The organism is Chromobacterium indicum, assembly GCF_039708975.1.
Lineage (GTDB): Bacteria > Pseudomonadota > Gammaproteobacteria > Burkholderiales > Chromobacteriaceae > Chromobacterium > Chromobacterium piscinae.
Genome location: NZ_JAYFSJ010000002.1, coordinates 3,563 through 60,141, shown reverse-complemented (window position 1 = coordinate 60,141; position 56,579 = coordinate 3,563). Strand labels below are relative to the sequence as shown.

At 63.6% G+C, this 56,579-nt stretch carries 52 protein-coding genes and 1 pseudogene (1 of these 53 cut by a window edge); 31 read left to right on the top strand and 22 right to left on the bottom strand.

The features are described 5' to 3' along the window. Positions 1 to 333, top strand: the end of a protein-coding gene (locus tag VA599_RS02755) for a phage minor tail protein L (RefSeq protein ID WP_346787600.1). It extends 363 nt beyond the left edge of the window; the window shows 333 of its 696 coding nt (coding positions 364–696); its start codon lies off the left edge, out of view; its stop codon occupies positions 331 to 333. A gap of 3 nt (positions 334 to 336) precedes the next feature. On the opposite strand, the gene VA599_RS02750 is transcribed toward VA599_RS02755, so the two are convergent. Continuing rightward, the gene (locus VA599_RS02750; protein WP_346787599.1) at positions 337 to 819 is read right to left on the bottom strand and encodes a surface-adhesin E family protein; all 483 of its coding nucleotides are present in this window, start codon (positions 817 to 819) and stop codon (positions 337 to 339) included. Positions 820 to 960: 141 nt separating this feature from the next. Between VA599_RS02750 and VA599_RS02745 the strand changes: the two genes are divergently transcribed. From VA599_RS02745 to VA599_RS02700, 10 genes are all read left to right on the top strand, one after another. Beyond that, the gene (locus VA599_RS02745; protein WP_346787598.1) at positions 961 to 1,662 is read left to right on the top strand and encodes a C40 family peptidase; all 702 of its coding nucleotides are present in this window, start codon (positions 961 to 963) and stop codon (positions 1,660 to 1,662) included. 1 nt (position 1,663) lies between these two features. Further along, a complete protein-coding gene (locus VA599_RS02740; RefSeq protein ID WP_346787597.1) occupies positions 1,664 to 2,218 on the top strand; it encodes a tail assembly protein in 555 nt (184 codons plus the stop codon). Continuing rightward, entirely contained in the window at positions 2,219 to 6,457 is a 4,239-nt protein-coding gene (gene gpJ / locus VA599_RS02735; RefSeq protein WP_346787596.1) for a TipJ family phage tail tip protein, read from the top strand. It begins immediately after the preceding gene. A gap of 1 nt (position 6,458) precedes the next feature. Then, positions 6,459 to 6,824 carry a hypothetical protein gene (locus VA599_RS02730; protein WP_346787595.1) on the top strand — a complete coding sequence of 122 codons (366 nt, stop codon included), beginning with the start codon at positions 6,459 to 6,461 and terminating at the stop codon, positions 6,822 to 6,824. A gap of 4 nt (positions 6,825 to 6,828) precedes the next feature. Then, positions 6,829 to 6,993: a hypothetical protein gene (locus VA599_RS02725; protein WP_346787594.1), complete on the top strand. Its 165-nt coding sequence runs from the start codon at positions 6,829 to 6,831 to the stop codon at positions 6,991 to 6,993. Between the two features lie 30 nt (positions 6,994 to 7,023). Next, positions 7,024 to 10,035, top strand: coding sequence for a pyocin knob domain-containing S74 family peptidase (locus tag VA599_RS02720; protein ID WP_346787593.1), 3,012 nt, complete (start codon positions 7,024 to 7,026; stop codon positions 10,033 to 10,035). Beyond that, positions 10,032 to 10,508 carry a hypothetical protein gene (locus VA599_RS02715; protein WP_346787592.1) on the top strand — a complete coding sequence of 159 codons (477 nt, stop codon included), beginning with the start codon at positions 10,032 to 10,034 and terminating at the stop codon, positions 10,506 to 10,508. The genes VA599_RS02720 and VA599_RS02715 overlap by 4 nt, the downstream gene beginning before the upstream one ends. A 57-nt stretch (positions 10,509 to 10,565) precedes the next feature. Further along, complete coding sequence (locus tag VA599_RS02710; RefSeq protein WP_346787591.1) at positions 10,566 to 10,844, top strand: phage holin family protein; 279 nt, start codon at positions 10,566 to 10,568, stop codon at positions 10,842 to 10,844. Positions 10,845 to 10,906: 62 nt separating this feature from the next. Beyond that, positions 10,907 to 11,428, top strand: coding sequence for an N-acetylmuramoyl-L-alanine amidase (locus tag VA599_RS02705; protein ID WP_346787590.1), 522 nt, complete (start codon positions 10,907 to 10,909; stop codon positions 11,426 to 11,428). After that, positions 11,428 to 11,847, top strand: coding sequence for a hypothetical protein (locus VA599_RS02700; protein WP_346787589.1), 420 nt, complete (start codon positions 11,428 to 11,430; stop codon positions 11,845 to 11,847). Before VA599_RS02705 ends, VA599_RS02700 begins: the two co-directional genes overlap by 1 nt. An 89-nt stretch (positions 11,848 to 11,936) precedes the next feature. On the opposite strand, the gene VA599_RS02695 is transcribed toward VA599_RS02700, so the two are convergent. The 13 genes and pseudogenes from VA599_RS02695 to VA599_RS02635 form a co-directional block, all read right to left on the bottom strand. After that, the gene (locus tag VA599_RS02695) at positions 11,937 to 12,749 is read right to left on the bottom strand and encodes a hypothetical protein (RefSeq protein WP_346787588.1); all 813 of its coding nucleotides are present in this window, start codon (positions 12,747 to 12,749) and stop codon (positions 11,937 to 11,939) included. A gap of 46 nt (positions 12,750 to 12,795) precedes the next feature. Further along, the gene (locus VA599_RS02690) at positions 12,796 to 13,092 is read right to left on the bottom strand and encodes a HigA family addiction module antitoxin (RefSeq protein ID WP_346787587.1); all 297 of its coding nucleotides are present in this window, start codon (positions 13,090 to 13,092) and stop codon (positions 12,796 to 12,798) included. A 51-nt stretch (positions 13,093 to 13,143) separates the two neighbouring features. Then, entirely contained in the window at positions 13,144 to 13,422 is a 279-nt protein-coding gene (locus VA599_RS02685; RefSeq protein WP_210563904.1) for a type II toxin-antitoxin system RelE/ParE family toxin, read from the bottom strand. 32 nt (positions 13,423 to 13,454) lie between these two features. Next, positions 13,455 to 13,820 carry a hypothetical protein gene (locus VA599_RS02680; protein ID WP_346787586.1) on the bottom strand — a complete coding sequence of 122 codons (366 nt, stop codon included), beginning with the start codon at positions 13,818 to 13,820 and terminating at the stop codon, positions 13,455 to 13,457. A 76-nt stretch (positions 13,821 to 13,896) separates the two neighbouring features. Continuing rightward, complete coding sequence (locus VA599_RS02675) at positions 13,897 to 14,391, bottom strand: hypothetical protein (RefSeq protein WP_346787585.1); 495 nt, start codon at positions 14,389 to 14,391, stop codon at positions 13,897 to 13,899. Then, complete coding sequence (locus VA599_RS02670; protein ID WP_346787807.1) at positions 14,388 to 15,374, bottom strand: hypothetical protein; 987 nt, start codon at positions 15,372 to 15,374, stop codon at positions 14,388 to 14,390. The genes VA599_RS02675 and VA599_RS02670 overlap by 4 nt, the downstream gene beginning before the upstream one ends. 27 nt (positions 15,375 to 15,401) lie before the next feature. Then, a pseudogene (locus VA599_RS02665) lies at positions 15,402 to 15,626 on the bottom strand (PAAR domain-containing protein); the annotation flags it as partial. Positions 15,627 to 16,056: 430 nt separating this feature from the next. After that, complete coding sequence (locus VA599_RS02660) at positions 16,057 to 17,457, bottom strand: amidase (protein ID WP_346787584.1); 1,401 nt, start codon at positions 17,455 to 17,457, stop codon at positions 16,057 to 16,059. Between the two features lie 8 nt (positions 17,458 to 17,465). Beyond that, complete coding sequence (locus VA599_RS02655) at positions 17,466 to 18,794, bottom strand: aspartate aminotransferase family protein (RefSeq protein WP_104947890.1); 1,329 nt, start codon at positions 18,792 to 18,794, stop codon at positions 17,466 to 17,468. Then, positions 18,775 to 19,920 (bottom strand): aminotransferase class III-fold pyridoxal phosphate-dependent enzyme, encoded by a 1,146-nt coding sequence (locus VA599_RS02650; RefSeq protein ID WP_346787583.1) that lies wholly within the window; start codon positions 19,918 to 19,920, stop codon positions 18,775 to 18,777. Before VA599_RS02650 ends, VA599_RS02655 begins: the two co-directional genes overlap by 20 nt. A gap of 10 nt (positions 19,921 to 19,930) precedes the next feature. Continuing rightward, positions 19,931 to 20,815: a TauD/TfdA family dioxygenase gene (locus VA599_RS02645; protein ID WP_021475006.1), complete on the bottom strand. Its 885-nt coding sequence runs from the start codon at positions 20,813 to 20,815 to the stop codon at positions 19,931 to 19,933. After that, positions 20,787 to 22,373 (bottom strand): AMP-binding protein, encoded by a 1,587-nt coding sequence (locus tag VA599_RS02640; protein WP_346787582.1) that lies wholly within the window; start codon positions 22,371 to 22,373, stop codon positions 20,787 to 20,789. Before VA599_RS02640 ends, VA599_RS02645 begins: the two co-directional genes overlap by 29 nt. Next, positions 22,370 to 22,984 (bottom strand): thermostable hemolysin, encoded by a 615-nt coding sequence (locus VA599_RS02635; RefSeq protein ID WP_081665724.1) that lies wholly within the window; start codon positions 22,982 to 22,984, stop codon positions 22,370 to 22,372. The genes VA599_RS02640 and VA599_RS02635 overlap by 4 nt, the downstream gene beginning before the upstream one ends. Before the next feature lie 517 nt (positions 22,985 to 23,501). On the opposite strand from VA599_RS02635, the gene VA599_RS02630 reads away from it, so the two are divergent. Continuing rightward, positions 23,502 to 24,701, top strand: coding sequence for a cyanate transporter (locus VA599_RS02630; RefSeq protein ID WP_021475003.1), 1,200 nt, complete (start codon positions 23,502 to 23,504; stop codon positions 24,699 to 24,701). Positions 24,702 to 24,708: 7 nt separating this feature from the next. On the opposite strand, the gene VA599_RS02625 is transcribed toward VA599_RS02630, so the two are convergent. Then, positions 24,709 to 25,632: a LysR family transcriptional regulator gene (locus tag VA599_RS02625; RefSeq protein ID WP_158677712.1), complete on the bottom strand. Its 924-nt coding sequence runs from the start codon at positions 25,630 to 25,632 to the stop codon at positions 24,709 to 24,711. An 849-nt stretch (positions 25,633 to 26,481) separates the two neighbouring features. Further along, entirely contained in the window at positions 26,482 to 27,321 is an 840-nt protein-coding gene (locus VA599_RS02620) for an SPOR domain-containing protein (RefSeq protein WP_346787581.1), read from the bottom strand. A gap of 132 nt (positions 27,322 to 27,453) precedes the next feature. On the opposite strand from VA599_RS02620, the gene ndk reads away from it, so the two are divergent. The 15 genes from ndk (at position 27,454) to VA599_RS02545 (ending at position 42,815) form a co-directional block, all read left to right on the top strand. Next, positions 27,454 to 27,879: a nucleoside-diphosphate kinase gene (gene ndk / locus VA599_RS02615; RefSeq protein WP_011137089.1), complete on the top strand. Its 426-nt coding sequence runs from the start codon at positions 27,454 to 27,456 to the stop codon at positions 27,877 to 27,879. A 66-nt stretch (positions 27,880 to 27,945) separates the two neighbouring features. Beyond that, the gene (rlmN, locus tag VA599_RS02610) at positions 27,946 to 29,040 is read left to right on the top strand and encodes a dual-specificity RNA methyltransferase RlmN (protein ID WP_021475000.1); all 1,095 of its coding nucleotides are present in this window, start codon (positions 27,946 to 27,948) and stop codon (positions 29,038 to 29,040) included. A 32-nt stretch (positions 29,041 to 29,072) separates the two neighbouring features. Beyond that, positions 29,073 to 29,786: a type IV pilus biogenesis/stability protein PilW gene (pilW, locus tag VA599_RS02605; RefSeq protein ID WP_231151302.1), complete on the top strand. Its 714-nt coding sequence runs from the start codon at positions 29,073 to 29,075 to the stop codon at positions 29,784 to 29,786. Positions 29,787 to 29,788: 2 nt separating this feature from the next. Next, positions 29,789 to 30,739, top strand: a complete 951-nt coding sequence (locus VA599_RS02600) for a helix-turn-helix domain-containing protein (RefSeq protein ID WP_346787580.1) — start codon at positions 29,789 to 29,791, stop codon at positions 30,737 to 30,739. A 13-nt stretch (positions 30,740 to 30,752) separates the two neighbouring features. Next, complete coding sequence (ispG, locus tag VA599_RS02595) at positions 30,753 to 32,036, top strand: flavodoxin-dependent (E)-4-hydroxy-3-methylbut-2-enyl-diphosphate synthase (RefSeq protein WP_346787579.1); 1,284 nt, start codon at positions 30,753 to 30,755, stop codon at positions 32,034 to 32,036. Between the two features lie 35 nt (positions 32,037 to 32,071). Beyond that, complete coding sequence (gene hisS / locus VA599_RS02590; protein ID WP_346787578.1) at positions 32,072 to 33,343, top strand: histidine--tRNA ligase; 1,272 nt, start codon at positions 32,072 to 32,074, stop codon at positions 33,341 to 33,343. 17 nt (positions 33,344 to 33,360) lie between these two features. After that, complete coding sequence (locus VA599_RS02585) at positions 33,361 to 33,990, top strand: YfgM family protein (protein ID WP_346787577.1); 630 nt, start codon at positions 33,361 to 33,363, stop codon at positions 33,988 to 33,990. A 4-nt stretch (positions 33,991 to 33,994) separates the two neighbouring features. Continuing rightward, the gene (gene bamB / locus VA599_RS02580; protein ID WP_346787576.1) at positions 33,995 to 35,134 is read left to right on the top strand and encodes an outer membrane protein assembly factor BamB; all 1,140 of its coding nucleotides are present in this window, start codon (positions 33,995 to 33,997) and stop codon (positions 35,132 to 35,134) included. A 10-nt stretch (positions 35,135 to 35,144) separates the two neighbouring features. Continuing rightward, the gene (gene der / locus VA599_RS02575) at positions 35,145 to 36,554 is read left to right on the top strand and encodes a ribosome biogenesis GTPase Der (RefSeq protein ID WP_021479035.1); all 1,410 of its coding nucleotides are present in this window, start codon (positions 35,145 to 35,147) and stop codon (positions 36,552 to 36,554) included. Between the two features lie 91 nt (positions 36,555 to 36,645). Further along, positions 36,646 to 36,906 carry an RNA chaperone Hfq gene (gene hfq, locus VA599_RS02570; protein ID WP_011137080.1) on the top strand — a complete coding sequence of 87 codons (261 nt, stop codon included), beginning with the start codon at positions 36,646 to 36,648 and terminating at the stop codon, positions 36,904 to 36,906. A gap of 99 nt (positions 36,907 to 37,005) precedes the next feature. Continuing rightward, positions 37,006 to 38,136 carry a ribosome rescue GTPase HflX gene (gene hflX / locus VA599_RS02565; protein WP_104947881.1) on the top strand — a complete coding sequence of 377 codons (1,131 nt, stop codon included), beginning with the start codon at positions 37,006 to 37,008 and terminating at the stop codon, positions 38,134 to 38,136. Further along, positions 38,123 to 39,349 (top strand): FtsH protease activity modulator HflK, encoded by a 1,227-nt coding sequence (hflK, locus tag VA599_RS02560; protein ID WP_346787575.1) that lies wholly within the window; start codon positions 38,123 to 38,125, stop codon positions 39,347 to 39,349. Before hflX ends, hflK begins: the two co-directional genes overlap by 14 nt. Beyond that, positions 39,346 to 40,230: a protease modulator HflC gene (gene hflC / locus VA599_RS02555; protein WP_021479038.1), complete on the top strand. Its 885-nt coding sequence runs from the start codon at positions 39,346 to 39,348 to the stop codon at positions 40,228 to 40,230. The genes hflK and hflC overlap by 4 nt, the downstream gene beginning before the upstream one ends. 98 nt (positions 40,231 to 40,328) lie before the next feature. Then, positions 40,329 to 41,480 (top strand): ATP phosphoribosyltransferase regulatory subunit, encoded by a 1,152-nt coding sequence (locus VA599_RS02550; protein ID WP_104947879.1) that lies wholly within the window; start codon positions 40,329 to 40,331, stop codon positions 41,478 to 41,480. A 39-nt stretch (positions 41,481 to 41,519) separates the two neighbouring features. After that, a complete protein-coding gene (locus VA599_RS02545) occupies positions 41,520 to 42,815 on the top strand; it encodes an adenylosuccinate synthase (RefSeq protein WP_346787574.1) in 1,296 nt (431 codons plus the stop codon). A gap of 70 nt (positions 42,816 to 42,885) precedes the next feature. On the opposite strand, the gene VA599_RS02540 is transcribed toward VA599_RS02545, so the two are convergent. From VA599_RS02540 to VA599_RS02530, 3 genes are all read right to left on the bottom strand, one after another. Next, positions 42,886 to 44,583, bottom strand: coding sequence for an alkaline phosphatase D family protein (locus VA599_RS02540; protein WP_346787573.1), 1,698 nt, complete (start codon positions 44,581 to 44,583; stop codon positions 42,886 to 42,888). Between the two features lie 188 nt (positions 44,584 to 44,771). Beyond that, on the bottom strand, positions 44,772 to 45,125 hold the full coding sequence (locus VA599_RS02535; RefSeq protein ID WP_104947876.1) for a VOC family protein: 354 nt from the start codon (positions 45,123 to 45,125) through the stop codon (positions 44,772 to 44,774). 60 nt (positions 45,126 to 45,185) lie between these two features. Next, positions 45,186 to 46,427, bottom strand: a complete 1,242-nt coding sequence (locus VA599_RS02530; RefSeq protein WP_346787572.1) for a cytochrome-c peroxidase — start codon at positions 46,425 to 46,427, stop codon at positions 45,186 to 45,188. Positions 46,428 to 46,596: 169 nt separating this feature from the next. Between VA599_RS02530 and VA599_RS02525 the strand changes: the two genes are divergently transcribed. Together VA599_RS02525 and VA599_RS02520 are read left to right on the top strand one after the other, a co-directional pair. Beyond that, entirely contained in the window at positions 46,597 to 48,699 is a 2,103-nt protein-coding gene (locus VA599_RS02525) for an acid phosphatase (protein ID WP_346787571.1), read from the top strand. 130 nt (positions 48,700 to 48,829) lie between these two features. Further along, positions 48,830 to 50,227 (top strand): DHA2 family efflux MFS transporter permease subunit, encoded by a 1,398-nt coding sequence (locus tag VA599_RS02520; RefSeq protein ID WP_346787570.1) that lies wholly within the window; start codon positions 48,830 to 48,832, stop codon positions 50,225 to 50,227. 42 nt (positions 50,228 to 50,269) lie between these two features. On the opposite strand, the gene VA599_RS02515 is transcribed toward VA599_RS02520, so the two are convergent. The 3 genes from VA599_RS02515 to VA599_RS02505 form a co-directional block, all read right to left on the bottom strand. After that, entirely contained in the window at positions 50,270 to 51,349 is a 1,080-nt protein-coding gene (locus tag VA599_RS02515) for an ABC transporter ATP-binding protein (RefSeq protein ID WP_346787569.1), read from the bottom strand. Further along, positions 51,342 to 53,084 carry an ABC transporter permease gene (locus VA599_RS02510; protein WP_346787568.1) on the bottom strand — a complete coding sequence of 581 codons (1,743 nt, stop codon included), beginning with the start codon at positions 53,082 to 53,084 and terminating at the stop codon, positions 51,342 to 51,344. Before VA599_RS02510 ends, VA599_RS02515 begins: the two co-directional genes overlap by 8 nt. A 93-nt stretch (positions 53,085 to 53,177) precedes the next feature. Next, on the bottom strand, positions 53,178 to 54,263 hold the full coding sequence (locus tag VA599_RS02505) for an ABC transporter substrate-binding protein (RefSeq protein WP_346787567.1): 1,086 nt from the start codon (positions 54,261 to 54,263) through the stop codon (positions 53,178 to 53,180). Positions 54,264 to 54,383: 120 nt separating this feature from the next. Between VA599_RS02505 and VA599_RS02500 the strand changes: the two genes are divergently transcribed. Both VA599_RS02500 and VA599_RS02495 read left to right on the top strand, forming a co-directional pair. Further along, positions 54,384 to 55,064, top strand: a complete 681-nt coding sequence (locus VA599_RS02500) for a response regulator (protein ID WP_021479049.1) — start codon at positions 54,384 to 54,386, stop codon at positions 55,062 to 55,064. Next, the gene (locus VA599_RS02495) at positions 55,057 to 56,457 is read left to right on the top strand and encodes a sensor histidine kinase (protein WP_346787565.1); all 1,401 of its coding nucleotides are present in this window, start codon (positions 55,057 to 55,059) and stop codon (positions 56,455 to 56,457) included. Before VA599_RS02500 ends, VA599_RS02495 begins: the two co-directional genes overlap by 8 nt. The last annotated feature ends 122 nt before the right edge of the window (positions 56,458 to 56,579 follow it).

Below are 56,579 nucleotides of genomic sequence, written 5' to 3'. Positions count from 1 at the left end.
TTGGAGAGCTACCCGGAAATGTACCCGGAAGAGACATGGCTTATTAACCGGCGCGAAGCCGATAACGGGGACGTGATTACTTTCGAGCTACGCAGCCAATTGGACCTTGTCGGCAAGAAAGCGCCGGGGGTGCTGGTGACGCGGTATTGCCCGGCGCATGTTGTGTTTCGTGGCCCGCGATGTGGATATCAAGGGACGGCAATGTTTGACGCGCGAGACCAGCCGGTAACAGATGCGCGCCTGGAGGCATGCGGCAAGCGTCTGAGCAGCTGCAAAATCCGGGACAACCTGGCCAATTATGGCGGTTGTCCTGGAATGAGACGTTACAACTAGGCGTTATTGCTTGGCGCGACTGGCGAAATCATATTGCTTGGCCATTTCGGCATGGCCGCGCAAATACTCTTTGATGTTGGAAACCGGAGCAGCCAAATCCTTGCGAGCGTCTGGCTGGCATACATATTTCCACAGATAGTCATTTTCGCTATCCGGGATGATTTCCTGTGTGGATTTGTCTGCGACTGTGGCGTCATGGGGGACTTGGTCAAAATCATAGTAAATCGACTTCGCATAGGCCACGGTATGGGATTTGCAGTTGATGTTCCGCAAAGTCATATTGTAGGCATAACCGGCGCTGGGGCGGTTGTAGTCAACAGTCGGGGCGAACGTGGTCCAAAATTTGGTCGTTCCACCATTTTCAACGATGCTGTCTGTATCAACCAGTAGCGTGCCGGATTTCACATTGTAGTAAGTGGCACTCCAGCTGGCAGCAAATGCGCTGCCAGAGAGCAGCATTAAAGCTGCAATTAGAGTTTTTTTCATTCGTACATCTCCATCAGGAAATAAGGTTTAGTAGAGCAATTTGGATGCTCTGCCATGCAAGATAATGGCATTTGCCAGATGTGCAATAGAGGATCGTCAAATTTAGAAGCCGCGAAAGCGGCTTTTTTTATGGGTAAAGCGATGACTGCAACATCCGAACAAATCGCCGCGATGCTGGACTATGCGGCGCAGGCCGGCGAGCGCGAAGCCTGCGGCCTGGTGCTGGACTCGGGCCGGGTCTACGCCTGCCGCAATGTCGCGGCCGAGCCGGCGCATTTCTTCCAGATCGACCCGGCCGGCTGGGCGGCGGCCGAGCAGCTGGGCCGCATTGTCGGCATCTGGCACAGCCACCCGCACGGGACGGCTGAGCCGTCGCTGGTGGATCGGGCGATGTGCGAACGAACGGGTATGCCCTGGCACATCGTCAGCCATCCCGGCGGCGACTATCGCCACATCGCGCCCAGCGGCTGGCGGGCCGACTACCTGGGGCGGCCGTACTGCTATGGCGTGTTCGATTGCTGGGAGCTGGTCCGCGACTGGTTCGCGCGCGAACGCGGCGTCAGCCTGCCGCGACCGGCTGGCGAAGATGGTTGGTGGGATCGCGGTCTTGATCTGTTCACCCTGTCGGCCGAGGCCGCCGGCTTCGAGTGGGTGGACGATACGCCGCAGGCTGGCGATGTGCTGCTGATGCAGATACGGGGCCAGCAGCCTAACCATGTCGCGGTTTGGCTGGGGGATGGCCGGATTCTCCATCATCTGCGGGACCGAGCGTCCGAGACGCATATCTATGGCGGGTATTGGCAAGCGGTGACAGTAAAACGGGGGAGGTATCGGGGTGAGTGAATTGCGAACAATTCGCCTGGGCGGCGAGCTGGGCGAGCGCTACGGCCGGGCGCATCGGCTGGCGGTGTCGTCGGCGGGCGAGGCGGTGGCGGCGCTGAACGCGCTGTATCCGGGGTTCAACAATGCGATTCGCCAGCTGGACGAACGCGGCTTTGTGTTTCGCGTGGCGGTGGCGGATCGGGACATCGAGGAGCAAGAACTGTTGCTGGTATCGACTGGCGATGTGTTGATCATGCCGGAAGTGAACGGGGCGGGCGGCGGTAGTCGTCTGATCGGCGCGGCGCTGATCGTGGTCGGCGCGCTGACGATTGCCTTCGGTGGTTCGCAGCTGATGGCGGTCGGCGTCGGCCTGATGCTGACCGGCGCAATGATGTACCTGTCACCCGTTCCGCGCTTTGACCAGCAGCAGGCCGAGCAGCAGCAGGGCAAGTCCTCTTATCTGTTCAACGGCGCAGTCAACAGCAGCGCGCAGGGCGCGCCAGCGCCCTGGGGCTGGGGGCGGCATCGGGTCGGCGGCATCGTCATTTCGGCGGGCATTTCAGTTGAGGATATCTAAGTGGGTGCGTTGGAGGTAGTCGGCGCGGGCGGTGGCAAGCCGCAGGAACCGCGCAAGCCGCATGAAGCGCCGGATTCTTTGCAGTCGGTGGCGACAGCGAGAATCCTGATGTTGGTGGGGTTGGGCGAAATGGGCGGACTGGTCAATGGCGACCAGTCCGTTTTCTTTTCCGGGGTGCCGCTGCAAAACCCGGATGGCTCGCACAACTTCGAGCGGGTGCGGGTCGAGCATCGGACGGGCGGCGGCGCGCAAGCGCCGATTCCCGGCTTTGACGAGGTGGAAACGGAATTCCCAGTCGGCGTTGAGGTGAAGGGCGGCGCGGGCATCGTGCGCAGCATCGATGACCCGGAGGCGACCGCGGTGCGGGTAACGGTGTCGGTTCGCGGCTTGATGGAGATGACCGAGGAAGGGGATACCAACCCGTCCACGGTGGAAATGCTGGTCGATCTGCGCAAGCCCGGCGGGGCGTGGCGGCTGGGCCGCAACATCACGATTCAGGGCAAGACCCGCAGCAAGTATCAGAGGGCGATTCGCATCGAGCTGCCGGAGCCGGGACCGTGGGAGGTGCGGGTTCGCCGCCTGTCCGGCGACAGCACGACGCAACGCCTGATCAACGCGACCGAGTGGGACAGCTTCACGGTTATTCAGAGCCTGCAACTGAGCTATCCCGGCTATGCGCTGCTGGGCGTGACGTTCGACGCCAAGCAATTCTCATCGGTGCCGGAGATTACCAGCGACTGGAATCTGTCCACTATCCGCATTCCGAGCAATTACGACGCCGAGGCCGGAACCTATGCTGGCGCATGGGATGGCACATTCCGCCGCGCGGTGTCCTCGAATCCGGCCTGGTGTTTGTTCGCGCTGGCCACAGACGAGCGGTTCAATATCAGTCTGCCACCGGATGGCGCGTGGAAATGGGACTTGTACCGGATTGGCCAGTGGTGCGACCAGCGCGTCAACGACGGCATGGGCGGCCAGCGCCGGCGCTTCGAGCTGCACGACTACCACAGCGCCGGCGGCGATGCCTGGAAGGTCTTGCAAGACATGGCTTCGGTGTTTTGCGGACGCGTGGTCCCCAGCGCCGGGGGCATTCGTGTGGTCGCGGACATGCCGGGCGACGTGCCGGCCAAGCATTTCGTGCCGGCAAACGTGATCGATGGCCGCTTCAGTTACACGAGCACGGAACAGGCCGAGCGCTACTCGGTGGCGTCGGTGTCCTTCGTCGATCCGGCCGATAGTTGGAAACGCGCGATTGAATACGTCGAGCACGCGGACGGCTTGGCGCGCTACGGCTACCAGCCGGCCGAGGTGGTGGCGGTGGGCTGCACGAATCGGGCCCAAGCCCAGCAGCTGGGCCGCTACATTCTGGAAACGTCGCAGACGGAAACCGAGCTGATCAGTTTCGCGGCGGGGCTGTATGGCTGCGACCTGCTGCCGGGCGAGCTGTTCACGGTGTTTGACCCGGTGTTTGCCGGTCGCAACATGGCCGGCCGCCTGCTGGCCGTGGACGGGGTATCGGTCCAGCTGGATGCGCCTGTCACCCTGGACGAGGGCGTCGCGTACAGCCTGGAATGCCCGATGCCGGACGGCACGCTGGCGCAGCGCGGCGTTGTGGTGACGCCGGGCGAAACGGATCGCTTGCAGCTGGTCGCGCCGTTCCCGGCGCAGCCGGTGGCGGGGGCGACCTGGGCGCTGAGCGGGACCAACTTGCAGCCGACTATCTGGCGCTGCGTCAGCCGGCGCGAACGCGAGCCGGGCATTTACGAAATCAGCGGCCTGCAGCACAACCCGCACAAGTGGGAAACGGTCGAGCGGGGGATCTGTATCGACGCGCCGCCGGTATCGAATTTGCCAGATCCGGCGCAGATTCCGCCGGTCGCGACGGTGGCCATGCGCGAGGTGCCGTATTTGACCGGCGACGGCCGGCGCGAGGTCCGGCTAGAGGTGGATTGGCCGGCCGTCAGCCATCCCTATTTACGCGGCTATGTGGTCGGCTATCGAGAGGAGGGCGGCAACTGGCGCGAGCTGCCGGAGCTGTCGGCCAATCATGCCGAGCTGAGCGGCCTGGTGCCGGGCGTCTGGCAAGTGCGGGTGTCGAGCGTGTCGGCGACGGGTCTGCGCAGCATTCCGGCGCTGGCGAAGATCGAGACGCGCGGCCACGTCGCGCCGCCTGCGCGGCCGGCGCTGTCGGCGACGGGCGGGGCGATGGTGGTCAATCTGTCATGGCGCTACCCGGCCGGCGTGCCTGATCTGGTGCGCGCCGAGCTGTTCTATAGCGTGACGCCGAACGATGGCAACCCGGTGCGGCTGGCCGATGTCGCCTATCCGACGAACACGTTCGCGCATTACGGCGTGGGCGCCGGCGTCCGCTATTACTACTGGTTGCGGGTGGTGGACAGCTGGGGCAATCCGTCTGCATTCGCGCAGGCCGACGCCGAAGCGGTGCGCGACCCGTCGCTGTTGTTGCAGCAGCTGCAAGGCAGCATCAGCGGCGGCATGCTGGTGGACGAGCTGCGCCAGCCGCTGGAACGGGTGTCGAATCTGACCATCGATATCGATGGCGCGGCGGCGCTGGCGGAATCGGCCATCGATGCCGCCATGCAAAACGTGCTGACAAACGATTTGCTGGGCGACACGCAGGCCCGCCATCGCGCCTTGGCCAAGCAAGAGCTGAAGACGACAAGCGAGGCGCTGCGGCAAGAGGCGTCGGCGCGGCTGACCCTGGCGGCGCGGATGGACGACACGCAAGCGGGGCTGTCGCAAGAACAGATCGCGCGCGCCGAGGCGGACAGGGCGCTGGCCAGCGATGTCAAAACCCTGGCTAGCAAGACGGCCGGCGATGTGGCGGGCGTGCGCCAGGAGTTGCAGGCCGCCACCGGCCCGGACGGCGCGCTGGCCAAGCGGCTGGACCAGTTGACCGCCAAGCAGGAAGACGGCCAGAAAGTCGCGCAGGCAGGATTGCAGCAGGAACAGACTGCGCGGGCCGACGCGGACAAGGCGCTGGCCAGCGAAATCAAGACGCTGAGCAGCAAGACGGCCGGCGACCTGGCCACGGTGCGCCAGGAACTTCAAACCGCGACCGGGCCGGGCGGCGCGCTGGCCAAGCGGCTGGACCAGCTGACCGCCAAGCAGGAAGACGGCCAGAAAGTCGCACAGGCAGGATTGCAGCAGGAACAGACTGCGCGGGCCGACGCGGACAAAGCACTGGCCGGCGACATCAAGACCTTGACCAGCAAGACGGCCGGCGACCTGGCCACGGTGCGCCAGGAGCTGCAAACCGCGACCGGCCCGGACGGCGCGCTGGCCAAGCGCCTGGACACGCTGACATCGAGGGTGGGGGATTCCGAAACCACGATCAGCCAGCAAGCCAAGACGGTCAGCGGCCTGATGGGGCAATGGTCGGTGCAAATCACGCGCTCGAAAGGCGGCAAGGACTTTGTCAGCGGCTTCGCGCTGAACAATGGCGAGCGGGGCAGCGAGTTCGCCGTTCTAGCGGACAAGTTCCTGATTGCCCAGCCGAACGGCGACGGCGCGGCGCAGGTGTTCACGGTGGGCAAACTGAACGGCCGCGTCGCGGCCGGCCTGTCGGGCGACATGATCTTGGATGGCACGCTGATCGGCAATCGCGTGATCGCCAAAGAGTCCATCCAAGCCGAGCAAATCGACGGCAAGCGCCTTCGGCTGCTGGACAACGCCGGCAATGTCGTCGTCGATATGGACGGCATGGGCGCGCACAAGATCAAGGGCAAGCTGAAGGCCGAGCAGATCGACGCCACCGGGCTGACGATTCCGGGGCGCGATGGCCGGCCAATGATTGACCTGGACGGCGTGCGCGGGGGCTACATCCGGGATTTGGTGGTTGATACCGCCAGCATCGCCGGCAATGCCGTGACCGCGTCCGCCTTCGTCAATGGCGGCAGCATTGCGGTATATGTGCCGCCGGGCGCATCGGTCTATGTCACGGCGCTGATTGTGGCCAACAACAACGCGAACGGCGATGAGATCGGCGGCTTGGTTTGGGTGCGCTTGCGCCGTAATGGAGGCGTGATTTCCTCATGTCGGGGCAACGCCAGTTGCTCTTACATCGGCGCGGGTCGGCGCTTCTTCAGCGGCGGCTCTACGGTGTTGGCCTATGCCGATACGCCGGGAGAAGGGACGCATACCTATTCCATTGATGCCGATTGGCCGTATTCGGTGGGCGCAGCGGCCACCATTAGCGTGTTGATTCTGAAGAGGTGATATGAACGCGAGTTTCACAGTGTATGAGCGGGAAACGGGCCGCATCGTCCGGGACGGGAATTGTCCGGGGGCCTGGGTGGCCTTGCAGGCCGGCGAGGGGGAAGGGGCGGTCGAGGGGAGTTATTCCGCCGACGCGCACTATATCCCGGCCGGCGTGCCGACGCCCCGGCCGGCGATGCCCTGCATCCGCGACGGCGCGCATTTCAGCGGCTTGCCGGTGCCGTGCGCCGTAGACATCGACGGCAAGCGCTACGAGTGTGCGGACGGCGTGGCGGACCTGAAGTTTCCGCTGCCGGGCGTGTACCAAGTCCGCATTTCGGCATGGCCGTATTTGGATTGGGTGGGCGAGGTGGAAAGTGGAAATTAATCATGTGGCCGACTATGCCGGCCGCCGGGCGGATGCCTATCCCGAGATCGGCGAGCAGCTGGACGCGATGTGGAAAATCCTGGCGCGGTTGGATGTCGATGACCCGGAACTAGCCGACATGCTGCAACGCATTGGCACAATCAAAGAGAAATATCCGAAGCCCCGTTAATCGGGGCTTCCGCTTTTTATGGGGTGGTGAATGTCGGTAGATACAAACTGGTATCGGGTGGGCCGGATCAGCGTCGCGCAAGGCAGCGTCGAGGTCCGGGGCGAGGGGACGGGCTGGGAAGGGCAAACCAACGAAGGGGATATTCTGATTGGCCCGGATGGCCGTTGGTATGAGGTGGCGGCCGTCGCGGCCGAGGCGCTGCAACTGCGGACGCCCTACCTGGGCGCGACGGTCAAGGCGCAGCCTTACGCGGTGGTGCGGAACTTCACCGGTTCCCAGCTGGGCCGGGTGGCGGCGGATTTGGCCAAGATGCAAAGGCGTTGGCTGACCACGCTGGGCGGCTTCCGCGACGTGCTGCTGTCGGACCAGCCGCAGGCGACGCTTTATGACGAGCTGGGCGACGCGCATGCCGTGATGCCCTGGCCGGCCATTGAGTCCGCAGTTAAGACCGCGCTGGCCAAGGTCGAGGCGGCGCGGGTGGTGGTGGTCGATAACGCCGCCGATTTGATCGCCGCGCGCGACAGCGCGCAGGACAGCGCCAAGGCGGCCAAGGCCAGCCAGGACGCAGCGGCGGCCAATGCCACGGCAACCAAGTTAAACCGGGATGCGGTGGAGAAAAGCCAGGCGGCCGTTACGGCGGCGGAAAAGCGGGTCGCGGCCAGTGTAACGGCCGCCGATGCCAGCGCCAAAGCGGCCAAGCTGAGCCAGGACGCGGCGGCGGCCAGCGCCGACTCGGTAGCCGGCGCGGCGCAGGCGGTGGAAGAGGCGCGCGAGCTGGTTAAGGCTGCGGTCAAGCGCGGGGAGGTGATTCGAGTCAATTCCTCCGCCAATCCCGACAAGGGCTTCGTTTCCTTGAGTCCTGTCCATTCTGGCGGCAGCGGCGCGCTCTTCGCGCAATCGGCGACCGGCGGCGCGCTGATCGATCTGGACCCGCAGCCGCTGGACGGCGTGTCCAGTTCGACGTTGCGGCTGTTTCGCAATGTGACGACGAAGGGGCCGGTGCTGGTGGACATCCACGCAGGGGACGGCAGCGTGACGCTACAGCATCGGATTGGCGCGAGCGGGTCCGATACCCTGCTGCATCAGGAAGGCGGGCGGGTGGTGATCGGCCGCAGCGGCATGCCGAGCCGGCTGGACGTGGTCGGCCAGTCGCGCGCGGATACCGTCCGCGCCGGCAAGGGCTACCCGGACAAAGGGGATTCGTCGCGAGTCGGCTATGGGTTTGACGATGACGCCGATACGGGGCTGTTCGCCGACTATGAGGGCGACAAGCCCGTAACCGGGACGAAGAACCTGGCGTTTTTTATCAACAGCAAGAAAACGCTTGAAGTAGACCTTCAGGGGCGAGTGTGGTCGCAGGCATACGGCCTGCTGGAAAACAAGTTCGCGGACAAGCCCTATGTTGACGCCGCCGTCGCGCGGGTGATCGACAGCGCGCCGGACGCGCTGAACACGCTGAAGGAGTTGAGCGCGGCGCTGAACAATGACGCCAAATTCTCCGATACCGTCGCCAGCCAGCTGGCGAAGAAGCTGGAGCCTGAAGACCTGGCTGGTTATGGCTTGGGTGGCAATGCGAGCAATATCCGCGACGGGGTGCTATTCGATAAGCGGCCGAACGGTTTCTATCATGGTCAAACCAGCGATGGCAAAGGGCTGAAGGGAACGCCAAGCGACAGAAATGGCATGTTCACGGTCAATTACCTGAATGACCAATGGGGGACGTTGACCTATCGCGCCTGGGGTGGGGAGGTCTACGAAGCCCGGTTGGAAAACGGTACGTGGAGTAGTTGGAACCGTCATTGGCATACCGGCAACGATGGCGCGCTGTTGATGTATCGGCAAGGCTTGGGCAAAGACGTGGATCTGAACACGCTTCGGCAAAACGGCTGGTTCTGGCAGGGAGCCAACGCGAATGCGTCAACAGGCAGAAATTACCCGTGGGGGGTGGCCGGTGCGTTGTCGGTGCTGGAGCAGGGCAGCATGACGTTCCAGCAGTATCAAACCTATCACCCGGACAACACGCAGCTGTATTTCCGCAGCCGGTATAACGAGCGCTGGGGCGCATGGGTCAAAGTCTGGCATGACAAAAACCACGGCGCAGGGTCGGGCCTGGATGCCGATACCGTTGACGGTTTGCAAGCGGCCGATTTGTTGGCGTTGGCCGGGGATCAGCAGGTAACGGGCAACAAGCGGTTTCTCGCGCCGCTGACGTCTCAGCCGAACGGCAGTTCTTGGAAGGATTGGGCGACAGATGCGCGCTGGGCTGGTCTGCAAGTCGCCTGCCCGTCGAGTGGTTCGGCATATACGGTTTGGCGGGCAATGCAGGAAGGCAAGCGTCAAGTGGCGGCGCTGGCGGTATGCGGGGGCGGCAAAGATGACGCGGTGGCGCAAGCGGTGCTTCACCTAGCCGGAGCGGGCGTCAGCGACATGCCGCATGTGTGGCAGGGCAACGATTACAGAGCGGCGGGCGTTATCGAGGCCGGCGACAAGCTGCTGACGGGCAAGCTGGCGGGTGTGATGGCGAAGGGGGATCAGTCGTCCTCGTTGGAGGTGTGCGGGCCAGGAAATGGCCAGGGAGATAGCCAGATTGCGGCGGCGGCCTTCCATCTGCCGGGCGTGTGGGCGGTGAAGTTGGGATTGCGTAACGATGGTGTTTTTGGCCTGGGCGGCGGGTCTGCCGAGGCATGGCGCTGGTATGTCGATACCAAGACCGGCGACATGACGGCGGCCGGTAATGTGGGGTGGTTTTCGGATAGGCGGCTGAAGAAGGATGTCCAGCCGATTGAGGATGCGCTGGCCAAGGTGCAACGCCTTAATGGCTACACCTTCACCCGAACCGATACCGGCGCCCGCCAAGTGGGCCTGATCGCGCAGGAAGTGCAGGCGGTGCAGCCCGAGGCGGTGATCGAGGCGGCCGACGAAGCCAAAACGTTGACGGTTGCTTACGGCAATTTGGTTGGTTTGCTGGTAGAGGCGTTGAAGGAGCAACAGCGCAATTTCGAACAGCTAGAGGCCCGCATTTCCATGTTGGAGGCCGCATGACTTTGCCGGCTAGCGGGGCGTTATCGGCGCGTGATTTGAACAAAGAATTAGGGCGGGGGGAGGCGCAAAATGGTAGCGCCAACGATTTGGCATTTAGGCAGCTGGCTAAAGTTTCGGCGGGTGGTTATTCGGCATCGGCATTTTATGGAAAACGTCGGCCTATTGAAATTACGCTGAGTGATACGGTGGTGAGTTCCCATTATAATACTGGAGGGACTTGGCCATGGCAGACTGAGCGGGATGTTAGTTCGAAGATTGCATATGCCGAAGGGTACTATCTGACTTATAAATGGAAGCAGGTTGGCCCGGAAAATCCAAAAGTTAGGCCTTTTGTGTGGGATGATAAGAGTTGGGTAACGTTTACCAGTATGGAGCCGGTCAAGGATGTGAAATTCCAACTATATGTTTATGATGGGGTAACTAAGGATTTGCTGGGGGTGAGTCCTGTTGTAAGTGTGACATTAGGGCCATAACTGGAAGTAGAGAAGCAAAAGGGGCAAGCGCCCCTTTTTTTATTTGTGAGAAAGAAAATGCAAGAGCATGAAAAGGGGCTGGTCGCGTTGGTGGTGGTTGGGGCGGCTATTGGACTTAGTAAGTTGCTGGTAAGCCAAGAACAAATCACGATGCGGTTGGCGTTCGGTCGTTCGATCCTGGGCGGTGCGACGTCGGCAGTGGCTGGCGTGGTGTTAACTCGCTTTCCCGATATGCCATTGCCGGCCCTGGTTGGTGTTGGTGCGGCTATCGGCATCCTGGGGGCACAGTATCTGGAAGCCTGGTTAAAACAGCGGGCCGATAAAATCGGAAGCTGAGCAAAGTTATTTATGAATGATATGCCCGCCTTGTGCGGGCTTTTTTTATGGGAGTTGGGAATATGAAATTTTTGGTATCTGCTGGCCATGGTGGCAATGATCCGGGCGCTGTGGCGAATGGCGCGCGTGAGGCAGACATTGCGCTGGAGTTTCGCAATCTCGTTGCCGAGCGGCTGCGCGCCGCTGGGCATGATGTTGTGACGGATGGCCAGGGCCAGGAAAACAAGCCGCTGGCCGAGGCGCTGCGCTTTATCCCTGGTCGGGATATCGCCGTCGAGTTTCACTGTAACGCCGCTGTGAACCCACTGGCGCGTGGCGTGGAGTCTATCGCGCTGCCGGCGCTGCGCGGCATCAGTCAACGCATCAGCGCGGCTGTGGCGAGCGTCCTGGGCAGTCCGCTGCGCGGTGCGGGCGGGTGGATTGACCAGAGCGCGAGCGCGCGCGGCCGGCTGGCATTCGTCAATGCGGGCGGCGTCATCGTTGAGTTGTTTTTCATCACCAATGCGGCGGAGCTGGCTGCCTATCAAGCCAACAAGGAACGGCTGGCGCAGGCCGTGGCCGATGCAATCGCGGGGCGGCTGTGATGTTGTCGGGGAGAGTTTATGCCCTGGGCGGCCTGCTGCTGGCCGCGCTATGGGCCGGGACGGTATGGCGAGCCTATGGGCATGGCCGGGAGGTTGAGCGGCTGCAGGCGGCTGCTGTAACCGCCTCGGCCGACGCAAGCCGGGCGCGGGGTGATCTTGACGTCTATCGCGCTGAAACGGTGCGTTTGCATCAAGTGTCCGTCGATATCGAAGCGCGGCTAGATCAGCTGCGAAACGTGAACCCAAAAATTATCGAGAGGTATAACCGTGTTGTCGAGCAAGTTCCTTTGCCCGCTGATTGCCGCCCTGGTCCTGAGCGGCTGCGCGAACTCAATACAGCCATCGCTGCAGCCAATGCCGCCATTGCCGGCAAACATGGTGAAGCCGTGCCGGCTGCTGGAGCCGGTAACGGTGGATAGTTGGGATGTGGTGGGGCGTGGATTTATTAACGTGGCCGTGCAATATGGTATTTGTGGGTTGAGGTAGGGAGGTATAAAGCCAAGTGCAATTATTTTGTGCTTGGCTTTTTGGATGTCTTCGTATCGGGTGTGGGGTATGTTTTGTAAATGAACTTATAAGTGTTCCCTAGTCCGCAAGCTTCTCTAATGATTGCTGCTGCATTATTTTTTAGCCCCTGGCTCTCTTCGCGAGAAATGCTGAAGCTCCATGCCTTTGTGACCGGCTTCGTCTCAGTGGTGTTTGTGATTAGTTCAATTTTGTAATCGCCTGGAGTCCAGAAGAATAGTTCATTTAAGTGGTTGAAAAATTCCCCTGCTTCATTGGTTTTGGTTAAAGACCCGAATAGTTCTTCAGTTTTTTCTGCGGGGGTAGGTCTGGCTCTTGCTTCATCGGGGAGGTTGGAGAAATATTCTGTTTGTATCATGCTCCATTTTTTTGTAAATGGCACAAGTGAGGCATTTATGTCTTCTTGGAAAGTGCCAGAGGCGAAAAAGATATTGTACTGTTTTGGGGCGTTTAGTGGGATGGAAAATCCTGATGCAATTGAGATTTGCGGGGATTGATTGGTCATGGATATTGCCCCGCTTTTAAATGCAAACCATTTAAAGTCTTTCTTGGCGCTGTCGCTTAAGCGGGTGATTTTTAATTCAACTAATTGTACGAAAATGTCTTTATTGATTGGTCTTAGTGTTCCTGATAGATTTATGGTAGAGCCAAATCCTGAATGGCCTATCTCAATCCTTCCGGTTTCATATATTTCAAGCTTGGGTCTTCTAAAAATCAAGTTGAAGAGTTTGATTGCCCATGGTTGTATAAAGGCAGCTACGGCAATTACAAGTTCCCACTTGATGTCTTGAGTCATGTTTAACTTTCGCTGTTGTTGGGATAAATCCGTTGCTGTAGAGGAGTTACGCGATTTGCTTGTGCAATTTGATGCGGTCCAAAACTTCGGACATTTTATCTTTCGCTTGCTCCATATCATAATGGCTTTGCAGATTGATCCAGAATTCCGGCTCGACGCCAAAAAAAGCGCCAAGTCGAAGCGCGGTATCTGTCGTGATTGCGCGCTGTCCTTTGACGATTTCATTTATACGGCGCGGTGGAACTTCAATTGCTTTTGCTAGGGCATATTCGGTTATGCCCATCGGTTTTAGCCAGTCTAGGTTCAGGATTTCGCCAGGGTGGGCAAGTGGTACTTCACGCATTTTCAAATCTCCAATGGCTGAGAGCCGGGGATTGCTCCCCGGCTATGACTACTAATGGTAATCAACTATCTCTACGTTGGTCGCGTTTCCATCCTCAAACTTGAAGCATATGCGCCACTGGTCGTTGATGCGTATGCTGTATTGTCCGATTCGGTCGCCCTTAAGCGCTTCCAGTCTGTTGCCCGGAGGCACTTTCAAGGTTTCAACGGTAGTTGCGGCGTTTAGCTGCTGCAACTTCCTGATTGCCACGCTTTCGATGTTGACGAATCGCTTTACTCGTTTACCCGAGAAGAGTGATTCAGTGTCAGAGCACTTGAACGTTGTAATCATGAAAATAATAATAACGCCATGCGTTATTAACGTCAAGCGTTACTATGTCGAATCAGGCGCGGCATGCGCTCATAGCGTGGGGCGAGATCGTCCGTTGCGGGGGTGGTGATGATGTAGACCTTGGGCAGCGCTTCGACTCTGTGGCCGACTAGCTCTTTGCTTGTGATGGCCGCGCCCTGGATCGCAAAGCCCGGCGGGATGGTAAGCCACGCCTCGCTGTCGTCGCCATTCAGCAATAGGAAGGCGCTGGCGGGGACTTTGACGGGTTTGGGGTGGAAGCGCGCCCACTTGTGGGCGCGGACGTCTTCAAGTCGAAGAAGGCCGCCGCTGGGCGTGTTGGGAGTCCATGAGGTGCCGGGGCTGCCCCATTGACACCATTCGACGGAGCCGTCACGCATGAGGACCGGCAGGCGTGGTCGTGAGTCGGCCCAGCGGATAGGCTGCCCGTTGAATTCAACGCCTGCGCACATGTGGTTAGCGGGATGGGGTGGGGAGGGGGGAGGTTGAGCAAGTCCCCTTGTGGTCACTTTTTGCTATGTAAGACGCGCCGGACTTGTCTTTTTGGATGCAGAAAAAAGCGCCATATGAGCCCAGCTCGCCGCCTATTTCTAATTGATATGAGCTGGCCATTGCAAGCGCTTTTGGCTGCATGCCTTTCCAATCTTTGGACATCGTTCCGTAGGGAATGCAGCTTTCCGGGGTGTTGGGTAGTTTGGCAGGACGTTGTTTAAACCAAGTTTTCCAGACGTAGCCAGGGTTGGTTTGTGAGGCACTAAATAGGCTTAGCTGTAGTCCTTTTCCATCGGAATACACTGCGGGATTATTGCTTATTTCGTAAGGTATATAAAAGCAGGGGGAGCCATTTTTTAGAATAACTGCGGCCTCTGCATTGTATAGCTTTGATGTGGCCCTGCTGTATGATGCTATGAGGGCGAGGGCGCAGGCTAAAATAACTCTGATCATATTCATGGTTTGGGTTCTACCTGTGTTGTGTTGGGTAGAAGGTTTTTATTACTCGGATTGACTATGAATCCGGCAAGTGCTTTTTCCAGGGCGGGCAGGTTATCTATATGCCGTGGCATTCCTAGCTGTGTTGCGGCGTAGTAGTGGGCAATCAAATCGGCCTGCTGTTCCATATTGAAATCAGGAAGTGTCTTTCCTTTGTCTGCGCCGTCAAGATTGTATCGATAGGCCGGTGCCGGAGCGCCCTTTACACCATCATCGGAATAACCACCTTTTGCGCCCAGCTTAATTCCAGCCCATACAACAGAGTATCCCATCTGGTATTGCCAAACATGGCCCATTTCATGAATAAACCAAACTTTTATGGTATCACTCACTGTTGAGTAGTCAGGTAGGTAATCGCTAGATGGAAAATGTATTTCGCCCTTTGGAGTCATGGCATTGTTTGAGCGATTGGGCTGGCCCATCAGCCCCCCATTGTGAATCTTGACTTTACCGTAGTCTAGCGAGTCTTTGAATACGGTTTTTGCCATCGCGATTTCGCCGGCAGTCATGGGGCGAACGTCAGGAGGCGGCAGCGTTTCGCTAACCACTGACGATCCAATCGCCTGCGCATTTGTCTTGACGCCTTTCAGCTCTACCTTCAGGGCTGGGGCGGGTGCGCGCCCGCCGGCCTCGCACATGTGTTCAGCGGCGCAGGCGCAGCCGTAGAACGTGTCAGGGAAGAACTCCGCGCAAGTGATTTCTTGAGCGGTGTCCGTGCTTATGCGCTGAGTTTTGCCGCCTGCGTCTGTGCGGCCCTCGATGGTGGAGCCGTCAGCCAGGGTCAGCTTGTAAGGCGTATCGGCCAGGACATTCCGGTCTGATGTGAAAAAGCGGATTTGTTCATCGAAAGACTCGACGGTCGCAGCGCTGGCTAGAGCGGCGGCGGCTGCGATGCCCGCGCCCGCCCCTGTGCTGGCTGCTCCGCTGCCTTCGTAGCTGCGCATAACCTGCCCCAGCGTGGAAATCAGAGTCGCGCCACAGCTAACTTTATGGCCTTGCAGTGCTACCCCTTTCCCGCCAACGGTCCAAGATGGATCACCCTCGACTATCACGCAGTTTGTATGCCCTTGCTGTGGGCAGCTGACGGAATCGCCGACTAGCGCAACGGCTTTGCCGAACATGGTTGTCGTGCTGCTGGCGCTGGTGACGTTCCCGCCGTGGTCGGTTGGGTCGCCTAGTCGAATAACTGGTTTCATGTACTTGGGGGAATGAATGGGCAATCTAAAGATAATGCCAGGGCAGATAGGTCTAGGCTGCTGGCCGATGGTCTGGGCGCAGAGAGTGGCCTGTATGGGGGGGGAGGGGCGTTGTGCCGATTTTGTGCCGCGCATTGTGCCGCAGCCGTGCTGAGTGGGTGCTAATTTCTGCCGAAAACTGCATTGCGGATGCGATTAACGGCATATTAATCAAATACTTATTGTTTGGTCATGTGATTCGTAATGCGAAGGTCGGGGGTTCGACTCCTCTTACCGGCACCATAAAGATCAAGGGCTTAGTCGCGAGACTAAGCCCTTTCTTTATTGCCTGCTTGTTTGCCCAAATATAAACAGGGCCCATTTTGAATCGCCGGATATCGGATCTGGAATTCAAAACGGGCCCGTTGTTTTATTGGCGGGAATGATTTGCCTAAACCGGACGCCAGGCCGGCAGCAATCGCTCCAGGTGCGCGGCCGCGGCCAGCAGCTGGTGTTCGTCCCAATGGCGGCCCACCAGTTGCAGCCCGATCGGCATGCCGCTGTCGTGGCAGCGGCCGGCCGGAATCACCGCCGCCGGCGAGCCGGAGAGGCTGAATGGGAACACGTAGCGGTAAGCGCCCGGCTCGCGCAGCGATTCGCCGTGGCGGAAGGCGACGTCCGGATAGATCGGGCAGATCAGCACGTCGATGTCGCGGAACATCGCGGCCAGCTTGTGCCGCACTGTGTCGCGCATCACCAGCGCCGCGCGCAGCTCGTCCACGCTCATTTCCAGTCCGGCGCTCCACTCCAGCAACTGGGCGATGGGCGCGGAGAACGCGGTCTTGCCCATCCGGCCGAACAACTGCCCCCAGCCGCGGCCGCCGTCGCCGCCCAGCACCAGCACTTTCCATAAAACATCGAAAGCCTCGTCCACCATCGGCGGGACGACTTCCGTCACCGACGCGGCGGCGCCGTCCAGCAGCGCCGCCGCATGCTGCAGCAGCGCGGAAGTGGCTGCGGAGGGCCGGGCCGGGCCGGCGCTTTCCTGCCAGACGCCGATGCGCAGCGCGGACAGCGGCTGCGCGCGGTAGTCGCGGAACGGCGCCGGCACGGTGTCCGGGTCTTGGCCGTCCGGACCGCTGATCAGCTGGCCCAGCAGCGCGACGTCGTCGACGCCGCGCCCCATTACCGCGAACGAGGAGCTGAGGTGGAACAGGCCGGAGCGGTCGTGCGGGAACTGGCCGGTCAGCGGCGCGCGCCATTGCGTCAGCTTCAGCCCGCACACGCCGTTGAAGTGGGCGGGCACGCGCACGCTGCCGCAGGCGTCGGACGCCAGCCCGCCGGGGCTCATGCCGGCGGCGATGGCCGAGGCCTCGCCGCCGCTGCTGCCGCCGGCGGAGCGCTCGGGATCGTGCGGATTGAGCGTGCGGCCATACAACAGGTTGTCGGTGTCGAAGGCCATGCACATTTCCGGCACGTTGCTGAGGCCCAAGGCGAGCGCGCCGGCGTCGAACAGCCGTTGGACCACGGTGGCGTTGGCTTCGCTGGCCGCGCCGTGGAGCTCGCGCACGCCGCGGCTGGGATGGAAGCCGCGGACGTGGCAGGCATCCTTCAGGCTCAGCGGCACGCCGTGCAGCGGCCCCGGGAGACGGCCGCGCCGCAGCGCGGCGTCGGCGGCGTCGGCCTCGGCGAGCAGGCGCTCGGGCGGCGTCTGCTCGATGATGGCGTTCAGCCGCGGATTGCGCTCGGCGATGCGCGCCAGGTAGTGCTCGGCCAGGTCGCGGCTGGCCAGGCGGCCGCGCCGCTGCAGGTCCGCCATCTCCCGCAGGCTCAGGGCGTCGATATCGTGCATGGGCATCCTCACATCTTGCGCAGCAGCGCGTTGGGCAGGCGGTACATGGAGCGGGTGACGCGGCGCATCACCGAAATCTTCCACGCCGGCAGCGCGGCCACGGCTTCCAGCGCCTCGCGGGTGCGCTTCAGCGCCTCGTCTATGGTTTCGGCGCTGACGCTCAGCGGCGGGTAGTAGCGCAGCACCGGGCGCTCGGCGCGCTCGTTCATCGAGTGGCCGGTGTGCACGTTGCGTTTGCCAAGCTCCATCGACAGCAGCGATTCGTACACCGCGCCCTTCAGCCGCAGGCCGGTCATCAGGCCGATGCCGGGCACGTCTTCGATGATGTCGGGGAAGCGGCGGGCCAGTTGCATCAAGCCCTGGCGCAGTTGCTGGCCGCGCTCCACCGACGCCTGCAGCAGGTTTTCCTCTTCGATCACGTCCAGCGCGGCCAGCGCCGCGGCGCAGGCGAAGGGATGGCCGCCGCAGCTGTCGTGGTCGTCGGCCGGGGCAGGCAGGCGCTCCAGCGTTTGCTTGCGGTACATCGCGCAGGCGATGGACGCGTAGCCGCCGGTCAGCCCCTTGGACAGGATCAGGATGTCGGGCTCGATATTGGCGTATTCCACCGCGAACATCTTGCCGCAGCGGCCGAAGGCAGTCTGGATCTCGTCGGCCACCAGCAGGGTGCCGGTGCGGTCGCATAGCGCGCGGATGTCTTCCATGTAGCCCAGCGGCGGCATGCGCAGGTGGGCGCCGCCCAGTATCGGCTCCAGGTAGACCGCGCAGGCGCCGTCGCCGACGGCCTCGCGCATCGCCGCCATGTCGCCGTAGGGCACGATGACCACGTCGGCCGACAATTTGCCGAAACTGGCCTCGTGCTGGCGCTGGCCGAGTATGCTCATCGCCGCCAGCGTCTTGCCGTGATAGGCGCCGGCGGTGATGACGATGCGCCGGCGCGGCGCGTTGGCGGCCAGCGCGTAGCGCAGCGAGTGCTCCACAGCCTCGGCGCCGGACAGCATGTAGCGGACGTCGCCCCAGTCGCCGGGCGCCAGCGCTTTCAAGCGCTCGGTCAGCTCCTGCTGGACCGGGTGGGCCGCGCCGCGCGGCGTCCAGGCCAATTGGGCCAGCTGGGCGTCGACCCGGCGCTGCACCGCCGGGTGGCGGTGGCCGACGATGAAGACGCCGTAGCTGCAGGCGAAGTCCAGGTAGCGGCGGCCGGTATGGTCTCGCACCTCGCAGCCGGAGGCTTCGGCCTCCACCTGGCTGCCGGCGATCCGGTACAGTTTGGCGGCGGACGCGCCCCAGTGTTTTTCGCAGTCGTCCAGCAATTGCCGGCGGTCAATGGCGGCGGTGGTCATCGAATGTCCTCCTGATGATGTCGAGAGCGGCGTCCAGCGCCTGGGGGCGGGTGGCGGCCGAGGGGTGCAGGGTGAGCGTGCGGCCGCGCGGCGCGCGGGTCAGCACGCCGGCCGCCAGCAGCCGGTCGGGCAGGCCGGCGGCGTCCAGTCCGTCCGGCAGGCGCAGGTTGGCGATGCCGCCGACCACGCCGGACACGTATTTCGGCAGCGCGCCGGCGATCTGTTTGCCCAGCGCCTGGAAGCATTCAGGGGCCTTATGCCGCGCGGCGTGCTCCAGCGCCGCCAGCGCTGCGGTGCAGGACAGCGGATTGCCGCCGGTGGTGCTGCCGTGCTTGGCGGGGGAGCTGCAGCCATACACCTGGTAGGCGCGCTCCGCCGAGGTGAAATAGCAGCCTATCGGCACCGCGCCGCCGCCCAATGCGCCGCCCAGCACCAGGATGTCGGGCGCCACGCCGGAGAGCTCGTGGCCGAACATCGTTCCAGCGGCGCCCAGGCAGGTTTCGCTGGCCTGGCAGACCAAGGGCACGCCGGCGGAATGAGCCAGCGCCGCGATGGCGAGCAGGCGTTCCGGCGGCAGGGCGGCCAGCGCGCCGTCGCTGTCGCGGACCAGCGGCGAGTAGCATAGCGCGTAGCACTGGGCGAGCTCGGCGATGGAGGGCAGCGCGCCGTCGCGCTCCACAGTCAGCGTCTCCAGCCCCAGAAAGCGGCGCAGCTGGCCGTAGCCTTCCGGCTCCTCCAGGCAGCGGCCGTAGCTGAGCGAGCCGAATTCGCTGCCGCGGATGTGGGCCAGCCGCCGCAGTTGCGGCCGCAGGCCCTTGCACAGCTTGAGCGCGCCTTCGAAGGCTTCGTCGCCGGAGCTGCAGACATAGGCGTTGGACAACGTGGGCGGCAGCATGCCGGCCAGTTCGCGGCACAGCGTGAGCAGCGGCGCGGACATCATCACCCGGTTGGAGAGGCCCATCACGGCGGCTTGTTCGCGGACCTTGCCGATGATGTCCGGCAGGCCGAAGCCCAGGCCGCCGCTGGCCAGGTCGATAATGCGGCGGCCGCCGGCGTCGGTCAGGATCGCTCCTTCCGCGCTCAGTATCTGCCCAAGTGCGGCGGGCAGGGCATCGCGTGCTGTCATGGCGTTCTCCTTACAGATAGCTGAGGGCGTTGAAGATCTTGCGCCGGGTGTCGATGATGGCGCGCCGGCCGTGCATCACGCGGCGGTTGTCTATCATCACGAAGTCGTTGTCGTCCCAGTTGACCGGGATGGTGGCGGCGTCGCTGACGCGGATGATCTCGTCCATCATCGAGGCCGGAATCGGCAGGCCGCTTGCCGCCACGGTGATGCGCGGCTTCTCGTAGTTGTACGAGGGGCCGAGGATGCTGTTGGCGAAGGCCGGCTGGCGGCTGATGGCCGAGACCAGGACCGCCGACACGGTGAAGTCGTAGCCTATGGATTCGTCCGCCGGGTTGTAGGTGATCTGGGTGTTCGGGTCGTCGCCGATGATGCGCTGCAAGTGCTCGAAGCTCACCTCGTCCGGGTGGCTGATGCCCGAGGTGTAGTGCATCGCCAGCCGCTTCCATTTGTCGGCCTGGACATTGCGCGAATAGCGGATCTCGTTCTGCAGGAAGAAGTCGCGGGTGTGGGGCGACAACTGCTCCAGCACCACCGCGCCGTCGCACACAGTGGTCTGCGAGCCCTTGCGCGGCGCTTCCTTGCAGTAGAACCAGGTCAGGTCCGGCCAGAACGGCGAGTTGCCGTTCTCGCAATGCAGGCCGACCGCGTCGGTGCCGGCGTCCACCAGCTGGGCGGCGCCGCCCTCCATGGCCCGGGCCGGGTCCAGGCTCAGCCGCGAGCTGTGGCGTTTGACGAAGTCGCAGAATTCGTCGACGGTCTCCGCGCCGTGGCGGAACAGCAGCACGCCGGTTTCGGCCAGCTCGGACAGCAGCTCTTCGGTGTCCAGGCTGCGCATGTCTGCGGCGGCCAGGCGTTTGACGGTGGTTTCAGACTGCGACAAGACGGCCATGTTCATTGTGGTTTTCCTCGTTGGATGAAGGGGCGCCGCGGCGGGCGGCGTAAGCCTGGGCGATGTCCCCGCGCTGGGGACGGCCGGTGACGGTGTAGAGCCGGCTTAGCAGCTCGCTGCCGCGGGGCAGCAGCCACAGCCGGGCGGGGCGCTCGATGTCGGACAGGTTCTCCTCCATCCAGCTCAGCCAGGGCGCGGCTTCGCGCGCTTCGGCGGTGTGCAGCAGGGCGACCAGCCCGTCTTCCTCGTCAAGGAAGACGACGGCGTCGTGGATGCCGTCCAGCTGGCGCAATTCCAGCTCCACCTGCTCCGGGCTGACGTTGCGGCCGTTGGGCAGGCAGATCACGTTCTTCTTGCGGCCGCTGATGAACAGGTAGCCGTCTGCGTCCAGTTCGCCCAGATCGCCGGTGTCCAGCCAGCCGTCGGCGGTTTGCGCGCAGGCGCTCGGGTCTTCGCCGGAGTAGTGGCTGAACAGCGAGGCGCTGCGGATCTGGATGCCGCCGTCCGCGGCGATGCGCGCCTGGACGTGGGGCAGCGGACGGCCGACGCTGCCGGCGCGGTTGGCCGCGCGGGTGTTGACGCTGACCACCGAGGCGTTTTCGCTGAGGCCGTAGCCCTGGAACACCTCCACGCCGAGGGCGGACAGTTTGGCCAGCACGTCGACGCTGACCGCCGCGCCGCCGCAGGTGATGTGCGGCGCGTCGCCGGCGGCCAGGTAGCCGGCCAGTTCGGCGTCTTCCTGCTCCAGCCGCGCCAGCAGCCGGTTGACCACCACCGGCGGCACGGTGCAGGCGCTGGGGCGAGTCTGGATCAGCCAGTCGATCATCTTGTCGGCGTTGCCGCCGGGTTCGCCCAGCAGTGGCACGTTCTCTGGCAGGAAGTGGACCGCGCCGCCGGACAGCAGCGGCAGGTAGGCGGCGGTGATCTGTTCCAGCAACAGGCTCAGCGGCACCAGCGACAGATAACGCCGATGGCACTCGGCCGGCAGCGCTTCGCTCAGGCTGGCCAGCGTGGCGGCGATGGCGTTTTCGGGCAGGCAGACGCCCTTGGGGCGGCTGGTGGTGCCGGAGGTATGGATGATCTTGCAGATCCAGCCGCCGTCCGGCGGGGAGAGCGGCGCTTCGGCGGCCGCGCCGGGCGTCGACGCCGACAGGTCCACGCGCAGCTTGCGTCCGGCGGCGGGGCGCAGCCCCCAGCGCCGCTCCAGAATGGCTTCGCCGGTTTCGTCCACCAGGAAGAAGTCGCACTTGGCGGCCAAGTGCTCGGCCTGGGCGCGGGTAAAGGCCTGGGGCAGGGGCAGGCTGGTTAGATTGGCGAACAGGCAGGCCAGATCGGCGATCAGCCAGTCGATGCTGTTGCGGATGACGATGCCGACGACCGGGCGCGATTCCGCGCGGCCGGCCGGCAATTCCGCCTGCAGGCGCGCGGCTAGGGCGTGGGCGGCATCGGCCAGCTCGCGGCGGCTGAGGCTGCGGCGGACGCCGCCGTCGGCGTCGTGATCGACGCAGGCGATTTGTTCCGGCTGGCGCAGCAATTGTTGGTGCAGCTGACGGCTCAGGCTCACGACACGGTCTCCAGTTGGCTGGTGTGGTTGCTGCGAATGAAATCCATCGATGTGGTCAGGCTGTGGAATAGCGCGCGATGGTTGGCGACGTGGATCAGGCCGGTGATCGGGCGGCTTTCGTAGTAGCTGCCCCAGGCGCGGGCGCCGCCGGCCACTTTGGATGGATCGGCTTCGCAGAGCGGTTCGAATTCGATGTCGCAGGCTTTCAGCAGGCCGGCCACCTTGGGCGTGATGGTGCAGAGCAGCGCCTTGGCGCCCATGCACCATGCCAATAGCGGCACCAGTTTGATAATGCTGACCGATGCGTTTTTATCGTTGGAAATCAGATTGCCTATTTCCGCAATGTCGCTACGATAATATTCGCGTTGCCATATTTCCCGGGTCAGCAGTTCAATTGGTTTTTCCAGGTATTGTTCTGAAAATAATGGTGCGCGTTCAGCGAATGTAATTCCCGCGCAAGCCAGGATATTCTGGTCATTGTCTATTGCGACAACGAAATTTTCAGGGTTCGGCTCAACTTGCGCTTCATAGGCGCTCTGATACTTTTTCTGCACGGCGCTTGCGGCAAGATTCCATAAAGCAGTTCCGTGCTTTGCAACTCGGATCTTCATCACATCTCCCGTAGGTTTGCCGAAAATCGACAGGGCTATGATGGCTGGCTGGCGACATTGTCATGTTGTATTAATTAGATTCGCACATTTAAATTCTCGAATCTTTTAAATAGTCAGGTAATGCATGCAATATTCCTCAATGTGAATTTCTTATAAAATATCGGCTGGGATGGTGTTCGGTTGTGTATGGATATTCCAAGTTGAATATATTCTCGTTGGCACGCCTTTTATTGGGTTGTCGATGCGGGGAAACTTGCCGCTCTTTGTCGGCCGGGGAGGCGTGTCGGAGGCGAGGGCGGCAATGGCCGCTGAGTGCCTGTTTCGATGAAAGCGGCCCGGCGACCATATCGATGGCGATCATGGTTTCGGGTTGATCGGCGGGGATGACGGCAGTGTATTCAGCAGCTTGGCGAGGGGTTTGCGAAAAAACCGATAGTCGATTCGAAACTTTGAATTGCATTTCATTGCTTGAAGCTATTCAATGCTTAAGTCATCTCGAAATGCATGGAGTTAGAACATGAATCAACCTTCCCGCGCGCCGCTGATCCTGGCGCTGGTGCTGGTCGGCCTGAACCTCAGGCCGTCGATGGCGGCCATCGGGCCGCTGCTGACCTCGATCCGCAGCAGCATTCCCCTGAGCTACACATTGATTTCCTTGCTGACCATGCTGCCGGTGCTGGCGATGGGGTTCGCGATGTTCCGCGGCGCGCGTCTGGCGGCGCGCTGGGGCGAGCACCGCGCCATCGCGGTTTCCCTGCTGGTGATCGGCCTGGCCAGCCTGGCCAGGCTGTACGCGTCGACGGCGCTCGACCTGATCCTGAGCGCGGTGGTGGCCGGGGCAGGCATCGCCGTGATCCAGTCGGTGATGCCGGGCATCATCAAGAGCCGTTTTCCGGACGCGGTGGCGCTGCTGATGGGGGTGTACGTCACCGCCATCATGGGCGGCGCCGCGCTGTCCGCCTCCGCATCGCCTTTCATCGGCGGCTGGTTCGGCGGTTGGCAACACGCGCTGGCCGCCTGGTCGGCGCTGGCGGCGGTGGCGCTGGCCGCGTGGTACGCGATCCGGGGCGAGATCGTGTCGTTTTCAGCCGCCGAGCAGGGCGCGGCGGCGCCGGCGGAGTCGTTCTCCAGCCGGCCGCGGGCCTGGTTGCTGGGCATCTTCTTCGGCCTGGGCACCGCATCCTATACCTGCGTGCTGGCCTGGTTGCCGCCGTTCTATGTGGAGCAAGGCTGGCAGGACACGCATGCCGGCTTGTTGCTGGCCTATCTGACCAGCATGGAAGTGGTGTCGGGCTTGGTGACGCCGGCGCTGGCCAGCCGCAGCCTGGATCGCCGGCCGGTGCTGCTGCTGGTGCTTGCTTCGGTGATCGCCGGTTTCTCCGGTCTGATTCTGGCGCCGACCGCTTATCCCATCGTCTGGGCCGGCTTGTTGGGTTTCGGCATCGGCGGGCTATTCCCGATGAGCCTGATCGTGGCGATGGACCACATGGACGCGCCGCGCCGCGCCGGGCAATTGACGGCCTTCGTGCAAGGGGTGGGCTATCTGATCGCCGCGCTGTCGCCGCTGATCGCCGGCTACATCAAGGACGTGTCGTCCAGCTTCACCCAGGCCTGGCTGCTGCTGGCGCTGGTGTCGGCAGGCATGGTGGCGATGGTGGCGCGGTTCCGTCCCGCCGAATATCCACGGCACTTCGCGGTCCAGGCGGCGCGGCGCTGAGCCCGGGCTAAATGTTGGCGCAAGCGCGGATCAGTTGCTGGCGCAGCCAGATATTGGCCTGGCTGTTTGCCAGCGCCGCGCTCCACACCATGTCCAGGGTGAAGTCGGGCATGCCATCGGGCACCGGACGCGCGCCGATATTCGGCTGCTGGCGCTTCACCCGCTCGTGTATCCGCCGCGGCAGCATCAGCAGCAGATCAGTGCCGGGCAGCAGCTCGATGGCCGAATAGTAGCTGTTGGCCCGTGCCGCGATGGTGCGATGGCGGCCTTGGGAGAGCAGCCAGCCGTCCACCATATTGCTGTCTGAAATCCAGGGCGTGGGGAACACATGCCGCCTTTCCAACATGTCGTCCAGCGGCAGGGGGCGCGGGTCGTCCTCTCCGTCCTGCACCGCCAGCAGATGGTCGCGGAACAATGTCTGGGTGGTGAGACCGGGGTAGGTGCGATAGAAGCCGGGGCCGAAGAAGATGGCCAGATCGATCTGGCCGCCGACGATATCCGCGTAGGGCAGGTCTTTTTCCGGCTTCTTGATATTGATCGATACCCTGTAGCCGGCTTCCAGGATGTTTTTCATCAGCTCCGGCATCACCAGGATTTCGAAGTATTCCGGCGCATAGATGGTGAAGGAGGACGAGTCCGCGTTGGGATTGAAGGCGGCGTCTTCCTGAACGCACTCCGCCATCTGGTTCAGAATGCTCTGGATGCGGGGCGACAGCGCTTCGGTCCTTTGGGTGGGACTCATGCCGAGCCGAGAGTTGATGAACAGCTCGTCATCGAAGCAATCGCGCAGCCGCTTCAGGCAGTAGCTGATGGTGGATTGACTGACGCTGAGTTGTTCGGCCACTTCGGTAACGCTTCTGTGCTTGTAGATCAGCTGGAAGATCACCAGATCCTGAAAGTCGAGCTTGCGGACTCGGTTGTTGAGCAACATGGCTTGTCGATCCCGGATGGATTCCATAAGCAATTTTGCGAACAGGAATCATTTGTTTTTTTTGGCGGCGCTGGCCGGCGCGGCAACGGCCGGCAGCGGCGTCGGTGCATTGGGTGATGGCCGAGCGATGGCTAGGATCGCTCGATTGCGAAATAATATGATATAGACATTGCATTTCGTCAATTTATTATGACAAAAATCATGGTGACTTTGCCATCATTCCGTTTCAATCCTGAAATATTCAGCCATGAGTAATATCTCTGTACGAATTATGTCTGGGGACGGCATGACTTTGAGGCGCGGATCGACTGAAAATTATTTTCGAAAAAGGCTTGCAAGCGTATAGGGTAAGAGGTATATTTCTCCTCTCGACACGCAGCACGTATCGAGAAGTGTTGGCGGTTAGCTCAGTTGGTAGAGCATCGGATTTTGATTCCGAGGGTCACAGGTTCGAGCCCTGTATCGCCTGCCAGAATTAAAAGCAAAAGGCCAGTTCGAAAGAGCTGGCCTTTTGCTTTTGCGCGTCAAATTCCTTTTTCGGGCGGCATCGGCTGCTTGAAAGGCTCTTCCGGGGCTTCGCCTCTTTCCTCTGTTTGTTCTCAATGCGCTTGCTTGGCAGGTTGAAGCGATGCGAGTCTGCAAATCCATTTTTTGTTGTGATTGGCCCTGGGGTGCGGCGGGTTTGCATCCGCGTGCTCGGTTGCCCTGTTGGCTTGCTGTGTTGTTCGGTATGGCTGGTTTTGGGGCGGGCGTGGCGGGGTTTGCTGTGGCTGTGGGGCCTGGCGATGAGAAAGCCCCGGGCATTTGCCGGGGCTTTGGTTTTGGACTGGCTTCGAGTGCCGTGTCGGCTTACTGTCCGCTGGCGGCGAGCAGCGGCGAATAGCCGAGTTCGCGCAGTTTCTTCATCGCTTCGTCCGCCTCGGCGCGGTTTTTGAACGGTCCCAGCTGCACGCGGGTGACGGTGTGGGCGGCGATGCCGTGTTTTTGCAGGTCCCGCACCAGTTTTTGCGCATTGCTCATGCTGGAGAACAGGCCCAGCTGAACCTGGTAGCCGACCGAGCTGCCCGCCGGTTCCGCCTTGGCCGGGCTGGGGGCGGCCGCCGTCGGGGCGGGGTTGGTCTCTGTTGGCGTCGGAGCGGCGCTTTGCGGCATTGCTGCGGCGGTTTCGGCGCGCGGCGCGGCGGCGCGTTGCGCCGGAGGCTTGGCCTGCGCTTCCCGGAGCGGGGTTGTGGCGGGTTTTGCTGCCGGGGCTTGGGGCGCGGCCTGTTGCTGGGCGTGAGCGGTTGGCGGCGCGGCGCGATGAGGGGGCTGTTGATTGGCGACGGCCGGCGTCTTGCTCAGGTCGGGCGTCGCGGGGATGGTCTCGGCCGGCGAGGCGGGCGCGTGGTTGGCTGTTTCAGCCGCCGGGGCGCTGCTTTGCGCGGCCGGCGCGCTGGCGGGCTTGATCTGGACGGTGATGGCGCCGGCGTCGGCCGATGAGGCCGGTTTGATGATCTTGCCGGAGCTGGGGCTTTGCGCGTCGCTGCTCATTTCCACCTTGGGCTTGGTCAGCGCGTCCATCAGCGGGATGGCCGCCAGCGCGACGGCGACCAGGCCGCCTGCGATCCAGAGCCGCTTTTTCAGCTTGCCGTTGAGATTGGATTCGTCTTCGCCGTCGTACGGCTGCTGCTGTTGGTTTTGTTCGCGCATGGTGCCTGATCGGAATGTGCAGCACGTGATTGAAAACGCTGCTAAAATAGCGGGTTCGTCAGAATTGGGTAACCCGAGTGGCGTAATAATACTCAAGTTTAGCCACTTGTCTTGTTGTTAGGGAGAATTTATATGGCAATCGAACGCACTTTGTCCATCGTTAAACCGGACGCTGTAGCCAAAAACGTTATCGGCAAAATCTACGACCGCTTCGAGTCCGCGGGCCTGAAGATCGTCGCCGCCAAGATGAAGCAACTGTCCCGCGCCGAAGCCGAAGGCTTCTACGCCGTGCACAAAGAGCGTCCTTTCTTCAAGGACCTGGTTGACTTCATGGTTTCCGGCCCGGTGATGATCCAGGCGCTGGAAGGCGAGAACGCCGTGCTGAAGAACCGCGAACTGATGGGCGCCACCGATCCGAAGAAAGCTGAAGCCGGCACCATCCGCGCCGACTTCGCCGAATCGATCGACGCCAACGCCGTTCACGGTTCCGACAGCGTGGAAAACGCTGCCATCGAAGTGGCTTACTTCTTCGCCGCTTCCGAAATCAGCTCCCGCTGATTCAAAAGTAGTTGAATGACCGGAGGTCGCCGCTGCCGGCGGCCTCTTTTGCCTGCTGAGGATTGCATGAAAACCAACCTGCTCGACTTCAATCTGGACCAGCTCACCCGGCATTTCGCCGAGATGGGCGAGAAGCCGTTCCGCGCCAAGCAAGTGATGCGCTGGATGCACCAGATGGCCGAAGACGATTTCGACGCGATGACCGACCTCGCCAAGAGCCTGCGCGCCAAGCTGCACGAGCGCGCCGAGGTAGGCGTGCCGTCGCTGATGACCGGGCAGGAGTCCAGTGATGGCACCCGCAAGTGGCTGCTCGACGTCGGCACCGGCAACGGTGTGGAAACCGTGTTCATTCCGGAAGACGACCGCGGCACCTTGTGCGTGTCATCCCAGGTGGGTTGCGCGCTGGAGTGCACGTTCTGCTCCACCGGCCGCCAGGGATTCAACCGCAACTTGTCCACCGCCGAGATCATCGGCCAGCTGTGGTGGGCCAACAAGGCGATGGGCGTGACGCCCAAGAACGAGCGCGTGGTGTCCAATGTGGTGATGATGGGCATGGGCGAGCCGCTGGCCAACTTCGACAACGTGGTCAGCGCGATGCAGATCATGCTGGACGACCATGGCTACGGCCTGTCCCGCCGCCGCGTGACGCTGTCCACCTCCGGCCTGGTGCCGCAGATGGACCGGCTGCGCGAAGAGTGCCCGGTGGCGCTGGCGGTGTCGCTGCACGCGCCCAACGACGCGATCCGCGACGTGATCGTGCCGATCAACAAGAAATACCCGCTTGCCGAACTGATGGCCGCCTGTAGCCGCTATCTGGAAAAGGCGCCGCGCGATTTCATCACCTTTGAATATGTGATGCTTGACGGGGTCAACGATAGGCCGGAACATGCTCGCCAGCTGCTGGAGCTGGTGCGGGACGTGCCTTGCAAGTTCAATCTGATCCCGTTCAACCCGTTCCCGAACTCGGGTTATGATCGCTCCAGCAACAACGCGATTCGCATTTTCCGTGAAATTCTGCAAGAACAAGGTTACGTGGTGACCGTGCGCAAGACCCGCGGCGACGACATCGACGCGGCTTGCGGCCAATTGGCCGGCCAAGTGCAGGACAAGACGCGGCGCCAGGCCAAGTGGACGCAGATCATCGAGGACAGGAAATCATGACGTCATGGCGGGGGAGATGGGCTGGATGGCTGTTGGCATTTGGCGTAGTCGCTCCCGCCGCGGCGGATGGCAATCCGCCTGAAGTGGCGAAGATCCGCAGCCAGCTGGCGGTGGAGTACGCCAGGATAGGCAACCTCAAGTCCGCGCTGGACAACGCCAACCAGGCGGTGGCGGCGGACGCCGCCTATGTCACCGGCTATCTGAGCCGGGCTTACGTGCTGGGCCTGCTGCAGATGGACGGCCGGGCGGAGCAGGACTACCAGCAGGCGCTGCGGCTGGAGCCCGGCAATCCGCAGGCCAACAATAATTACGGCTTGTTCCTGTGCGAGCACGGGAGGGAGCAGGATTCGCTGGCCCTGTTCCAGAAGGCGCTGGCCAATCCGTTGTATGATTCGCCACAATCGGCTTATTTGAATCTGGGCCGCTGCAGCGCCAAGCTGGGGCGGACGGATCAGGCCAACGATTATTTGCTCAGCGCCTTGCGCGTCGCGCCCAACTACGGGCCGGCGTTGAGCGAACTGGCCGAAATGCATCTGGGCCTGGGCAACGCCAAGCTGGCGGCGTTCTATTTCGAACGGCTGCGCGGCGGCGGTGGGATGGACGGCCTGGGCGCCGCCGAGCTGTGGCTGGGCGCCAGGATCGCCCGCAAAACCGGTAACGCGGCGCAGGAACGCGCATGCGAGAATGAACTAAAGAACCGGTTTCCGGACTCTAGGGAAACACAACTGCTGTTGAGTGGAAGCTGAGGATGGAAGAAAAAATCGAACATCATGACACGCCGAGGCCCAGCGGCATCGGCGCAACCTTGAAGGCCGCCCGGGAAGCGGCCGGCCTTGGCCTGGGGGAAGTGGCGGACAGGCTGAAACTGTCGCTCAGGCAACTGGAAGCGATAGAGCGCGACGATTTCGACTCGCTGCCGGGCGCCACCTTCGTCCGCGGTTTCGTCCGTAATTACGCCCGCTTTCTGGAGGTGGATTCCGAACCGTTGATGAAGGCGCTGGAGCAGCATTTTCCGTCGGCGGTGAACGACGTGGCCAATCTGGTCAAGGGCACCACCGCGCGCGAGCAGGCGCCCGAGCCGGTGGAAGCGGTGGAGGAGGCTGCTGAAGCCGGCGCAGGCAAGTGGGTGGTCCTGCTGTTGCTGGGCCTGGCCGTGGCGGGCGGCGCTTACTGGTACGCCAACCGCGACGGCTCGCCGGAGAAACCGGCGGAGCGCTCCGCCAACGAGTTGGCGCCGATGCTGACCGAGCAGTCGTCGGCCCCGGCCGCCAAGGCGGCGGCTTCCGAGTCGGCGAAAGCCGCCGTTCAGGCCGCGAAGCCGGCCTCGGCCTCGGCCTCGGCGCCGGCAGCCGTGGCGGCGAAGCCCGTGGCGTCCGCTGCCCAGGCCGCCGCGAAACCGGCGGCGAGCGCGCCGGCCAAGGTGGCCAAGACGCAAGCGGCCAGCGCGCCGCAGTCCCAAGGCGCCGACAAGGTCAGCATCAACGTCAAGGATGCCGCCTGGGTGTCGGTGCAGGACGCCGACGGCCGCAGGCTGATTTACAAGGTGATGCAGCCGGGCGATCCGGCCGAGGTGGTCGGCACCGCGCCGTTCAAGGTGGTGATCGGCAACGCCAGCCAGGTGGAGCTGAGCTACAACGGCAAACCGGTGGATCTGGCCGACAAGATCAAAGGCACCACCGCCAAGATTCAACTCAAGTGATGCAGGGTAGCGAATGGATAGCGTGAACATCGCGCGCCGTCCCACCCGCCTGGTGCGGGTGGGACATGTTTTGGTGGGTTCGGGCGCGCCGGTGATGGTGCAGTCGATGACCAACACCGACACCGCCGACGCGGCGGGCACGGCCGAGCAGGTATACCAGCTGGCGCAGGCCGGCTCCGAAGTGGTGCGCATCACCGTCAACTCGCCGGAAGCGGCGGCTCGCGTGGTGGAAATCCGCCAGCGGCTGGACGACCTGGGTTGCGATGTGCCGCTGGTCGGCGATTTCCACTTCAACGGCGACCGCCTGCTGAAGGAGTTCCCGGATTGCGCGAAAGCGCTGGCCAAGTACCGGATCAATCCGGGCAACGTCGGCAAGGGCGCCAAGGGCGACGACAAGTTCGCCTTCATGATCCGCACCGCGATGGAGCATGACAAGGCCGTCCGCATCGGCGTCAACTGGGGCAGCCTGGACCAGGCGCTGCTGGCGCGGATGATGGACGCCAACAACCGCTCGGCCAACCCGCTGCCGCTGCCCAAGCTGATGCAGGAGGCGCTGATCGTGTCGGCGCTGGAATCGGCGGAGAAGGCTGTGGAGATCGGCCTGTCGCCGGACAACATCATCCTGTCGTGCAAGGTCAGCAATGTGCAGGACCTGATCAGCGTCTACCGAGAACTCGGCGGCCGTTGCGACTACCCGTTGCACCTGGGCCTGACCGAGGCCGGCATGGGCAGCAAGGGCATCGTCGCCTCCAGCGCCGCGCTGGCGGTCTTGCTGCAGGAAGGCATAGGCGACACCATCCGCATCTCGCTGACCCCGCAGCCGGGCGAGGCGCGCACCAAGGAAGTGGTGGTCGCGCAGGAGTTGCTGCAGACCATGGGCCTGCGCAGCTTCACGCCGCTGGTCACCGCCTGTCCGGGCTGCGGCCGCACCACCAGCACCTTCTTCCAGGAGCTGGCTGACCACATCCAGAACTATCTGCGCGAGCAGATGCCCATCTGGCGGCTGCAGTATCCGGGCGTAGAGGACATGAAGGTGGCGGTGATGGGCTGTGTGGTCAACGGGCCGGGCGAATCCAAGTTGGCCGACATCGGCATCTCGCTGCCGGGCACCGGCGAAGTGCCGGTGGCGCCGGTTTACGTTGACGGCCAGAAGGATGTGACGCTGAAGGGCGACAACATTCCCGCAGAGTTCACCGCCATCGTCGATGAATACGTGAAGACTCGCTACGGGGAGGGCGGCGCTAAGCGCCGCGAGGATGGCACTCGCATCATTCCGATCCGTTCGGTGAGCGTCTGACGAAACCAGAATCCAGCTGATACAAGAAGATAGCAATGGCTCAGAAATACCAAGCGGTCAAGGGCATGAACGATGTGCTGCCGGCCGAATCCTACCAGTGGGAATACTTTGAAGAGGCGCTGCGCAAGCTGCTGGCCGACTACGGCTACCAGAACATCCGCACCCCCATCGTCGAAGGCACGCCGCTGTTCGTGCGCTCCATCGGCGAGGTGACCGACATCGTCGAGAAGGAAATGTACACCTTCGTCGACAGCCTCAACGGCGACAGCCTGACGCTGCGCCCGGAAGGCACCGCCGGCACGCTGCGCGCGGTGGTCGAGCACAACCTGCTGTACAACGCCACGCCCAAGCTGTGGTATATGGGTCCGATGTATCGCCACGAGCGCCCGCAGAAGGGCCGCTACCGCCAGTTCCACCAGGTGGGCGTGGAGGCGCTGGGCCTGGCCGGTCCGGACATCGACGCCGAAATCATCGCGATGACCGCCGATCTGTGGCGCCGCCTGGGCATCAGCCAGTACGTGCGGCTGGAGATCAACTCGCTGGGCAACGCCGAAGAGCGCGCCGCCCACCGCGAGGCGCTGATCGCCTACCTGGAGCGCCACGTCGACATCCTGGACGAGGACGGCAAGCGCCGGATGCACACCAACCCGCTGCGCGTGCTGGACACCAAGAACCCGGCGCTGCAGGAAATGGCCAACGCCGCGCCCAAGCTGTCCGACTATCTGGGCGAAGAGTCTCGCGCCCATTACGAGGGCTGGAAGGCGATGATCGTCGCGCTGGGCATCGAGTACATCGAGAATCCGCGCCTGGTGCGCGGTCTCGACTACTACAACCGCTCGGTGTTCGAGTGGGTGACCTCCGAGCTGGGCGCCCAGGGCACCATCTGCGCCGGCGGCCGCTACGACGGCCTGATCGAGCAGCTGGGCGGCAAGGCCGCCTCCGGCATCGGCTTCGGAATGGGCATGGAGCGCGTGCTGCTGTTGCTGCAGGACAAGGGCCTGTTGCCGGCGCAGCGCAGCGTCGACGTCTTCCTGGTCAACCAGGGTGAGGGCGCGGGCCTGTACTCGATGAAACTCGCGCAGAGCCTGCGCGCCGCCGGCTACTCGGTGGTGCAGCATCTGGGCGAGGCCAGCTTCAAGTCGCAAATGAAAAAGGCCGACGCCAGCGGCGCGCAGTTCGCGCTGATCGTCGGTGAAAACGAAATCCAGGCCGGTCAGGTGGTGGTGAAGGCGCTGCGCGCCGAAGCCGCCCAGCAGACCGTGGCGGCCGATGCGGTTCTGGCCACCCTCGCCACTCTGAAAGCTTGATAGGAAGGGGGAACGCGATGGCGTTCGACTTGCAGGAACAGGAACAGATCGATTCTCTGAAGGCATTCTGGCAACAGTGGGGCAAGCTGATCGGCGGCGCGGTGCTGGCCGCCAGTCTGGGCTACCTGGGCTACAAGGCTTTCGGCATGTACGAACGCGGCCAGTCCGAGAAAGCCGCCACCGCTTATGAAGCCGTCGACAACGCGGTGGCCGCCAAGGACATCGCCAAGCTGAAGACTGCCGCCCAGCAGCTGCAGGGCGAGTACGCCGGCACCCTCTACGCTAGCCGCGCCGCCTTGGTGCTGGCCAAGGCCGCGTTCGACAAGAACGATTCCGCGCTGGCCGCCAGCCAGCTCGAATGGGTGCTGAAGAACGGCAAGGACGAGGAGCTGCAGGCGATCGCCCGGCTGCGCCTCGCCTCTCTGCTGCTGGACCAGAAGAAGTTCGACGGCGCGATCGGCGAGCTGAACCAAGCCCACCCGGCCGCGTTCGACGCCGAGTTTCTGGAGCTGAAGGGCGACGTTTTCGTCGCCAAGGGCGACAATAACGGCGCGCGCGACGCGTACAAGGCCTCGCTGGCGAAGATGCTGGGCGACAGCCCGAGCCGCCAGCTGGTTCAGACCAAGCTCGACGCGCTGGGAGGCTGACCGCATGCGCCGCCATCTGTTGCTTACCGCTCTGACGTCCTCGCTGCTGCTGGCCGGCTGCGCCAGCTGGTTCGAGGGCTCCACCCAGTTCCAGCCGACGCCGCTGGCGGCGATCAAGCCGCTGCAGACGTTGGATGTCAAATGGACGCTGCAGCAGGCTGCGCCGGCTGCCAGCTTCCTGCCGGTGTACGCCAACGGCAATGTGGTGACCGCCGACGTTGAAGGCCGCATCCGCAGCGTGGACGCGCTGTCTGGCCGCACGCAGTCCGACGTGTCGCTGAAGCGCGCGCTGACCAGCGGCGTGGCCGTCGCCGGCGACACCGTGCTGGTGGGCAGCCAGGACGCCAAGCTGCTGGCCGTCAACCGCACCAGCGGCAAGATCCTGTGGGAACAGCCGCTGACCAGCCTGATGCTGGAAGCGCCGCAGATCGCCGGCGATATCGTCGTGGTCCGCACCAACGACGCCCGTCTGACCGGCTTCAGCCTGGCCGACGGCAAGCAGCAATGGTCGGTGGTGAACGTGCTGCCGCAACTGACTGTGCGCAACAACGGCTCGATGCAGGCGGTAGGCAAGGAAGCGGTGATGGTGGGACAGGCCGGCGGCCGCGTCGACATCGTCAACCCGCTCACCGGCAACACCATCTGGCAAGGCGCGGTGGCGACGCCGCGCGGCGCCACCGAGCTGGAGCGCGTCACCGATGTCACCAGCCGTCCGATCTTCGACGGCGGCCAGGTGTGCGCGGCGGCTTATCAAGGCCGTGTGGCGTGCTTCGACGCCCGCTCGGGCAGCCTGCAGTGGGCGCGCGAGGTGTCGTCCAGCCGCGGCGTGGCTGTGGACGCCCGCAATGTCTACGTGACTGCGGAAGATGGCTCGATCTGGGCGTATGATCGCCAGAGCGGCCGCAATGTATGGAAAAACGACGACCTCAAATACCGCGGCGTCTCCGGTCCCGCGATGATCGGACGTTTCGTGCTGGTGGTGGACGGCGAGGGCTATGCCCATCTGCTGTCCAATGAGAGCGGAGGCATCGTCGGACGCAACAAGATCGGTACCACCGGGCCGGTCAATCAACCGGTGTCGCTTGGCTCCTCCGCCCTGATTCAGGGACAGGATGGCCGCTTGGCGATGCTGAATCTGGGATAAGCAGTTTTAGATGAAACCTACCGTAGCGCTGGTCGGCCGCCCCAATGTGGGCAAGTCGACCCTTTTCAACCGGCTGACTCGCAGCCGCGACGCGCTGGTCGCCGACCAGCCGGGCCTGACGCGTGACCGACACTACGGCCAAGGCCGGGTCGGCGAGAAGCCGTATCTGGTGGTCGACACCGGCGGCTTCGAGCCGGTGGTGGACGAAGGCATTCTGTTCGAGATGGCCAAGCAGACGCTGCAGGCCGTCGACGAGGCGGACGCCGTGGTGTTCCTGGTGGACGGCCGCTCCGGCCTGACGCCGCAGGACAAGATCATCGCCAACCGCCTGCGCCAGCTTGACCGCCCGGTATTCCTGGCAGTCAACAAGGCGGAAGGCATGAAGCACGCGATCGCCGGCGCCGAGTTCCACGAGCTGGCGCTGGGCGAACCGCTGGTGATCTCCGCCGCCCACGGCGACGGCGTGCGCGAACTGATGGAGCTGGTGCTGGAAGGCTTCCCCGACGAGGTGGAAGAGGAAGACAGCCGCCATCCGAAGTTCGCCGTGATCGGCCGCCCCAACGTCGGCAAGTCCACGCTGGTGAACGCCATCCTCGGTGAAGAGCGGGTGATCGCCTTCGACCAGGCCGGGACCACGCGCGACAGCATCTATATTGATTTTGAGCGCGAAGGCCATACCTACACCATCATCGACACCGCGGGCGTGCGCCGCCGCGCCAAGGTCAACGAGATGCTGGAGAAGTTTTCCGTCATCAAGACCATGAAGGCGATCGAGGACGCCAACGTCGCGGTGCTGGTGCTGGACGCGCAGCTGGACATTTCCGAACAGGACGCCACCATCGCCGGCTTCGCGCTGGAAGCGGGCCGCGCCTTGGTCGTGGCGGTGAACAAGTGGGACAATCTGGACGGCGAGCAGAAGGAAAACGTGCGCCGCGAGATCGCCCGCAAGCTGAATTTCCTGGATTTCGCAAAGTTTCATTACATCTCGGCCATCGAAGGCCGTGGTGTGGCAGACTTGTTCAAGTCCATCGACGAAGCCTACCGCGCGGCCATGGCCAAGCTGGCGACGCCCAAGCTCACCCGTGTGCTGCAGGTGGCGCTGGAGCGTCAGCAGCCGCCGCGTTCCGGCCTGATCCGACCCAAAATGCGCTATGCGCACCAGGGCGGCCAGAACCCGCCGATCATCGTGGTGCACGGCAACGCGCTGGACAGCATTCCGGCCAGTTATACCCGCTATCTGGAGCACACTTTCCGTAAAGTGTTCAAGCTGCAGGGTACGCCGTTGAGGGTGCAGTACAAGTCGTCGGACAATCCGTTCGACAACGACGATAAGGACAAACCGCGGGCCAAGGCCAAGCCGATGTCCAAGATGCGGGGCAGGGAAAAGGAAGTTCGCTACGGCAAAAACAGCAAGAAATAGTACGGCGGAATGTTTTCTGCTAAAAATAAGCAGGCCGCCGCGCTGTTTGCTGGACAGTTAATACAACAATCAACGATTCGGAGAAAAACGAATGAGCTCTAAAGGGCAAATGTTACAAGACCCCTTCCTGAATATCCTGCGCAAGGAACACGTGCCGGTTTCCATTTATCTGGTTAACGGCATCAAGCTGCAAGGTCAGGTTGAATCTTTCGACCAATACGTCGTTCTGTTGAAAAACACGGTGACGCAGATGGTTTACAAGCACGCCATTTCCACCGTGGTTCCGGCCCGCCCGGTCAACATCCCGCACGAGCACCCGGCGCAAAAGCAGGAACAGGCGCAGGACGCTTAAGCCGTCTTCGCTTCGCCGATCGGGCCGATTGGCCGCATCCCAGGATGCGGCCATTCGGCCTTTGTCATTTATCGCCGTACTCAATATGGTTAGCAAACAGTGTTTGATCGTCCCGACTTAGGCGACCAGGCCATCCTGGTCAGCCTGGATTTTGGTGGCACCGACTACCAGGAAAGCGTCGCGGAGTGCGCGGAGCTGGTGCGCGGCAGCAAGGTGGAAATCCTCGGCATGGTGCAGGGCAAGCGCCAGCGTCCCGACGCCGCGCTGTTCGCCGGCAAGGGCAAGGTGGAGGAGATCGCCTCCACGGTGCGCGCCACCGGCGCCAACGTGGTGATCTTCAACCATGCGCTGTCGCCGGGCCAGGAGCGCAACCTGGAGCGCGCGCTGCAATGCCGCGTGATCGATCGCAACAGCCTGATCCTGGACATCTTCGCCCAACGCGCGCGCAGCCATGAGGGCAAGCTGCAGGTGGAGCTGGCCCAGCTGTCGCATCTGTCCACCCGCCTGGTGCGCGGCTGGACCCACTTGGAGCGGCAGAAGGGCGGGGTCGGCTTGCGCGGCCCCGGCGAGACCCAACTGGAAACCGACCGCCGGCTGTTGGGCATCCGCGTCAAGGCTTTGAAGGACAGGCTGGCCCAGGTGCAGAAACAGCGCAACACCCAGCGCAAGAGCCGCAACCGCGCGGGCGTCGCCTCGGTGTCCATCGTCGGCTACACCAACGCCGGCAAATCCACGCTGTTCAATGCGCTGACCAAGGCCAACATCTACGCCGCCGACCAATTGTTCGCCACGCTGGACACCACCAGCCGCAAGCTTTTCCTCCACCAGCAGGCCTCGGTGGTGGTGTCGGACACCGTCGGTTTCATCCGCGATCTGCCGCATACGCTGGTGGCGGCGTTCCGCGCGACGCTGGAGGAAACGGTGCAGGCCAATCTGTTGCTGCACGTGGTGGATTGCGCCAACGATACGCGCGACGCGCAGATAGACGAAGTCAACAAGGTGCTGGCCGAAATCGAGGCCGACGGCATCCCGCAGCTGATCGTGTGGAACAAGAGCGATCTGCGTGAGCTGCCGCCGGAGATCGAGCGCGACGAAGACGGCGTCATCGTCTCGGTGCGGGTGTCGGCGTTGAAGGGCGAAGGCCTGGAACTCTTGCGCGAGGCGATTGCCGAACGGGTGCAACCTTTCGCAAACAACCATAAAGAACCATACGAGCATGTCGCAGAATGACCCGAACCGTGGCCGAAACGGCCAGAATGGGCCACCGGACCTCGATGAAGTGTTCCGTGATCTGAACCGAAAACTCTCCCGCCTGTTGGGCGGCAAGCCCGATAAAGGCGGCCAGGGCGGCAATCAGGGCGGCCGTCCCGGTGCGTCGTTCACGCCGCCGTCGTACAAGGGCGGTGCCGCTGTCGTGGTCGGCGTATTGGCCGCGCTGTGGCTGGCCAGCGGCTTCTACATCGTCGACGCTCGGGAAGAGGGCGTGGTATTGCGCCTCGGCAGCTACAACCGCCTGACTGAACCCGGCCTGCAATGGCATGCGCCGTATCCGTTCGAGAAGGCCGAGATCGTCAACCTGACCGAGCTGCGCAGCATCGAAGTGGGCTACCGCGGCAGCGCGCAGAACCGCGTGCCGGAAGAGTCGTTGATGCTGACCTCGGATCAGAACATCATCGATGTGCAGCTGTCGGTGCAGTACGACATCAAGGACGCGCGCGCCTTCCTGTTCAACAACGCCGCGCGCGAGCGCGATGGCAAGGACTTGGTCAAACAGGCGGCGGAAACCGCGATCCGCGAGGTGGTGGGCCGCAACAAGGTGGACTTCGTGCTGAACGAAGGCCGCGCCCAGATCGCCGCCGACGCCCGCAAGCTGATCCAGGACGTGCTGGACCGCTACCGCGCCGGCATCCGCGTAGCCAAGGTCAACATCAACGACGTGCAGCCGCCGCAGGCCGTGCTGGCGGCGTTCGACGACGCGGTGAAGGCCGGCCAGGACAAGGACAAGCTGCGCAACGAGGGCATGGCCTACGCCAACGAAGTGGTGCCCAAGGCCAAGGGCATGGCCTCGCGCCTGGTGCAGGAAGCCGAAGGCTACCAGCAGCAGGTGGTCGAGCGCGCCCAGGGCGATGCCGAGCGTTTCAAACAAGTGTTGCCTGAATACAACAAGGCGCCCAAGGTCATGCGCGACCGGCTGTACCTGGACATGATGCAGCAGATCATGAACAACAGCAGCAAGGTGCTGGTGGATCAGAAGGGGGGCAACAGCCTGCTCTACCTGCCGCTGGACAAGCTCACGCAGATGGCGTCGCCAGGCGCCGCCGCTCCGGCTCAACCCTCCGCAACCCCGGCCCCCGAGGCCCCGGCCCAGCCAGCTTCGCCGCCCGCGGCGAAGAACGGGCGCGACGCGTCGCGCGGTCGTGATTTCTTTGGAGCGGAGCGATGACTGAAAGACTGATTCCCACCCTGGCGGCGGTGGTCGGCGTGCTGTTCGTCGCCAGCCTGTCGCTGTTTACCGTCGATCAGCGCCAGTACGCGCTGGTTTTCCAGTTCGGCGAAGTCGTGAAGGTGATCTCCGAGCCGGGCATCCAGTTCAAGATCCCGCTGCTGCAGAACGTCCGCTATTTCGACCGCCGCGTGCAGACCATAGACGCCGAGGCGCCGGAGCTGTTCAACACCCGCGAGAAGAAAAACGTGCTGGTCGACAGCTTCGTGAAATGGCGTGTTGTGGATGTGTCGCAGTTCTACAAGAGCGTCGGCTCCGAGGCCGCCGCGGTGGCCCGATTGAAGCAAACCATCAACGACGGCCTGCGCGCCGAGTTCGGCCAGAAGACCGTCGCCGATGTCATTTCCGGCCAGCGCGACCAGGTGATGGAGACGGTTCGCAAGCGCGCGGACGCGGATGCGCGTAAAATAGGTGTGGAAATTCTCGACGTGCGCTTAAAACGAGTCGATTTTCCGGATAAAATAAGCAGTTCCGTCTACGACCGGATGCAGTCCGAGCGCCGCACCGTGGCCAGCCAGCTGCGCAGCGAAGGCGCTGCCGACGCCGAGCGCGTGCGGGCCGAGGCCGACAAGCAGCGCGACGTGATCCTGGCCGAAGCCTATCGCAAGGCGCAGGAGCTGAAGGGCGCGGGCGACGCCAAGGCTGCGGCGATTTACGCCGAGGCTTATGGCAAGAATCCGGAGTTCTACGCCTTCTGGCGCAGCATGGACGCGTACAAGGAGTCGTTCAAGAACAAGAGCGACGTGATGGTGCTCGATCCGAGCAGCGACTTCTTCAAGTATCTGAAGAATCCGCAGGCGGGGCAGGGCAAGAGCAAGTAGGCGACAATTGATTTTTTGAGAAGACTGGCCGGGGCGACCTGGCCAGTTTGCTGATGACAAGGCGGGGCTCCTCCCGCCTTTTATTCTGTTGAAACGAAATGCGTAATTGGCTGTTACCCGAATACATCGCTGACATCCTCCCGGCCACCGCGCGCCAGGTGGAGTCGGCCAAGGCCGCGATGCTGGAAGGCTTTCGCGTGGCCGGCTACGAGCTGGTGCTGCCGCCGCTGATCGAATACATCGACTCCCTGGTGAGCGAAGGCGACGACACGCTGGACCTGAAAACCTTCAAGCTGGACGACCAGCTGTCCGGACGCCAGCTCGGCCTGCGCGCAGACATCACGCCGCAGGTGGCGCGCATCGACGCCCACCTGCTGGGCGAGCGCACCGGCGTGACGCGCCTGTGCTATGCCGGCAGCGTGGTGCACAGCCGTCCGTCCGGCCTGACCAGCTCGCGCGAGCCGCTGCAGGTGGGCGCCGAGTTGTACGGCTACGCCGGCATCGAGGCCGATCTGGAAATCATCGAGCTGATGCTGTCCACGCTGGAGAAAACCGGCGTGAAGAAGTTGCGGCTGGATGTCGGCCATATCGCCATCTACCGCGGCCTGGCCGCGGCGGCCGGCCTGTCGCCCGAGGTCAGCCGCGAGCTGTTCGGCCTGCTGCAGAACAAGGACGCCGCTGGCATCGCCGCGTTGGTGGCCGGGGTGGCCGAGCCTTACAGGAGCGCCTTCCTGGCGCTGCCGGAGCTGTACGGCCCGGCGGCAGTGCTGGAGAAGGCGCGCACCCGGCTGCCGTCGCTGCCGGAGGTGGAGCTGGGCCTGATGCAGCTGTCCGCCATCGCCCGCGCGATGGAGGGCAGGGTGGAGCTGAGCTTCGACCTGGCCGAGCTGCGCGGCGACTTCTACCACACCGGCCTGATGTTCGCGGCCTACGCGCCCGGCTGGTCCGACGCGATCGCCCGCGGCGGCCGCTACGACAATGTCGGCCGCCGTTTCGGCCGCGCCCGTCCGGCCACCGGCTTCAGCCTGGATCTGCGCGATCTGCTGCGCATCCTGCCGGAGCGCGATCCCAGCCGCGGCATCCGCGTCTCCGCCCGCCATCTGCCGGCGGCAGCGGCCGAAGTGGCGCGCCTGCGCGCCGACGGCGAGATGGTGGTGGTGGATTACCTGGGAGAATCCGCGGCCGCATTGAATTGCGACCGAGAGCTGGTTCCCGCTGCCGATGGCTGGCAGCTGGCGCCGTTTCATTGAATTTTTGTTTGAATCTGACTGACGAAGAGGTTTTTTCCAATGTCCAAGAACGTTGTCGTGATTGGCACCCAGTGGGGTGACGAAGGCAAGGGCAAAATCGTTGACTGGCTGACCGACCACGCGCGTGCCGTTGTGCGCTTCCAAGGCGGCCACAACGCCGGCCACACCCTGTGGGTGAATGGCAAGAAAACCGTCGTGCGCCTGGTGCCGTCCGGCATTCTGCGTCCGGATGTCGAGTGCTTCATCGGCAACGGCGTGGTGCTGTCGCCCGAAGCGCTGCTGAAGGAGATCGACGAGCTGGAAGCCGCCGGCGTCAACGCTTCGGCCCGCCTGAAGATCGCCGAAGGCTGCCCGCTGATCCTGCCGTACCACATCGCGCTGGACCAGGCTCGCGAAGCCGCCAAGGGCGACGCCAAGATCGGCACCACCGGCCGCGGCATCGGACCTTGCTACGAAGACAAGGTTGCCCGCCGCGCGCTGAAGGTGATCGACCTGTTCGATCCGGCCCGCTTCGAGACCAAGCTGAAGGAAAACGTAGACTACTACAACTTCCTGCTGACCAATCTGTTCAAGGCCGAGCCGGTGAGCTACGAAGCGATCCTGGCCGACACCATGAGGATGGCCGAACGCATCAAGCCGATGGTGGCCGACGTGTCCCGCACCTTGTACGATCTGGACCAGGCCGGCACGCCCATCCTGTTCGAAGGCGCCCAGGGCACCCTGCTGGACATCGACCACGGCACCTACCCGTACGTGACCTCGTCCAACTGCGTGGCCGGCGCCGCCGCGCCGGGCGCTGGCGTGCCGCCGCAGATGCTGAACTACGTGCTGGGCATCGTGAAGGGCTACGCCACCCGCGTGGGCTCCGGTCCGTTCCCGACCGAGCAGGAAAACGAAATCGGCGCCTTCCTGGCCGAGCGCGGCAACGAGTTCGGTTCCGTTACCGGCCGTCCGCGCCGCTGCGGCTGGTTCGATGCCGCCGCGCTGAAGCGCTCGATCCAGATCAACGGCGTGTCCGGCCTGTGCGTGATGAAGCTGGACGTGATGGACGGCCTGAAAGAGATCAAGCTGTGCACCGGCTACATGCTGGATGGCAAGCTGGTCGACATCCTGCCGTTCGGTTCCGACGCCGTCACCAAATGCGTGCCGGTGTACGAAACCCTGCCGGGCTGGACCGGCACCACCGTCGGCGTCAAGCGCTGGGAAGACCTGCCGGCCAACGCCCAGGCTTACCTGAAGCGCATCGAAGAGGTGTGCGGCGCCCCGGTCGACATCGTGTCCACCGGTCCGGACCGCGAAGAAACCATCGTGCTGCGCCACCCGTTCGGCCTGTAAGCCTCAGGCTTATGCCAGAGAAAAGCCCACCGCTTGCGGTGGGCTTTTTGTTTGCCTGGATGCGCCTGATTCAGGTCTGGACCCACGGCGCCAACGCCAGTTCCGCGCGCAGCGGCTTGCCGCTTTGGCCGAACCAGCCGCCGCTCTCCAGCACTTGTCCCTGGTTGCCGAAAGCCGTCACGGTCAGTTTCGCCGCCGCGGGATCGACGTCCACGCGGCAGAAATTGTCTTCCTGGGTGAAGTTCCAGGCGCGGTAGTCCATCCGGTGCGGCTTGCCGCCGGCGGAGAAGTCGAAGCCGTCTTCCTGTCCCTGCGCCCGAGAGTCGTGGACGAAGCCGGACGGGTCGCCGTCGGCGAAGGGGAAGGGCCAGTAGAAGGCCGAGGAGGTGATCGACAGCACGCGCAGCCGCTCGGCCTCGGCGGAACCGCTCAGGCTCAGCTCGGCGATATTGCTGCAATGGATGTCGCCGGACAGGAAGACCACGTTCTGCACCCGCTTCTCCACGATGAGCCGCAGCAGCGCGGCGCGGGTGGCGGGAAAGGCGGGCCAGGAGTCGGTGGCCTCGCACCAGCGGGCCCGGTCCGCGCCGCAGCCGGCGCGTCCGCTGCGGGCATCCATCGGATTGGGCGCGAACACGCTGGGGCTGATGATGAACTTGGGAGTGTCGCCCAGCTTGTCCTGGCAGTCGGCCAGCCAGGCTAGCAACAGGTCGAGCTGGCTGGGCTCCTCGTCGGCCAGGCTGGGGCGGCCCAGCAGGTGGTTGTCGTCCAGATTGTCCGGCACGTCGTCCATATAGCGCTGGGTGCGCGAATCCATCGCGAAGAAGGGGTAGCGACCGCACTGGAACTGGTAGAACAGCCGCTGGCCGTAGCAGCTGGGGCCGTGCACCCACTGGTAGCTGCGGTAGGCGGCGATGGCCAGGTTGAACACGCGCCGGCTCTCGGCGCGGCGGACGCGGTCCTGGCTCCAGTTGTCCTCTATTTCGTGATCGTCCAGGATCATGTAGGCCGGCAACTGGCGCAGCAGCCGGCGCATGTGGCGAGAGCCGAAGGCGCTGTGGTAGCGCTGCTGGAACTCCTCGAAGGTGTCGGCCAGCCCCAGCGGCACGTGGCGGTTGAGCATGTCGGCGTAGATCTGGTCGCCCACCATCAACAGCAGCCGGGCGGCGTCGCGCCCATCCTGCCCCTTGGCCTCCCGCAGCAGCGGCTCGAAGATGGCGTCGGATTGCTTGGTCTTCCACAGCAGGCCCGGATAGCGGCAGGAGCCGACGATGAAGCTCAGCCGGCCGGCGGGCGCGTCCGACGCCGGGAAGGTGCGGAAGCGGGCTTCGGATTCTTCCGCCGGCAGCGCCTCCAGATCGTCGAACCAAACTTCGGCGGCGGGCAGGCGCTTGGCCAGATCGCCGTGGGACAGGCTGTCGTCTTCCGGCGCGGGGTCGTCCAGCAGCAGGGTGCCGACGCGGACGATGTAATCGGTGTCCGGGAGCAAGGGGACGGGGGCGCTGTCCGCCGGCTTCAGACCCAGCTCCTCGCCCAGGGTGAAGGTGCCGGTGCGGTCGTACTCCCGCCGCAGCCGGAAATAATGGACGCGGCGCCGGCGCGGACGGCGGCCGTTTTCCCAGGTGACGGCGATCACGCCTATGGTGCGGCACTCGCCGTCGATGTCGGCGCCCTCGTCGCCGGCGGAGCCGCGTATCCAGATGCGCGCGGTGCTGGCGGTGGTGTGGCCGACGATGGGCCCGAGCTGGGCCGGTCTGAGTTTGCTCATGGGGGCTCCCAGGGCCGGACGCGGCGCGTCGGTCCCTTTCCTGATGCGGGTGCGTGGATGCGGCTGTTTTTATGATCTGCGCGGCGGCGTTGAGGCCGTCCGTGTTTGAAACATATGCCGGGAGCGGATGCCGCGGGGGAGCGTTTGGTCGGATTAAGTGGATGTACGGAGCCCGTCGCGGGGAAGGCTCAGTCCAAGTGCTGGAGGATGTTGACCAGCTTGCCCAGCGGGTCGCGGACGAAGAAGCGGCGCACGCCCCAGGGCTCCACCGCCGGCCCGTATTCGATGGCGATGCCGGCGCTCTGCGCGCGCGCCAGCGCCTGCTCCAGATCGTCCACTTCGATGGACAGTTCCGGCACCGGGGTGCCGGAGCCGCCTTCGCTGGCGAAGCTGATTTGCGGCTGCATGGCGGCGTCGGATGCGTAAATGCGGATCCAGCCGTGGTCCATCACCATTTCCAGGCCCAGCACGTCGCGGTAGAAGCGCTCCGCCGCGGCTGGCGTGGCGGTGGCGATATTGGCGACGATGCGCTGCACTTTCATCGAGCTCTCCCGGATATGGAATCGACTCGTTCAGCATAGCCGCAGCCCCGCCGCCGCGGCTCAGCTTTTGCCGCGGCCCGCCGGCTTGTAGCCGTCGTTCAGCGTTTTCAGGAAGGCCAGCATGTCGTCGATGTCGCGCTCGCTGAACATGGCTTTGCCGCCCGCCTTGCCGCCGAACGGCGCTTCCATGTTGACGTTGGCCTGGTAGCGCGCCGGCAGGTCGTCGAACTTGGCCACCTTGCCGTCTTTGCCCTTCGGATACCACTTGCCGGGACGGGTGTCGCGTTCGGCGTAGAAGCGCAGCACCTGGCGCAGGTCATGGAAGGCGCCGTTGTGGAAAAAGGTTTTGCGGCTGGCCACGTTGCGCAGCGAAGGCGTGCGGAACAGGCCGCAGTAGTCGCCGCGGTTCTTGAAGTCGGTGCGTGCCGGGCCGCACAGGCCCAGGTCGAAGTAATGGCCGTCGCGGTTGGCGGCCAGCTCCGGATTGCGCGGCGCGCCGACGGCGATGTGGCCGTAGTCGGTGAAGGCGGGGAAGGCGCCGCTCTCGCTGCGCTGGCTGATGTGGCAGGACGCGCAGTTGCCCTTGTCCGGATCGTTGAACGCCTTCAGCCCGCGCGCTTCTTTCGCGCTCAGCTTGGCCTGGCCGCGCAGGAAGGCGTCGTATTTGCTGTCGTAGGGATAAAACTCGCGCGGATTCTGCTGGAACACTTCCAGCGCCAGCGCGGCCTTGTCGAAGGCCTGGGCGGGATGGCTGAAGATGTCGCTGCCGAACAGCGTCTGGAAGCGCGCGGCGGCGGCGGAGCGCCGCAGCTTGTCGACCACCGCGGCCGGCGTGCCGTTGGCCATCTCGTTGGCGGCCAGCAGCGGCAGCGAGGCCTGGGCATGGGCTGAGTCGGCGCGGCCGTCCCAGGTATAGCCGCCGGTGGGGCCGGCGTCTTCGCTGTCGTTGCCGTCGTTGTCGTGGAAGTGCTCGCTGAACGGCGGCACGCTTTGCAGATAGCGCAGGGAAGGCGCGGCGCGGGTGCCGGGCTGTTTGCCATCCTTGCCGCCCAGCTGAGCGGCCAATCCGTTCGGCGGGCCGTAGGCATGGGACGGGCTGTGGCAGGTGGCGCAGGACATCCGGCCTGAAGCGGACAACGAACGGTCAAAGAACAGTTGGCGGCCTAGCTCCTCCAGCTGTTTTGCGCTGACCGGGCGCGGGCCGGGCGCGTAGCTGGCGCTCTGATAGGCGGGTTTGGCCGGAGCGGCAGCCTGGACGAGGCCGGCGCAGGCGAAGGCGATGGAGAGCAGAAGGCGTTGCATGATGGCGGTGTCGATTGCGGTGGCGGGACTGTACTTGGGGTTAATGACAAAAAGATGAAAATGGAAATGCGGCATCTGTTCATACGGAAAATACTGACAGAATGTAAATGTAATGTAACATGCCGTCGCGATACTTCGCATTTTCCGTTAAACAGTAAGGAAATCCGTGATGCAACGTTTAGCCTGTGGCCTGGCGCTGACCCTGGTCGGCGCCGCTGTATTGAGCGCCTGCGGCAGCGGCGGCGGCTCTGCCTCCACCAGCGGGGTGGTGACCGGCAGTTACTTCCGCCACGCCAAGGTTTGCCTGGACCGCAACGGCAACGGCCGCTGCGACGCCGCCGAGCCCTCGACCTATACCGACGACAATGGCGCGTTTCGCCTGAGCGGCCAGGGCGATGTGGTGGTGGAAGTGGGCACCGACGCCGTTCGGTACGACCCCGATACCCAGACCGCCGCGCCGGTGACTGAGCCCTTGGTGTTCCGCGCTCCGGCCGCCGCCAACGGCGTGGTCAGCTCGCTGTCTTCCGAGGTGGCCGATCTGATGGACGGAGGCATGGATCTCTCCAGCGCGCGCAGCGCGGTGGCCGCGCGGGTGGGGGTGCCGGCGGACAAGCTGCTGGGCGACCACAACAAGGAAAGCGATCCCGACGTCAAAGCCGCGCTGAAGGCGGCGATCAACCAGAACATCGACGCCATCGCTGGCGCGGTGAAGGAGGCGGGCGCCGGCGGCGACGTCAAGAGCAGCCTGCACCGGCGGATGGCGCTGTCGGACATCAAGAACGTGGTGGTGATTTACGCCGAGAACCGCGGCTTCGACAACCTGTACGGCCTGTTCCCCGGAGCCAACGGCATTCCCGGCGTCAATCCGTCATCCAGGGGCGGCTACGTCGCGCAGAAGGATTTCGACAACTCGACCCTGCCGGCGCTGCCGCCGGCCTGGGGCGGTCTGACCGCCGCCGGCCAGGCCGTGACGCTGAGCCAGGCGCAGACCATGGGCTTCGCCAACAAGCCGTTCCAGATCGACGATCCGAACGGCCTGAACGGCACCGGCGTGGCGGTGCCGCAATCGGTGATCACCCGCGATCTGGTGCATCGCTTCTACAATAACCAGATGCAGATCAATGGCGGCGCAAACGACAAGTTCGCCGCCTATTCCGACGCCGGCGGCTTGTCGATGGGCTATTACGACGGCAGCAAGATGGCGATGTGGAAGCTGGCCCAGCAATACACGCTGGCGGACAATTTCTTCATGGGCGCTTTCGGCGGCTCCTTCCTCAATCACCAGTATCTGGTCTGCGCCTGCGCGCCGCAGTATCCGAATGCCGATGCTTCGCCGGCCAAGGGCAGCATCTCTGCGATCGACACCGACGGCAAGGGCAATTTCGTGCGGCTGACGCCGGCGGCCAATGCGCCGGCATCCGTGCTCTCCGGCGCGGCCAAGTATCTGAACGACAATAATTTGACGCCCAAGGACGCGGCCGGCATGTACTATGCGGTCAACACCATGCAGCCGGCGTTCCAGCCCAGCGGCAACGCGCCGGCCTCCGGCGACGCCAGTGGTCTTTACGCCGATCCGGCCAAGGCCAATACCTTGCCGGCGCAGACTCAGGCGACCATCGCCGACCGCCTGGACGCGAAGCAGATCAGCTGGGCCTGGTATGCCGGCGGCTGGGCGCAGGCCACGTCAGACCGCAGCAAGATCTACAACGGCGGCGTGCCCAATTTCCAGGCTCACCATCAGCCGTTCAACTACTATGCCAGTTTCGATTCGTCCAAACAGGCGGCCTATCGCGGCCAGCATCTGAAGGATTTCGATCAGGATTTCCTGAGCGCCGCAGCCGCGGGCGCGCTGCCGCAAGTGGCTTTCTACAAGCCGCAGGGCAACCTGAACCAGCATGCAGGCTACGCCAGCGTGGCGGACGGCGACGCCCACATCGCCTCGGTGATCGCCAAGCTGCAGCAAAGCCCGCAGTGGAAGAACATGCTGGTGGTCGTCACCTATGACGAAAACGGCGGTTTCTACGACCACGCGGCGGTGCCCAAGGGCGACCGCTGGGGGCCGGGCACCCGCATTCCGGCCATTCTGATCTCGCCGTTCGCCAAGAAGGGCTATGTCGATCACACCCAGTACGACACCGCGTCCATCCTGCGATTCCTGACGCGCCGCTTCGGCCTGCAGCCGTTGCCGGGCGTGACCGCGCGCGATGTCGCGCTGGTGAGGAACGGCGGCAAGCCGATGGGTGACTTTGCCTCGGCGCTGACCTTCAACTAAGCCGCTTCACTCTGAAAGCTGCCGGGCCGCCCGCTTTGTCGGGCGGCTTTTTGTTAGCGTTCATGACATTCGGCACGCTGGCGGCCGCAGAGTGATAAACTGAAACGCTTCTCGCTCATATTCTCTCGTCATGCAGTTGAAAATCGCTCCCGGCATGCTGACGCCGCTCATCGTCGCCACGGCGCTGTTCATGGAAAACATGGACGCCACCGTGATTTCAACCTCGCTGCCAGTGATCGCGCAGGATCTGGGGGTGGACCCGATCTCGCTGAAGCTGGCGTTGACGTCCTATCTGGTCAGCCTGGCGGTGTTCATTCCCATCAGCGGCTGGATGGCCGACCGTTTCGGCGCCCGCCGCATTTTCCGTTCCGCCATTCTGGTATTCATGCTGGGCTCGCTGCTGTGCGCGATGACCGGCAGCTTGCACGGTTTTGTGCTGGCGCGCTTCCTGCAGGGCATAGGCGGGGCGATGATGGTGCCGGTGGGGCGGCTGGTCATCTTGCGCACCATAGACAAGGCGGATCTGGTGCGGGCGCTCAGCTACCTGACCGTGCCTGCGCTGCTGGGACCGGTGATCGGGCCGCCGCTGGGCGGCTTCATCAGCACTTATTTCCATTGGCGATGGATTTTTCTGATCAATATTCCTATCGGCCTGCTCGGGCTGGCGCTGGCGGGGCGTTTCATCGCCAACTTGAAAGAGGACGAAGTGCCCAGGCTGGACTGGTGGGGTTTTCTTTTGACCGGCACCGGACTGTCGATACTGATGCTGGGGCTGGCCACCGAGGGCAAGCACATGTTGTCAGCCACCGCTTCGATCTGGCTATCCATGCTGGGCGCGTCGCTGCTGCTGGCCTATCTGTGGCATTACCGCAGGCAGTCGCATCCACTGCTGGATCTGTCGTTGCTCAGGCTGCCCACTTTTTATGCCGGTGTGGCCGGAGGCTTCATATTCCGGGTCGGAATCGGCACCATTCCCTTCCTGCTGCCCTTGATGCTGCAGTTGGGTTTCGGTTTTTCGCCGTTCGAGTCCGGCCTGCTGACCTGCTCCACGGCGATGGGCGCGATAGGGATGAAGACCGTTGTCTCCAAGGTGTTGCAGCGGTTCGGCTTCCGGCAGGTGCTGGTGGTGAACAGCATTCTGGCGGGGTGTTCGGTGGCCGTGTACTCGCTGTTTCAGGCTGACACGCCGCATTGGCTGCTGTTGCTGGTGTTCGTGCTGGGCGGTTGCCTGCGTTCGCTGCAGTTCACCAGCCTGAATGCGATCACTTTCGCCGATGTCGACAAGGAGAGGCTTAGCCACGCCACCAGCCTGTCCAGCGTCGCGCAGCAACTGGCTGCCGGCTTCGGCGTGACGGTGGGCGCGTTCGCGTTGCAGGGCGCTGCCTGGCTGCAGGGCCATCAACAGCTGACCGCGGGCGATTTCGGCCACGCTTTCCTGTTCATGGGCGGTCTGACCGTATTGTCCAGCCTGCAGTTTTGGAAGTTGAAGCAGGATGCCGGACGGCAGGTGTCGCGCGGGCATGAGTGACAGCCGTCCGGGCGTGCGCCCGGAACGGCCGCTTGCCTGAGGTTAGCTTGGATTGGATGCTTCCCGGCCGAACGCCCAAGTGTCGCGCTCGCCGAACTCCAGCCAGCATTCGCCAGCCGCCCTGGCTTCCTGGCCGTAGGCGCGCAGCCGGTTTTCCCCTTGTTGCAGCAGGTATTCCCAGCGGTCGCCCAGATACATCGAGGTGAGCAGCCTGGCCGGCAGGCGGTTGTGGCCGGGCTCGTCGCGCACGCGCAGCCGCTCCAGCCGGATCACCGCCTGCGCCTGGCTTCCCGCCGGCAAGGGCTGGCGGGCGGTGGCCCTCAGTTGCCAGCCGTCGCCGTTCAGGATGACGCTATCGCCTTCGCTGGCGGCCACGGTGGCGCTCAAGGTGTTGTTGGCGCCCATGAATTGCGCGCTGTACAGGCTGGCGGGCTGGGAGTAGAGCTCGGTCGGCGTGCCGGCCTGTTCGATGCGGCCGTGTTTGAGCAGCAGGATGCGGTCGGACATCGCCATCGCTTCGCCCTGGTCATGGGTGACGCACAGCGCGGACAGTTTCAGCTCTATGATCAGTTCGCGCAGCCAGGCGCGGGCCTCCTCGCGCAGCTTGGCGTCCAGATTGGACAGCGGCTCGTCCAGCAGGATGACCGGCGGGTTGTACACCAGGGCGCGGGCGATGGCTACCCGTTGCTGCTGGCCGCCGGATAGTTGATGGGGGTAGCGCTGGCCCAGCGCGCCCAGGCCCAATTGACCCAGCACCTGTCCCACGCGGTCGGCTATCTCTTTTTGCCCGGTCTTGCGCAGCTTGAGGCCGTAGCCGACGTTTTCCGCCACCGTGCGGTGCGGCCACAGCGCGTAGGACTGGAACACCAGGCCCAGCGAGCGGTTCTCCACCGGCAGGTTGTGGCCGGCATCGCCGTCGTACAGGGTTTGCTCGTTGAGGTGAATGGCGCCGGCGGAGGGCTGCTCCAGCCCGGCAATGGCCCGCAGCAGCGTGGTCTTGCCGCTGCCGGAGGCGCCCAGCAGCGAGACGACTTCTCCAGCATTGAGGGTGAAGGACACGCCTTTGAGGATGGGCGTGGCGTCATAGCTGAGAAACAGATTGTCGACGACGAGCTTAGTCATGCAGTTTCACTCCCAGGCGCAGCGCCACGGCCAAGCCGGCGCCCACCATCAGAATATTGATCACGGACAGCGCGGCCACCTGGTCCACCGCGCCTGTGGCCCATAGCGATACCAGCAGCGAGCCGATGACTTCGGTGCCGGGGGACAGCAGGTAGACGGCGGTGGAGTATTCGCGCTCGAAAATCATGAAGATCAGCAGCCAGCTGGAAATCAGGCCGAAACGGATCAGCGGCAGCGTGACGTCCAGGCTGGCGCGGCGCGGGCTGGCGCCGACGCTGCGGGCGGCTTCTTCCAATTCCGGCCCCACCTGCAGCAGCGCGCTTTGCACCAGCCGCATGCCGTAGGCCAGCCAGACCACGGTGTAGGCCAGCCAGATCGAGAACATGCTGTTCTTCGCGCCCTGCAGGCCGGGGACGAACAAGAACACCCATAGGAAGGCGAGGCCGGCCAGGATGCCGGGCACCGCGCGCGGCAGCAGCACCAGATAGTCCAGCAGGCGGCTGCCCCAATCGTGGCGGCGATGGCCGGCGAAGCCCACCAGGGTGTAGAAGCCCACCGCCAGCGCGCCGCCTATCACGCCCACGCCCAGGGTGTTGACGATGGCGCGCACGATGCTGTCTTCCTCGAACAGCAGCGAGAAGTGCTCCAGCGTCAGCGCCTCCGCCAGGGACACGCCTTCTCCCCAGTGGCTGACCACCGAGCGCAGCGCGATGCCGGAAATGGGCACCGCCACGGTCAGCAGCAGCCACAGCAGCACGATGGCGATGGCGAGGTAGCGCCAGGCGCCCAGCGACAGCGCGTGCTGGCGGCCGGCCTTGCCCTTCACTGTGACGAAACGGTTGGCGCTGCGCAGCAGGCGCCGTTGCAGCAGCACCAGCGGGAAGGTGATGGCGATCAGGCATACCGCCACCGCGGCCATCAGGTGATAGGACGGAATGCCCAGCTTGTTGGTGAGCTTGTAGAGATAGGTGGCCAGCACCAGATGGCCTTCCGGGTCGCCCAGCACCAGCGGCAGGCCGAAGATCTCAAAGCCGAGAAACAGCACCAGTACGCCGGAAAACAGCAGCGAGGGCATGATCATCGGCAGACTGACGTCGCGCGCCACCCGGAACGGGCTGGCTCCGGCCACGCGCGCGGCTTCTTCCACGTCCGACCCCAGATTGCGCAGGGCGGCGGATGCGTAGAGATAGATGTGCGGCACATGGGTGAGGCCGGCGATGACGGCGATGCTGGTCAGCGAATAGATGCTCCACGGCAACTCGTCCCAGCCGAGCAGTTGCTTGATCCATAGCGAATAGAAACCCACCGGGCCGGCGGCCACCACGTAGCCGAAGGCCAGCACCATGGGCGAGACGAATACCGGCGTCAGCAGCAGCGGCTCCAGCCAGCGGCGGCAGGGCAGGTCGGTGCGGACCATCAGGAAGGCGAGCACGCCGCCCAGGGGAATGGCGATCAGCGCCATGCCGACGGCGATGGCCACCGAGTTCTTCAGCGCGGACCAGAAGTCCGGGTCGGCGAAGATGAAGCGGTAGGCGTCCAGGCCCAGGCTTTTGTCCGCCATGAAAAAGGGCTGGTTGAGCAGGCTCTGGTACAGCACCAGCGACAGCGGCGCCATCACGGCCAGTGCGACGCAGGCGATGGTCAGATTGCGCCAGCACAGGTGGCGCGTCAGCCGGCGGCCGGGTGCGGTTGGCGGCGCCGGCGGCGATGCCGCGGCGGTGGAGGAGGTATGCATTGCGTGGACTCCGGAATGTGGGCGTCCGGCGCGCAGACGATGCGGCGCGCGGGACGGAGTGCGGCGGCCCGGCCTAGGCGGCCGGGCGGCGGCTCAGTTCTTCAGCGACTGCTGCCAGTTGCGCATGAAGTCCAGCCGCTTGGCCTGGTCCAGGTAAACTAGCAGGCCGGGGCCGATCTGGATGGGCTTGATGCTGCTGCCCAATTGCTGGTTCAACGCGGACAGGGAGGCCGCGCCGCTGACATCGGACCGCAGCGAGAACAGGTCGGCCTGGTTGGCGAGAATGTCCTGGCCGCGTTTGGACAGCAGGTAGTCCAGCCATAGCCGGGCGGCGCTGGGGTTTCTGGCTTTCTTGGAGACGATGGCCAGCCGGCTGGCGACCTGGGTGTAGTCCTTGGGATAGACGTAGCCGATGGATGGGTCCTTCTTGGCCTTGGCGAAAGCGTAGGAGCCGAGGATGTTGTAGCCGATCAGATTCTCGCCGGAAGAGATGCGTTCCATCATCGCGCCGGTGGATGTCTGCAGCTTGACGCCGGATTGGCCCAGCGCGCGCACCAGGTTCCATACGTCTTGTTGGCTGTAGCGGTAGTCCTGGGTCAGAAAGTTGAAGCCGACGCCGGAGCGCTCGATGTCGTAGGTGGTGACCTTGCCTTTGAAGCGCGAGGGATTGGCCTTCAGGATGCGGATCAGGTCGGCGCGGGTCTGCGGAATTTCTTCAGGCTTGAGCAGGCGCTTGTTGTAGACGATGGCCACCGGCTCGTAAGTGGTGGCGTAGGCCTGCTGCTGGTAGTGCGCCCACTTGGGCAGATTGGGCGTCTCGGGCGAGGCGTAGCTGGCAGCGTAGCCGTCGTTGACCAGCTTCACCTGCAGGTCCATCGCCGAGCTCCACACCAGATCGGCGCTGGCGCTGTTGGCCGCGTTTTCGCTGATGAAGCGGTTGTAGATCTCGGTGGTGTTCATGTCGTGGTATTCCACCTTCACCGCTGGATACAGCGACTGAAAGTCCTTGAGCAGCGGCCGGGCGACGGCGCTGTCGGTGGCGGAATAGATGATCAGCTTGCCTTCCTTGGCTGCGGTGGCTTCCAGATTTTGATAGCTGGACGGATAGTGCGCCGGCGCCGCCCAGGCGGAGCCGCTTAACGCCGCGACGCCGAGTGATAGTTTCAGCTTGCCTTGCATGATGCCTTCTCCTGTAGGAGCCCTGTCCGGGCTCGTCTTGTTTCCGCCGCTCTATTGGCTGCGGTCTGGCAAGCATGGTATTAGAGTAAACCTTTCAATCCGCTTTCAGCTTGGCAAGTCATGCGCATTCTCCTAGTGGAAGACAATCTGGCCCTGGCCGAATCCCTGCTCAAAGCCCTGACGCAGGCGGGTTTCGCCGTCGACGCGATGCATGACGGCCAGGACGCCGACCATGTGCTGCATACCCAGGACTACGCGCTGGTGATCCTGGACCTGGCCCTGCCCAGGCTGGATGGCTGGGAAGTGCTCCGGCGTTTGCGGGCCCGCCGCAAGTCGGTGCCGGTGCTGATCCTGACCGCGCACGGATCGGTGGAGGACCGGGTGCGGGGGCTGGACATGGGCGCGGACGACTACCTGTCCAAACCGTTCGATCTGGTGGAGCTGGAGGCCAGGGTGAGGGCGCTGATACGCCGCAGCCATGGCCATGACCACAATCTGCTGATGGTGGGCGGCTTGAGCTATGACGGCGGCAGCCGCGTGTTCACGCTGGCGGGCCAGGCCTTGAAGCTGACTCCGCGCGAGCACGCGGTGCTGGAGCTGCTGATGCTGCAGGGCGGCAAGGCCATCAGCAAGGACGCGCTGTCCGAGCGCATTTTCGGCCTGGACGAATCCGGCAGCGCCGAAGCCATGGAAATCTACGTGCACCGGCTGCGCAAGAAGCTGGCGCACGGCGACGTCGGCATCGTCACCTTGAGGGGGCTGGGCTATCTGCTGGCGCGGACGGATGGCGGCGATGGCTAGCGGCCAGGCTTGGCGGCGTCCGGACAGCCTGCGGCTGCGCTTGTTGTGGGGGCTGTTGCTGCCCTTGCTGCTATTGCTGTCTCTGGATGCCTATCTGACCTATCAACGCAGCCTGGCCGGCGCCAACGCGGCGTTCGACCGCATGCTGCACACTTCGGCGCGAGCCATCGCCAACGGCATCAGCAGCCATAGTGGAGAAATCCGGGTGGACATCCCGTATTTCGCCTTGCAGATGTTCGAGAGCAATGCCGCCGGCAAGGTGTTTTACCGGGTCAGCGATGAAAAGGGCAGGGTGCTGACCGGTTACGAGGATTTGCCGGCGCCGGCGAAAAAAGGCGCGGGCGCGCCGGCACTGCAGTTTTCCGACGCCGACTATCTGGGCGAGGAGGTGCGCCTGGTCAGCCTGCGGCAAACGGTGCGGGACATGCTCACGCTGCGGGACCAGGATGTCTGGGTGCAGGTGGCGGAAACGCCGGAATCGCGGCAGGAGCTGGCGCGCAGTCTGTTGCTGGGCTCTTTGCTGCAGGAAATCCTGCTGGTGTTGACGCTGCTGCTGATCGTCTCGCTGGCGGTAAGCCGGGGTCTGCGGCCCTTGCGGCGTTTATCGGCCGAGGTGGCGTCGAGAAATGAAGACGATCTGGAGCCTCTGCCCAAGGCGGGGTTGCCCAGCGAACTGGCGCCGCTGGTGGACGCGCTCAATCTGCATGGCGAGCGGCTGCAGCGTTTGTTCGCCGCCCGCCGCCGCTTCATCGACGATGCCGCCCATCAGCTGAAGACGCCGCTGGCCGTGATGCAGACCCAGGCGGAACTGGCTTTGCGCGAGGAGGAGCCTGTCGAACAGCGGTGGCAACTTCGTCGATTGCTGGCCGGCCTGCGCCAGGCGGGGCACATGGTCGCGCAGTTGCTGCAGATGTCGCGGCTGGAGCCGGACAACGGCCAGCCCATCGCGCTGGGAAGGGTGGACGCGGCGGCGCTGGCGCGCGAGGTGGCGCTGGAGTGGGCCGCCGCCGCTCATGAGCGCGGCGCGGACTTGGGATACGAGGGCGAGGACAGCGTTTCGGTTCGCGGCAATCCCGCCCTGTTGCGAGAGTTGCTGAACAATCTGCTGGACAACGCCTTGCGTTACGCAGGAGACGGGGCGGTAGTGACGGTGGCGGTGCGGGATGGGCCGCATGCCTGCCTGGAAGTGAGGGACAGCGGGCCAGGCATTCCGGAAGCGGAGCGGGAAAAGGTGTTGCTGCGATTTTATCGGTTGGCGGGAGAGAGGCGCGAAGGCAGCGGATTGGGGCTGGCCATCGTCAGAGAGATCGCGAGCCGGCATGGCGCGCGCTTGTCGCTGGATCAGGCGATGGAGGGTGGATTGCGGGTGGGCGTGCATTTTTCGGAGCGCTGAAAAACGAAAACCCCATTGCCGAAGCAATGGGGTTTTCGTCGAATTTGGTGCCCAAGAGAAGACTCGAACTTCCACACCCTTGCGGGCGCTAGGACCTGAACCTAGTGCGTCTACCAATTCCG

Bases quoted from the DNA above. Each gene is read 5' to 3' on its own strand.
- VA599_RS02750 (WP_346787599.1), bottom strand. From the start codon at position 819: ATGAAAAAAACTCTAATTGCAGCTTTAATGCTGCTCTCTGGCAGCGCA.
- VA599_RS02745 (WP_346787598.1), top strand. From the start codon at position 961: ATGACTGCAACATCCGAACAAATCGCCGCGATGCTGGACTATGCGGCG.
- VA599_RS02730 (WP_346787595.1), top strand. From the start codon at position 6,459: ATGAACGCGAGTTTCACAGTGTATGAGCGGGAAACGGGCCGCATCGTC.
- VA599_RS02720 (WP_346787593.1), top strand. From the start codon at position 7,024: ATGTCGGTAGATACAAACTGGTATCGGGTGGGCCGGATCAGCGTCGCG.
- VA599_RS02715 (WP_346787592.1), top strand. From the start codon at position 10,032: ATGACTTTGCCGGCTAGCGGGGCGTTATCGGCGCGTGATTTGAACAAA.
- VA599_RS02710 (WP_346787591.1), top strand. From the start codon at position 10,566: ATGCAAGAGCATGAAAAGGGGCTGGTCGCGTTGGTGGTGGTTGGGGCG.
- VA599_RS02705 (WP_346787590.1), top strand. From the start codon at position 10,907: ATGAAATTTTTGGTATCTGCTGGCCATGGTGGCAATGATCCGGGCGCT.
- VA599_RS02700 (WP_346787589.1), top strand. From the start codon at position 11,428: ATGTTGTCGGGGAGAGTTTATGCCCTGGGCGGCCTGCTGCTGGCCGCG.
- VA599_RS02695 (WP_346787588.1), bottom strand. From the start codon at position 12,749: ATGACTCAAGACATCAAGTGGGAACTTGTAATTGCCGTAGCTGCCTTT.
- VA599_RS02690 (WP_346787587.1), bottom strand. From the start codon at position 13,092: ATGCGTGAAGTACCACTTGCCCACCCTGGCGAAATCCTGAACCTAGAC.
- VA599_RS02685 (WP_210563904.1), bottom strand. From the start codon at position 13,422: ATGATTACAACGTTCAAGTGCTCTGACACTGAATCACTCTTCTCGGGT.
- VA599_RS02680 (WP_346787586.1), bottom strand. From the start codon at position 13,820: ATGCGTGACGGCTCCGTCGAATGGTGTCAATGGGGCAGCCCCGGCACC.
- VA599_RS02675 (WP_346787585.1), bottom strand. From the start codon at position 14,391: ATGAATATGATCAGAGTTATTTTAGCCTGCGCCCTCGCCCTCATAGCA.
- VA599_RS02670 (WP_346787807.1), bottom strand. From the start codon at position 15,374: ATGCGCAGCTACGAAGGCAGCGGAGCAGCCAGCACAGGGGCGGGCGCG.
- VA599_RS02660 (WP_346787584.1), bottom strand. From the start codon at position 17,457: ATGCACGATATCGACGCCCTGAGCCTGCGGGAGATGGCGGACCTGCAG.
- VA599_RS02655 (WP_104947890.1), bottom strand. From the start codon at position 18,794: ATGACCACCGCCGCCATTGACCGCCGGCAATTGCTGGACGACTGCGAA.
- VA599_RS02650 (WP_346787583.1), bottom strand. From the start codon at position 19,920: ATGACAGCACGCGATGCCCTGCCCGCCGCACTTGGGCAGATACTGAGC.
- VA599_RS02645 (WP_021475006.1), bottom strand. From the start codon at position 20,815: ATGAACATGGCCGTCTTGTCGCAGTCTGAAACCACCGTCAAACGCCTG.
- VA599_RS02635 (WP_081665724.1), bottom strand. From the start codon at position 22,984: ATGAAGATCCGAGTTGCAAAGCACGGAACTGCTTTATGGAATCTTGCC.
- VA599_RS02630 (WP_021475003.1), top strand. From the start codon at position 23,502: ATGAATCAACCTTCCCGCGCGCCGCTGATCCTGGCGCTGGTGCTGGTC.
- VA599_RS02625 (WP_158677712.1), bottom strand. From the start codon at position 25,632: ATGTTGCTCAACAACCGAGTCCGCAAGCTCGACTTTCAGGATCTGGTG.
- VA599_RS02620 (WP_346787581.1), bottom strand. From the start codon at position 27,321: ATGCGCGAACAAAACCAACAGCAGCAGCCGTACGACGGCGAAGACGAA.
- ndk (WP_011137089.1), top strand. From the start codon at position 27,454: ATGGCAATCGAACGCACTTTGTCCATCGTTAAACCGGACGCTGTAGCC.
- rlmN (WP_021475000.1), top strand. From the start codon at position 27,946: ATGAAAACCAACCTGCTCGACTTCAATCTGGACCAGCTCACCCGGCAT.
- VA599_RS02600 (WP_346787580.1), top strand. From the start codon at position 29,789: ATGGAAGAAAAAATCGAACATCATGACACGCCGAGGCCCAGCGGCATC.
- ispG (WP_346787579.1), top strand. From the start codon at position 30,753: ATGGATAGCGTGAACATCGCGCGCCGTCCCACCCGCCTGGTGCGGGTG.
- hisS (WP_346787578.1), top strand. From the start codon at position 32,072: ATGGCTCAGAAATACCAAGCGGTCAAGGGCATGAACGATGTGCTGCCG.
- VA599_RS02585 (WP_346787577.1), top strand. From the start codon at position 33,361: ATGGCGTTCGACTTGCAGGAACAGGAACAGATCGATTCTCTGAAGGCA.
- bamB (WP_346787576.1), top strand. From the start codon at position 33,995: ATGCGCCGCCATCTGTTGCTTACCGCTCTGACGTCCTCGCTGCTGCTG.
- der (WP_021479035.1), top strand. From the start codon at position 35,145: ATGAAACCTACCGTAGCGCTGGTCGGCCGCCCCAATGTGGGCAAGTCG.
- hfq (WP_011137080.1), top strand. From the start codon at position 36,646: ATGAGCTCTAAAGGGCAAATGTTACAAGACCCCTTCCTGAATATCCTG.
- hflK (WP_346787575.1), top strand. From the start codon at position 38,123: ATGTCGCAGAATGACCCGAACCGTGGCCGAAACGGCCAGAATGGGCCA.
- hflC (WP_021479038.1), top strand. From the start codon at position 39,346: ATGACTGAAAGACTGATTCCCACCCTGGCGGCGGTGGTCGGCGTGCTG.
- VA599_RS02550 (WP_104947879.1), top strand. From the start codon at position 40,329: ATGCGTAATTGGCTGTTACCCGAATACATCGCTGACATCCTCCCGGCC.
- VA599_RS02545 (WP_346787574.1), top strand. From the start codon at position 41,520: ATGTCCAAGAACGTTGTCGTGATTGGCACCCAGTGGGGTGACGAAGGC.
- VA599_RS02540 (WP_346787573.1), bottom strand. From the start codon at position 44,583: ATGAGCAAACTCAGACCGGCCCAGCTCGGGCCCATCGTCGGCCACACC.
- VA599_RS02535 (WP_104947876.1), bottom strand. From the start codon at position 45,125: ATGAAAGTGCAGCGCATCGTCGCCAATATCGCCACCGCCACGCCAGCC.
- VA599_RS02530 (WP_346787572.1), bottom strand. From the start codon at position 46,427: ATGCAACGCCTTCTGCTCTCCATCGCCTTCGCCTGCGCCGGCCTCGTC.
- VA599_RS02525 (WP_346787571.1), top strand. From the start codon at position 46,597: ATGCAACGTTTAGCCTGTGGCCTGGCGCTGACCCTGGTCGGCGCCGCT.
- VA599_RS02520 (WP_346787570.1), top strand. From the start codon at position 48,830: ATGCAGTTGAAAATCGCTCCCGGCATGCTGACGCCGCTCATCGTCGCC.
- VA599_RS02515 (WP_346787569.1), bottom strand. From the start codon at position 51,349: ATGACTAAGCTCGTCGTCGACAATCTGTTTCTCAGCTATGACGCCACG.
- VA599_RS02510 (WP_346787568.1), bottom strand. From the start codon at position 53,084: ATGCATACCTCCTCCACCGCCGCGGCATCGCCGCCGGCGCCGCCAACC.
- VA599_RS02505 (WP_346787567.1), bottom strand. From the start codon at position 54,263: ATGCAAGGCAAGCTGAAACTATCACTCGGCGTCGCGGCGTTAAGCGGC.
- VA599_RS02500 (WP_021479049.1), top strand. From the start codon at position 54,384: ATGCGCATTCTCCTAGTGGAAGACAATCTGGCCCTGGCCGAATCCCTG.
- VA599_RS02495 (WP_346787565.1), top strand. From the start codon at position 55,057: ATGGCTAGCGGCCAGGCTTGGCGGCGTCCGGACAGCCTGCGGCTGCGC.